Raw genomic sequence first — 46,367 nt, forward strand, 5'->3', positions numbered from 1 at the left:
TAATAGCAGTGAGGGACTTTTTTTGTGTTGATAGATACCACATGGATTATCATACTGATGGGTATCCTTTGTGGTTAATCCTTAAATAATTACTTACAGTATATTTACTACCTCATTCCAGTTATTAGCCCTTATATGCCTGCCATTCTCCATTTTTGCATTGTGTGGCTGGGTAAATAATACCGTTTTGCCTTCAAAATAGTCAAGGTTTTTAAAGTGGTCGTCGAGCATGATATCACCTTTTACCGAATCCTTTTTGCCACAAAAAATCATTTGTTCCCAAGTTATGAATGGGTAGTGCTCATTGAGCCAATATAGCTTTTCGCTCAGACTGTCAGGGAATTCCGTTGCCGATGATACTATAAGCACTTTGTATTTATCATTCAGATATTTCAATCCCTCCACGCTTCCTTGTATAGTGGGCGCGTTGCGGAAAAAACCTTTTGTACGAACATATTTTTCGGCATTGGCGAATGCTTTCATTTCCAATACTCCTTCCAAATCTTTCAATGATTGTTTTATTCCCAGTTCCTCAAACTCGAATCTGAGAAACTGGGAATATACGTCGGCCAATACACCGTCCATGTCTACTAATAATTGTTGTTTCATTTTCAGGTTATTGTATAGTTTATCCATTTAAATTCTTACGGTTTCTCTGTCTGTCTGCCATCTTCATAACTGGCAAAACGCCCGTCTCCGCTTTCGTTTACAGGCCCGGGGTTATACCATTGCCATCCACCGAAGTGTGTGTGTGCATAGTCGGCAATGGCTTGTTCTATTTCGTTGCGGGTATTCATCACAAAAGGGCCATATGCAGCCACTGACTCGTGGATTGGCTCACCTTCGAGTAATAATAAACGGCTTTCGGTTGTGCCATTTCTCAATACAATGTTTTCATTACCGTTGAGCTCAGCACAATAGTTTACTGCAAGACGTTGCCCTTCTATATCCACTTCATCTCCTTCGTAAAGGTAAAGCATACGATTGAGAGTCGGCGAAACTTTCGGGATACTTAATTCTGCCTCCGGCTGCATCGTTATAAGCCATATGTTTACATGATTATTTCTATTATAAGCCCACGAAGCGGGTAATGGATCGGGAGACTGTATATCTTTATAGTTCCCGGCTATCACTTTTATACTGCTTATATGCCCGTTTACATCTTTCACCTCCACAATGGGGATTTGCTCGTTCCATAACATCTTATAAGCAGGGGTTGCAAATTTATCTTTTCGGGGCAGGTTAAGCCATATCTGAAAAAGTTCCATCGGATTGTCTTCGGTTTCGGAGAGTATGGGAAACATTTCGGAATGCTGAATACCTGCTCCTGCCGTCATCCATTGCACATCGCCCTGTCCGTAACGGCCTTTAGAGCCTTTGGAATCGAAATGGTCTACAAAACCCTCTGTTACTACTGTTATTGTCTCAAATCCGCGGTGCGGGTGAACAGGAAATCCCGGAACAGTGTCGCCATAATACATGCGCCACGGGGCATTGTGGTCAAAGTCTTCACCTATTCTTCGGCTTTCGAGATAATAGGAGGGTTCCATCTTTCCGTTTCCTTTTGGAAAAAGATCTTTGTGGTGGAAGCATACGATAAATGGGTTCTTCACTTGTAGCTGAAATCCCATTTCTTCTATTTTTATTATTTTCATATAGATGATTTTTTATTCATATTTATCAGAAAGGAGAAAATAAGATACATTGGGTAGTTGTAAAATCAGAATATAAAATGCAATACAGTCAAAGACTGAGCATTCTTCTGTTGTGTAAAGCGACAAATTTTATTCCCCTCCAATATTTTAACAAATATACGAAATAATACCTATATTTGCTTCATCTAATATGGATTTGCTCATTATGAAACATCTATTTTTTGCCATTTTGCTCACTCTTGGGCTATCATCATATGCTCAGAAAACGGAAAATAAAGTACGTGCCGAATCACTGGCTGCAATGGCTGTAGGTAAGGAAGCTGAAGGTGGTAGTATGGAAGAAATATCGGCTATATTGGGAGAAGCTGTAAAGGCTGCCCCATCGCACGCCGACTTGTATGCTATATGGGGGTTCCTGGCAATGAAGCGTGCCGAAAAGGACTCCGACACAGGATTGTATGAAATGAGTTTTGAGAAATTCAAGAAGTCTGTACAACTGAAGCAATCGCCCGAAGTGTATGGGCTGTGGGCAGGAGCTCTTATCTTTTATGCCAACCTGAAAAAAGATGACAGTGTGTATGAAGAATGTTTCGACAAGCTGCAGAAAGCAGTGGATGTGAACTCCCGTTTCATTCAGGCTTATCTGGTTTGGGGACAAACATTGCTGAAACTGGCAATGGATAAAAATGATGCAGCACTTTACAAGCAGTCTATAGAGAAATATAATAAGGCGCTGGAACTGGATGCCAATTCGCTTGATGCTAATACGGGAAAGGGGTTTGCATGTCTGAGTCTGGGAAAAATAGAGAAAGATCACACTAAATACGGGGAAGAACTGGTATCATCGTATCTGAAGGCAGAGCAACAGGGAAGCCAGTCAGCTGCCTATAATCTGGCTTGCTACTATTCCCTTGCCAAAGAAAAAGAAGAAGCTCACAAGTGGCTCGAAAAAACCATTGTAAAGCAATATGCCATAAGAATGGATGTGCTGAATAAAAAGCGTATCGAAGACGATCAGGACTTCAATAACATTCGTCGCGACAAAAAATATAAGGAAATACTGGCAACGTATTTTAATTAGATTATTTGCTAATTGCCATAAATAAAAAGATAAGGCTGTATCCATCCCGGTGCAGCCTTATCTTTTAATCTAAACCTATATTAACCTAAAATACCTATGTGATTGTATTATGAAGGAATAATTGTATACTGCAAAATAAGGCATTTGAATCCATATCGTAAATGTAAAATTGTACAATGGCATAGAAACATTCGCTTATACCGTGATTATTACATACCTTTATAGTGCAGATGCTCTTATATATTCTTACCCGTAAAAACAGTATATCATGTTTACAATTTTCGAGACTTATCCCTGGCTTTTACCCCTGATAATTTTCTTCGGGCGTATTTGTGATGTAACGCTTGGTACCTTGCGTATCATTTTTGTATCAAAAGGCGAAAGATATAAAGCTCCTATTGTCGGTTTCTTCGAAGTATTTATCTGGGTGGTGATTATATCTCAGATATTTGCCCATGCTAACAGTATTATCGCATATGTGGCATATGCAGCCGGATATGCAGCTGGAAACTATGTGGGGATATTGGTTGAGAATCGTATCGCATTCGGCTATCAGTTATTGAGAGTATATACAAAAAAAGACGTTCCGGAGCTGATAAAAGATCTCAATAAACAGAATATAGGGGCAACCTTCGTAAAAGGTGAAGGCGCCGTTTCTCAGGTGCATATTATAGAGATAGTCATCAGCCGTAAGTCGCTCGATGAAGTGGTGACGATGATTACCGGCTTCGATGCTGATGCATTCTATCTGGTAGAGGATATCCGCTACAAGAAGAAAGGTATATTTGCCATGAACAAATGGAGTAACAGAACCATAGCTGCCAGTAAGAGAAAATAAGCAGAATAACATGGAGAAGGATAAATCATATAAGTTCTGGGACAGGGTATCCGGCTGGAACAAAGCAGAGAGTGACGCGAACTCTGTCTTGGTCAAATGCATAAACAGTAAATCTTGACCAGAAGCATTTAAGAAGTAATTTTATGAATATTGAAGAATTTAGGGAATATTGCCTGTCAATAAAGGGTAGTAGTGAATCGTTGCCTTTTCTGGGCCACAATGTTTTGGTCTTTAAAGTGATGGGTAAAATGTTTACATATATTCCATTGGAGCCTAAAGACGGGGTATTCAAAGCAGATCTTAAATGTGATCCCGAAAGATCAATCGAATTGCGGGAAAAATACGAGGGGATAACCGAAACGGATTTCAAAACTCCCTTGTGGAATCTGGTTACACTCGAAAGCGATGTGCCTGATGAATTGATCCGGGACTTAATTCAACATTCGGTAGATGAAGTGATAAAGAAACTTCCCAAAAAGAAGCGGGAAGAATATCTCGGATTATAATTATTGAAGATAACCAAAAATGAATCTTGATCTTTTTTGATTGGTATAGAAAAAGATCAGGGGCTGCCGTTTCTTTTAATGCGGTCAACCCCTGTCTGTTCTGGGCTTATATTATTTTTACTCCGATATCTGAAATTCCGTCTTTATTGTTTGACGAGAAATCTACTTAAAAAGCTGCATCGGAAAGATTTTTATTTGTTTGCTCTTCGGATTTCTTCCGCTTTCATAATACACCATGCAAAAGCATTGGCTGTAAAGGCTGTATTGTACACCCTGTTACCACTTCCGCCGAAGTTATAGCGGTAACTCGGATAATTGCTATAGACCTTACCGTTTATCGTTTTGGTAGTCAATACAAACGGACATACACCAGAGTTCACATTCCAATAAGTTCTCGCTTCGGCCGAATTAAAACCACCGTCGCCGACGAATATCAGGGGATATTCTTTATGACGGAAGATCGTAACACCTGTTGCATCTCTCGATGTATTACCTATTTCCCTCGCGCCCGAATATATAATGATCTCATCAAGCGGCAAATTGGTCATAAACACAGTGGTTGATGCGTCTTCTCCCCAATTTCTCCCTAGAATATCGTCAAACGGACCTTTTAATATAGGGTCATCGTCTTTACAATAATATGGCTTCATGTTCATCGCGGCAGCACTGTTCATATTGACATTATTAAAGCCTAATGTATAGTTGCTCCCTGCACCGGCACCGCTCGCCGATGAAATGGCAGGGGAAGGGTTATCGAAGAGCAGGTTCAAAAAGTTTGCATTCGAGGTATTTGCTTCCGAACAAATCATTAGAATACCTCCAGATTTAAGAAAATCTATAAGTACTGCGCATCTGGCCGCGTCAGCAGCATTACTGTTCCGATAAAATTCAGTGTCATATCCAATCATAAAAATATCAGTCTTTGGCTGCCCACCGGTTCCTTTCAATAAAGATTCCAATTTGGAGGCACTCATATTCCTCCATGTAGTAGTTTCCAAAGCGACTATATCCCTGTTGTCATCGCCCCATGCATCTGGGTTTGATGATGGAATAAAGTTTGCCTGAGCTGTTGTTCCCAGATTGTTAAATCCGGCAAATTTCAGGATAGACCATTGGTTGTATCCGAAATTATTTTTATCGGTAAGCATCGTATTAAGGCTATTAGGGGGATTTCTTTGAGAAACCAGTCCGGGATTATAACCGTAAGTGTTATTGGTGTTACCTAATGTCATCAGACGCTTGCGCGGGATAAGCATATAAACAGTGGCGGTACACGATGCATCGTTCGATACGCTATTGGTGGTGATGGTGAATACCTTGTCGTTCAATCCGCGGGGGATGCCTGTGCCTTCCAGATATATATCCTGAGGATTGGAAGAAAGAACTGCCTGCCCCTTGAATGAGAAGCCATCTACCGTATTGGTTTCCAGAATAGCCACCGCACCAAAAGCGCTCGGTGGAATATTTCTGAGGGTCACTTTGATTCTGTTAGGTTCGCCTGTGACGCCGGGTGTGGAAGATAAAGGGACATCTTCGAAATATGCGCCTTGTACAACAGTAGCTCCGCACTCAATATCAAATTCAGGGCGTGCCGCTGTGGAACGGACATTCACTGCGAAATTACAATCCGGTCCGCTGCCGGTGGAACTTAATATAAACTGGTCCGGAGTATCGTCGGCAAGGTTGAGCAGGTCTGCACCTTGTGTATGGAGCTTGGGTTGTCCTGTACCCGGAATCGTTATGAAGAAAGTACCGGTAGCGTAGAAAGTACCTGACAGCTCAAAGAAATAACCATTGTCCCCCTGTGGATTTCCCGGTGCAAAGGTAGCGGAAATACTATATGAGCCTATGCGGGTTATCTCCACTTCAACTCTTATGTAATTCGATGAATTCAATGCTATACCATCTCCGTAATCGCCCCGTACTTCCAGTGTGCTGCAATGAAATTCGAACTGGGCGGGAGAGGCTTTTTGCTGGAAACAGTTCCATTTCTCACCATCCCACTGATTTAATCCCAGACAGAGTTCCTTATCATCGTCTTCCACCAGATTATAGACGATAAGTCCGGTATGGGTCTTGTCCAGTGTTGCTTTATTTGCGGCATAATCGGAACCAGGTCCGGATGCAGGATCGTCAGGATCAGCCAGAAACATCGGATAAAGTTCTTTTTTCTCCGAAAGAGTTACACGGGGCAATGCCAGACCTTTATACGCATTATGGGTACTGTCGGATACATTGTCCTTATCTTTCAATTGTAACAGAGCTCCTGAAATGGGTTGTTCTCCTGTCCCTATCGTTACCTGAGCATGTATTGTAGAACTCATGGCCAATATTGTCACCAGTAGTAATAGTATCTTAAATCTTATTCCTTTCCGGTGTTTTTGTTTAAAGTTTGCTTGCTTCATGCAGTTTAGTTTTTAGTTTATAAAAATAGATTACTCAATTGTCGGCTGTAATATTCATTAGTTTAGCTTTTCTGTTATAATCGCCTTCCTGTAAAAGTTTCAATACCCCATATTCCTGTCCGGTACTTTCCCAAGCGATGGACAGAAAAATAAGGGAGTGAAGACAAATTTTTTAAAGACAATAAGAAATTCCCTTTTCACGGGGTATTGAAACTTTTGCAGAGAATGGATGTGAATAATAGATTGAAAAAGAGTATGATGGGGTGCAAAAATACTCCCGTCCGTAAAGAAACGAACCTTATATTTGTTTTTATCTTCGGAAAATGATATATTATCACGCGTATGTAGTACGCCCGCAGGGATGATAATGTCGCTGATACGTGTGTATGTAGCTTCAATATTCCTTAAAAGTAAGGAATAAAGAAAAAATAATAATGGAAAAAATAAGGGTAGGGAATCAAGTGTGATTAGCTCTCTCTCTCTCTAACAAAATAAGGCTAATATCCAAATTTCCAGTAGAAAAAATGGTTTTTCTTATTGTAAAGAAATCATAGGAAAGCATTCTTAGCCACATGTTTTATATCGTTTATGTTATATGTTTTATTTATAATTAGTTGTCGGAATTATAATAAAATCGCTCAAAATTAGCATATTTTTTTCATATACAAGGCAATTCATGCGATATTTTTACATCGACCTACTCATATTCAACTACCGATTGGCATTATTTACCTTCTAATTATATTTCATTCTTCACTTGAAGTAGTCTCGGTAATTTCATTCAGATTGTTGAGTATTGTTTCTTTCAGCTTATCTTCGGGCAGGATAACATTGAAATGTTCCCAGAAGCTCTTATCATACCGGTATTTTGTATCCGATAGTATCTTGCGGGGCGATAAACGGTCTCTCCGGCTAAATCCTTTTACATTTTCGGTCTCTGTTTTGCAGTTCACCATCTCGAACCACAAATGTAGCGGTGCGCTAAACCACCGGTTCTTTTTCCTGACTTTGAATTTAAGATCGCCTCTCACATGACTTACATAATACTTGCCATCGTCGGCAGGACGATACGAAACAATGTATTTCACTTCCTGCAAAGTCAGCTTTATATTTGGAGCCAACCGTTCTATATACCAGTTGGTTGCTTTGTGTACATATTTGGGATTTACCTCGAAACGGGCTTCTACCAGCGCGTAATTTTCCGCGTCTATATACAGCTGCCCTTTAAATAGCGGCTCTTCTGTGTAGGGCAATTGTTCGAATGAAATAACATTCACCCGCCTGTTGTCAATCACGCTGATATCGGTATGCGTATATTGATATAGCGAACCGTTCCCGAAATTGAGGAAGTCGGGCGATTCTTTTATTATATCGAGCGTAAGGCTTGAATATACTCCCGATTTCATTTTGGTGAATAATGTATCTTCTGTTTGCCGGTTTACGATGCGGCGCATTTTTACCAGTTTGGTCTGGTCGCTGTTTACATTGCTTTTGTAGCCTGTCTTATATATCTGGATTACCGATTCGGTAAGGTCTATATTCTTGTTCTTATATTCGGTTCCTTCGCGGTAAAAGGTAGTCATATATACAGGTTTGGACGAATAGTTCTTTTCTGCCTGCTCTTCCATCTTTTGTAGTACGTCCAATGGATTTACCACCCGTATCACGATTTCCTGCAATGAAATTATTTTGGGGTCGAGCGATATTCTTACATGCTGATTTTCGAGTAAAGATGCCTCTATCTCCTGATTCTGATAGCCCACATGCGAAAATTTCACTATGGATTGCCGCAGCGAATCCGGTATCATAAGCTGAAACTCGCCATTCTGATTGGTGATTGTTCCTATAGAGGTGTAATTGATGCTGGCCGAAGCATAAATAACCGGTTCGTCGGTTATACGGTCGTATAATATGCCGCTTATTTTCAGGTATTTGTTTTCGGCTGTGGTTTTGTCCTGTGCCGGATCTGTTAACTGTACCGTTTTTACCTGCTTCTCCTCATTGTCTTTTCTCAGCAGGATATGGTTGCCTACGATATTTATTCTTAGCTTGTCGTCTTCTGTAATGGCATAAATAGCTTCGCGCACGGTATAGTTGCCTTTTTTTACCTTCACTACTTTGTCGTTGTCTATTATCTGGCTGTCGTATATGAATAAATAGCCCGATTGGTCGGATACCTGTTTCAGCAACTGGTATATAGTTCCTTTGGTTTTCGATAATTTTACTTCGCGGTTGAGCACGCCTCCGTCCTCTGCCTGTGATGCTGTTATTATAAACAGGAATAATAACAAGGCAGAAAAACGATGAAATATATTTTCAACCGCTTTTTCCATATGTTTGGTATCAGATTAATCGTATTTCAGAACTTAAAGATATTATATATCACTGAAACCGGAATATTATTTGTAATAATTGCCATATGTTACTATTCACTGATCTCACATTGGAAGTGTACTAAAGATACCCGTCTTTGCCATTCTTCATTCTTAATTTTTCACTTCCTCTATCGTAATTACATTCCCCGATTGTGCATATTTCAGATTCAAAGCCAGACATATCAGTTCGGCCATTGTAGCCGGTGTATTATCAGAGAATGTCACGGTGAGCAATCTGTCCCCGAGCCGGGGTGAAACGCTTAATTTAGTCGATTCCGAATTCATATTTATGATACGGATAACGTCTGCCAGCCGTTCGTCCTTGAAGTGGATCTGTTTCAGATAACTGTTGAATTTCTCATTGTCGGAAGATATTGTTTTTTGCAGGTTATCCGATTCCAGCAATACTGTTTCGCCCGCTTTTACATGAGTGCTTTGTCCGCTTTGCCTGAGTGTCACTTTCACTTCCCCGTGCTTTACCGATAGAGAAAACGAATCTTTGTTTTTGCTTACCACGTTGAATGCAGTACCCAGTACCTCTATGCGCGCGTTTTCGGTTTCGATGAAGAACGGGCGTTCACGGTTCTTACTTATTTCGAAAAAGGCGTCTCCCTGCAACGATACCCTTCTGCGGTCTTTTTCGAAATGAACCGGATATTCGATAGATGTCTGTTGGTTGAGATAAACGACAGATCCGTCTTCGAGTGTAGTGACGAGGGTGGGCGCGTTTTCTTCGTTGTGCAGTATGTGCATTTCCTGACTGCCTGTATTCATATTGCGGATGACGAGCGCCGAAATGATACAGATGCATGCTACGGCTGCTATCATAGCCCATTTCATCCCTGTAGAATGTAATACGCCCCGTTTTGGACTGTTGTCCGCGGCAGGCAGTAATCCGTCTTCTTCGAAACGCTTATACAATGCGTTCCATGCATCGTCGGTCACTCTATCGTTTTTTACTTTTAAAGTCATATTATATGTGTATATTTTTCTATTTCCTGTCGTAGCAGCTGATATACTTTCGTCATCTCTGCCTCTATTGTTTTCACCGATACGGAAAGGGTTTCGGCTATTTCTTTATATTTTTTACCCTCCATTCGGTGCATCCTGAATATTCTCAGTCTGCGGTCGGGCAATTGTTTCAGGGTGCGGTTTATCACTTCTTCCAGTTCCTTGTATTCGAGTTGCTGATGAGGTGTCGCGTACTGTTCGTCTTTTTCTTTCGATAATACTCTTTCCCTGTACCGTTCCTGTACGGCGATGTGTTCGAGGTATTGCAGCGACTGGTTGCGTACTGCTCCATAGAGATAATTCTTTACCGATCGCAGGATTTGAATACTCTCCCTGTCTTTCCACCATACGTAGAACAGTTCCTGCACTATTTCCTCTGCTATGTCCTTGCGTCCGGTTATGCTTAATCCGTACAGGCAAAGAGGGGCATAGTATTGACGAAAGACCTCTTCGAAAGTCTTTATATCCCCCTCTTTTATCTTTTTCAGTACGAATAAGTCGTTAAGCATAATTATTTTGTTCAGTTCAGTATTTCAAAGTTAAGATAAAAACGAAGAACGAAAAGTGAAAAGTGAAAAATCGAAAACAAGAAATGCAAATTCTTCACTTTTCATTTTTCACTTCATTAATTCTGTTGTTTTCTCAACTTAGATACTGCGTTTTCCAATGATTCGGTAGGCTCTATGATATTATAATCTTCCCAGAAATTAGGGTCGTAGAAATTCTGAACCTTATCCGATAACACCTGATTTTGTCCGAATGATTGTTTAAACGGGATTTTGTTTATCTTCCCGCTTTTGCGGTCGGTCACCACCATTTCGGATACAATAGTATAGCCGGTAGAGAACAGGCGGCGTTTCAGGTCGCATTTAAACTTCACTTCGCTCCATACATAGTTCAGGTAACTTTTGCCGTCTTGTTGCTTGTAAGTCACCAGAAACGATACTTCTTCAGGTTTGAAATGCATCTTGAACGGTTTTTTTCTCAATATTGCCTGTGTGGCCTTATTCCTGTCGTCCATGCTGAGGCTGAATTCGGCACGGGAGAAAGTCAGGCTTTGCTTGTCTATATACAGCTTACCGAAATGCAGCGCATATGGAAGTACGACCTGTGGCCTGAAACTAACCACGTAATGAGGACGTTCGTCTATCATAACCGATTCTTCCATATTGTATCTGTACATACCCAGTGTATTTATGTCCAGAAACAATTCGGGATTCTTTACAACGTCCATGAATGTAGAAAGATTCGGCCCTCCCTGAAACTTTACAATCAGCGTGTCGTTCGGTTTCGGGCTTATCAGTTTGCGCCCTTTGTAGACCTGTACCCTGTCACCTGCGATGTCTTGAGTGTAAGGTGTCTTGTATATGTCCAGTATGGCTTCTGATATATTTATGTAATTGCGTCTCTTTTTTATTGTTTCGCGATAGAATCCTGTAAGCATATTCACTTCGGAGCTGTTGTTATCCCCGATTTTGCGTATGGCTTCTTCTACCAGCTTTTGTCCGTCCACAGGCTGTACTATAACGTCTTTCAGCAGGTTTACGTTAGGAATGAGGTATATGGTTACCTCGTGTCCTATATCTTCCTGATTGATAGTGTACTTCATGTTACGATACCCGATGTGCGATATTTCCAGAGTTTTAGCTTCCAGCGCATTGTTGAGTTTGATAGAGAATACCCCGTCGGTGTTGGTTATGGTACCGATATTGGTTCCCGGAACGGAAATGCTGACGTATTCGAGCTTCTTGTTCGAGTTCTTGTCCTTCACTACACCATTTATAGTAATGTAGTTTGCCGACATATTCTGTGCCTGTAACGGAATGCATGCGACGGATATGAGAACGGCAAGGATCAGTTGTGCGGTTTTTGAGTATATTGCTTTCATAACAGTATTGATTAAATGATGAATATTAACCGGTTTCTACTTATATGATTGGTGAAACGATAAAAACCCTAGAAAAAATTGGAATAAAATCCTTACTTGTTGAAAACTGCCAACCGTTTTTCTTGAGAAAAGTTTCTATTTATTGTAACTTTACAGATTGTGAAAAAGCAGAAGATATATGAATAATTTTGTACACTTACATGTCCACTCCCAATATTCCATGTTGGATGGACAGGCCAGCATACCAAATCTTGTGGATAAAGCCATTGCCGACGGAATGAAGGCGATAGCCCTTACCGACCATGGAGCCATGTTTGGGGTAAAGGAATTTTTCAATTATGTGAAAAAGAAAAACGGTAAATACGACAGTGCCATCAAGGAACTGAAAGCCCGGATAAAAGACCTGGAAAAAGACCCGGAAGGGGACAACGGAGAACAGATAGGCGAGCTGAAAATAAAGATACAACAAGAGGAGGCCAAGAAGTTCAAACCGATTATCGGCTGTGAATGCTATGTCGCCCGTCGCCACAGGACACTGAAAGAAGGTAAACCCGATATGAGCGGCTGGCACCTTGTGGTACTGGCCAAAAATCTGCAAGGATATAAAAACCTTATCAAGATGGTGTCGCATAGCTGGACAGAAGGCTATTACATGCGTCCGCGTATAGATAAGGAACTGCTCGAAAAATACCATGAGGGGCTTATCGTTTCCACCGCCTGTCTGGGAGGTGAAATACCTAAAAAGATACAGGCGGGTGACGTGGAAGAAACAGAAAAAGCCCTGCAATGGTTTAAGAATCTTTTCGGGGAAGATTTTTATCTCGAACTACAGCGCCATAAGACCAACCGCCCTGACGCCAATATCGAAGCCTATCCTTTGCAGCAAAAGGTAAATGCCGAATTGCTGAAACTGGGGGAGAAATTCGGCGTAAAAGTGATTGCCACCAACGATGTTCACTTTGTAGAAGAAGAGGATGCCGACGCGCACGACCGCCTTATCTGTCTGAGTACAGGAAAGGATTTCGACGATCCTAAGCGGATGCGTTATACCAAACAGGAATGGTTGAAAACGACGGCGGAAATGAACCAGATATTCTCCGACCATCCCGAAGTATTGGAAAATACGTTGGAGATTGCCGATAAGGTGCAATTCTATTCCATCGATTCAGATGCTCTGATGCCGTTCTTTACCATCGATGTGTCTTTTGGTACGGAAGAGGGATATAAGATAATGTACAGTGAAGAAGACCTTATACTCGAATTCGGTGAGAAGGCATATAAGCGTCTCGGTGGATATGACAAAGTAATCCGTATCAAGCTGGAATCGGACTATCTGAAACATCTTACAATGATAGGAGCCGACAAGCGCTATGGGAGAGACAGGGACGCCGAAACCGTAGAACGGCTCGACTTTGAGCTGGATGTAATGAAAACGATGGGATTTCCCGGTTATTTCCTTATTGTACAGGATTTTATAGCCGCCGCTCGCGAAATGGGTGTGGCCGTAGGCCCCGGACGAGGTTCCGCTGCCGGTTCTGCCGTGGCTTATTGTTTGGGAATTACAGATATAGACCCTATAAAGTACGACTTGCTGTTTGAGCGTTTTCTTAATCCCGACCGTATATCCATGCCCGATATTGATATCGACTTCGATGATGACGGACGTGGAAAGGTCTTGAAATGGGTAACGGAAAAATACGGACAGGAGCGTGTTGCACATATTATTACCTATGGTACTATGGCTACTAAGTCGGCGATAAAAGACGTTGCCCGTGTACAGAAATTACCCTTGTCGGAGTCTAACAGGCTGGCAAAGTTTGTTCCCGACCGTATCCCCGATAAGAAAAAAGTGACGCTGCGCGATGCCATAGAATATGTTCCAGAACTGAAAGAGGCGGCGAACAGCCACGATCCTGTGATGCGCGATACGCTCAAATACGCGCAGATGCTTGAAGGTAATGTGCGTAATACCGGGGTGCATGCCTGCGGTATCATCATCGGACAGCAGGATATATCCGACATTGTGCCTGTGAGTACGGCTGAGGATAAGGAAACAGGCGAAAATATACTCGTTACCCAGTACGAAGGTACGGTGATTGAGGAGACGGGACTTATCAAGATGGACTTTCTGGGATTGAAAACACTCTCTATCATCAAAGAGGCCATTGAAAACATAAAACATACGACAGGTGAGACTATCAATATAGATACCATATCGCTCGAAGACCCTAAAACATACGAACTGTACAGCCAGGGAAAAACGACAGGCACATTCCAGTTTGAATCTGCCGGTATGCAGAAATACCTCAAAGAGTTGCAGCCGAGTAAGTTTGAAGACCTGATAGCGATGAATGCACTCTATCGCCCCGGCCCGATGGACTATATCCCTTCGTTTATTGCCCGTAAACACGGGCGGGAAGAGATATCCTACGATATCCCGGTTATGGAACGTTATTTGAACGATACTTATGGTATTACCGTATATCAGGAACAGGTCATGCTCTTGTCGCGTTTGCTTGCCGACTTTACCCGTGGCCAGTCCGACGAGTTGCGTAAGGCAATGGGTAAGAAGCTCATCGATAAGATGAACGCCCTGAAAGAGAAATTCATTGCCGGTGGTACTAAAAACGGGCATGATAAGAAAACGCTGGATAAAATATGGGCCGACTGGGAAAAATTCGCGTCATACGCGTTCAATAAATCCCATGCTACCTGTTACTCATGGGTTGCTTACCAGACAGCATGGCTGAAAGCCAATTATCCGTCGGAATATATGGCTGCGGTGCTTTCGCGAAATTTGTCCAACATCACTGAAATCACGAAATTCATGGACGAATGTAAGGCGATGAATATGAACGTGCTCGGGCCGGATGTAAACGAGTCGTTCCTCAAATTCTCGGTAAATCAGGAAGGAGATATCCGTTTTGGGCTTGCAGCCGTGAAGGGAGTGGGAGAGGGTGCCGTAATGAACATCATAGAGGAACGCCAAAATAATGGTCCGTTCAAAGATATATTCAACTTCGTAGAACGTGTCAACCTGAGTTCGTGTAACCGTAAGAATATAGAATCTTTGGCGTTGGCCGGCGCTTTCGATAATTTTCCGGAAGTAAGCCGCGAACAGTTTTTCGGGGTTAATGGTAAAGGAGAACAGTTTATAGATATGCTTATCCGTTATGGTAATAAGTACCAATTGGATAAAAACACAGCAGCCAATTCGCTGTTTGGAGGAGATACGTCATTCGATATAGCGCATCCTGAAATACCAAAGGTGGAAAAATGGTCGGATCTGGAACGCCTGAATAAAGAACGTGAATTGATAGGGATATATCTTTCAGCGCATCCACTCGATGAATATAAGATAGTGCTCAATTATGTATGTAATGTGAGCATGTCGGAAATTGAAGATAAGGATGCTCTGAAAAATAAAGAGGTGACTTTGGGCGGATTGGTATCAGCGGTAAGGGAAGGAATTACCAAGAACGGTAAGCCGTTTATGATTATTCGTATCGAGGATTTCACGGGAAGCGGCGAACTGCCATTATTTGGCGACGACTATATCAACTTTGGCAAATACGGGCGTCCGGGATTATATGTATATATAAAAGGACGGGTACAGCCACGAAAATTTGACCAGACCCAGTTTGAGTTTAAAATATTTTCGATACAATTATTGCCGGATGTAAAAGACCGCCTTATAGAGAAAATAACGATTACTTTACCTCTGCATGATATGAATACGCAGATGGTGGAAGAACTGTCTACTTTAACAAAAAACAATCCCGGCAATTCTTTGTTATACTTTCAGGTAGTTGATGGTGAACGGAATATGAAAGTAGATTTGTTTTCAAGAAATTTTAAAATAAATGTTAAGCAGGAACTTATTGATTATCTGGTAGAAAACGAAAATATTGTATTTAAAGTAAATTGAAATTTTTATATTTTAAATAGATTAATTACCTTTGCAGAACAAAATCTAAAAATAGATACTATAAATATTATAAATAAACGGATAAATAAAAACTATGGCTTTAGAGATTACAGACGCAGGGTTTGAGGATGTGTTGAAATCGGACAAACCTCTGGTAATAGATTTTTGGGCGGAATGGTGTGGCCCTTGCCGCATGGTCGGTCCTATAGTAGAAGAATTGGCTGCTGAATATGCCGGTAAAGTAACTATTGGTAAAGTAGATGTGGATAATAATGATGACATTACGTCTAAGTATGGTATCCGCAACATTCCTACAATCCTGTTCATCAAAAACGGAGAAGTAGTGGACAAACAAGTAGGCGCAGCCCAGAAAGCCGTACTGGTAGAGAAAATAGAGAATATGCTGAAATAAAGTTCCCCAATATTGATAAAAAAGCTTGTCAGATTAGACAGGCTTTTTTTGTGGGCTTTCACTTCCGGGGATTAGTCCCGGTTGAACTAATCGTTCTACCTTCTGTTATAATATAATGAATGATTTAATGTAATTTCGGGATGGAAGTATATTTGATTCTTTTGTATGTTAGTATAGCCCTGTTTATCGCCAGCATTGTACTGTGGTATATTTCGGGCAGGTATATAAAAGAACATAAACCTGCCTTGTCCCGGAGGATGGTCTATATAGGTGGATTTATGTTCTCTTTTTCGATTCTGGGGGCTTTGATAGCCTTGATAATCTGGTCTTCGAAGTAGCCCTGTTTGGGTATCTGCGGAGGATTATCTTATATACTGCACCTTACTCTCATCTCTTGGCTTGGCATCCGGCGACTCGTTTTTATAACCGGCAGCAATACCAAAAACAACTTCGTGTGTATCAGGCATATTTATTTCTTTCAGGAAATCTTTCGAATCGGGGTCGTTCAATATACCGGCCATATTGCCGATGGTACATGTCCCGATATTCATAGATTCGGCACTGAGGAGAATATTCTGTGCCAGTAGTCCGCAATCGACCGCGCTATAAGGATTACTCTTATCCCTGCCTACGATGATGAGGGTCGGCGCTCCGTGAAATACACTGAATCCCGGCTCTTGCGCGCGGGCCGCGCTTCCTTGCAGGTTTTTACCCTTGGCCTTTTCTACAAAGCTGTTGTTGATCCTGCTTAATAAATCGGCATTCTGTATCACCCTTACTTCCCACGATTGCCTGTTCAGTGCACTCGGTGCGTTTATGGCACATTTTACTATTGTATCCAGTTGCTCCGGTGTTATCTGTTCAGGTTTGTATGAGCGTATGCTTCTACGGCTCATAATGGCTTCTACCACAGCATTCTTTTGTTCCATATCGCTCGTTTTTTCTTTTGTTGGATTGTTGCAGGAGAGTAGCATCAGGGAGGCTATCGCTGCGATAAACATTTTCTTCATTTTCATTTACTATATATTATTTTCACCACTTCCGTTGTCTTATCCGTTATTTTGAACCGCTCATCGGAGCGATGTCCTATTATCCATACTATGTCATCGCCCGAACAAAGCAACCATGCCGCTTCCTTGTCGAACAGGCTGAACTTATTGTCGGAAAAATAATCGCTTACTTTCTTCTTTCCCTTCATACCGAAAGGCATAAACCAATCACCCTGCCTCCATTTGCGAAGGGTTAACGGATAAGCTAGTTTATCAGCGTCGATGTATATTATATCGGGATTCTTTTCTATGGAAAAATCCCCGTTTACCGGAGTACGCTCTATTTTCAGATGTATGGGGCGCGATAAGGTACTTTCATCTTCGTGGATATTATACCGTTCTATTTTGAGATTGTCCTTTTTCTTTAATATGAGGTATCCTCTATCCTTGAGCAGTTCATGCGTTTCCGAATAGAATATTTTACCCGACTGGCTTATGACGGATTCGAATATCTGCCGCACCGTAGCTGAATTGAACCCATACGGAGAAAGAAGCTCGAAGAGGATAGCTTCCGGCTCCAGATACTGAACCAACATGGATATATTTATCTTATTATCTGCAAATATATTGGCTTTCACCTGAGCCATATACATGTAATATATGTTTGCCACCTGCGTCAGATGTTCGGCTGTTTTGTTTACAGATTCTTTTACCGAGGGGTTTATAGCTTCCAGCACCGGGATTACATTCAGTCTTATCTTATTCCGGGCATACATATCTTCATTGTTGGTGCTATCATCTACGAACGACAATCGTCTGTCTTTCAGATATTCTACTATTTCGTCACGGCTCAGGCTTAATAATGGCCGGATAACATATCCGTTTACAGGAGCAATACCGGTAAGTCCCCGGATACCTGTTCCCCTGACAAGATTGAGAAGAATGGTCTCTACCGAGTCGTCGCGGTGGTGTGCTACGGCTATTTTGTCGGCCATATGGATAACTCTGAGTTGTTCGAACCAGTTGTAACGCAGTTCACGGGCAGCCATTTCTATCGATACGGAATTTATGGCGGCATAGGCTTCCGTGTCGAAATCGATACGCTCGTATTTCAGATTATACTTTTTGCAAAGCTCTTCTACAAAGAATGCGTCCCTGTTAGATTCCTCGCCCCGTAAGTGAAAATTACAATGGGCTACGACACATTCGAGGCCGAAGCTATGCAGAATATCGAGCAAAGCGACAGAATCCGCTCCTCCGCTGACACCTACGATTATTTTCTCTCCTCCGGCAAGTAATCCGTTGGCAACGATATACTGTTCTACTCTTGAAATATCCATGATTTAAATTTTCAGATACGAAAAGTAATATTTCTGTACTTTTTTAGATAGCAGTTGTATATTCAGCATGTCCGATGCTTCGGATATATCCCTGATAGTCCCGTCATTGTACAGGATATCTATACTATCATCAGCTTCATTATACATATTTGTATAAATAACGTCGGACGAATAGAAGAAAGATGCTTCGTATTCATTCACTCCGAGCTGTTCGGTATAAGCCGCAATATGTTTCTGTATCTGGTGCTCAGACAGCGGTTCGTTGGTTATTTCTATTTTAAACAGGTTCCTGTTTATCAGAGCCGCGCTAAGCGTGGACAATACCTTGTCTTCGTTTGCTGCCCATACCTTCAGTGCGCACCAGATGTCATTATCGTCCAGACCCGCGAAATGTTTCAATACTTCTTCGCGTTGCCTGTCAAAGAATACCCTACTTACATCATTCTCCAGGAAATACAGGAAGGCCGGAGACGCAAACAGCTTTATACCCTTATCGCTCAGTTCCTTTGCCCTTGTCAGTGTTTTTATCAGCATTTTCTCGGCTGCAACGGCCGTTTTATGCAGATATACCTGCCAGTACATCAGCCGGCGCGACATCAGGAAGTTTTCTATCGAATAAATACCTTTGGCCTCTACAACGAGGCGGTCGTTGCGTAGGTCAAGCATCTTGATAATACGGGCCGAACCTATATTTCCCTCGGTTACACCCGTAAAGAAACTGTCGCGGCGCAGGTAATCGAGACGGTCTACATCCAGTTGCCCGCTCACCAGTTGATGAAGGAATTTCTTTGGATATTCGTTCTTAAATATTGAAATACAGATATCTAGTTCGCCGTTCAGTTCTTCGTTCAGGTTCTCCATCAGCGCAAGAGAAAACTCCTCGTGGTGAATGCCGTTTGTCAGTGTATATTCCAGTACATGCGAGAAAGGCCCGTGCCCTACATCATGCAACAGTATGCAGGCTAATGCTCCGTTTGCTTCATCAGCGGTTATTTCGTGGCCTTTTATTCTCAGATTGTTTATTGCCTCGTCCATCAGGTACATAGCGCCTATGGAATGGTGCAATCGGGTGTGTTGCGCTCCCGGATACACAAAGGAGGCCAGTCCCAGTTGCTTGATACGGTTTAGCCGTTGCAGGAAAGGATGCTGTATAAGTCTGTAAAGAAAATTATTCGGGATGGTGATAAAACCGAATACGGGATCGTTGATTATTTTTTTCTTATTACTCATCAGTAACAGTGTATTTTAATATTTTAGAGATCAAAGATACAGAGAATTTAATTAATCAAGGTTTAATAACAAGTTTCTCTGGGGTAAACACACGAAAATTGGTAACGTTTCAGTTAACTGTATTTTCTCGCAGAGACGCTAAGGTGGAAAGTTTGACTCATAATTATCGCTACATTTACGTTTATTAACTATATTTGGTTAAAATATGACACTTCTGACATATTTTCCACTATTTCCCATCTGTTATTTTTGCATTTGTTAACTATATATAGTTAAAAGGTAACAAAGGTAACAGAAATCAATGTGCCGATTAATCAATGTGCCGATGTGCCAGTGTTTTTAACGAAAAATGAAAAACGAAGAACGAAAAGTGAAGAATGGATAACAAAAAATACTTTTAAACGAAGAATGTTTTTCACTTATCACTTTTAGTTTAAAACATTGGCTAATATGCTAATTTACAAATATGCTAATCAATCTTTCAAAGAACTATAAGCTAGCAGCTAATGGCTAATAGCTTCTTACTACACAGATAAACTTTTTCAAAAAGATTAAATTTCAGGTTGCCCTAAAGTTTCTCTTGATAGAAGCCGGGGGTTATCTTTTTGGCCGGAGATAACGTGTGTGTGGGACGAAGTACAATCAACGGCATCATAGTAATGAATATTTTATATTATTTTTTTATTAATGTACAAAAGAATATAAAAAAACGGAGATATTGAGTAAATAGTTTTTATGAATTATCGAATATGTTATCTTTGTAATGAAGATCGAGGACAATTAGATGCGAACAATTATGAAGAAACTACTACTCAGGATTCAGCGAATACTGGGTTTTAAGAAGACTGACAGAGATACTGTTATAAAGGAATACTTAGAAAAAAAGAGATAATTTCCAAAAGCGTCAAATTCTTTATTAAATTTGTCGCAAAAATATTTTTATGGAAATTTTTGAAACTTTTCTTATGCCAAGTGCGTGGATAGCTTTACTCACATTGGCTTTTCTTGAAATAGTATTAGGAATAGACAATATCGTATTTTTGTCTATCATATCGTCTAAATTACCCCAAAAGGAACAGCCCAAAGCCCGTACCATAGGCTTACTGCTGGCTATGCTGTTTCGTATCCTCTTATTATTTTGTATATCCTGGCTGATGAAGCTTACCAAACCGATATTTTCATTCGATACGGCATGGTTTGATGGCTCTGTTTCCGGTCAGAGTATTATAATCGGGGTCGGAGGACTCTTTCTCCTGTATAAAAGTGTTACCGAAATTCATCACAAACTGGAAGGGGAGAGCGATGCTGTTCAGGGGAGGTCAAAATCCGGTTTTGTAGGTGTTATTGTCCAGATTGTAGCACTCGATATTGTCTTTTCATTCGATAGTGTCCTAACTGCCGTCGGATTGGTCAGTTTCAGCGAATTCGGATATGTAGGAGCCATGACCATAATGGTTACAGCAGTTGTGGCAGCTGTTATGATTATGCTTTTATTTTCCGGTCCGGTAAGTAAATTTGTAAACGAACATCCTACAATACAGATGCTTGGCCTTTCGTTCCTGATTCTCATAGGAGTGATGTTACTGGTAGAATCGGCACATTTGTCGCAGATTTCAATATTCGATACAACTGTGGGAGAGATACCGAAAGGATACATATACTTTGCCATTGCGTTTTCTTTGCTTGTCGAATTTCTGAATATGAAGTTAAGGAAGAAGTCTACCCCGGTAAAACTAAAAGATTCGGAATTGATAGAAGAATAGTTCTTTAATTAGCAGATTGGTAAATGACACAAGCAACCTGTAATATCTGAATTTACCAATCTGCTAATTTACTAATAAGCCAATTCACAATAAAAGAACATCCGATTCGTTAAATAGGTAATTAATAAAAAGACCGACACTTATTCTATGAAGAGATTTATACTTACATCCCTTATCGGCATATTATCGGCCGGATTTACTTTATATGCTCAAACGAAGCAGCTTATCCAAATCAATTCGGTGAAAACGAAAGAGATAATAGATCTCAAGTATAATAATAAAAAACAGCTTACCTATTTTGTTGAAAAGGGTGTTGCTACTTTTCGTGAATTCACTTTTAAATATGACAAGATTACTGACTTGCTCTCGGGGTGCATAATGAATCAAGACAGAGGAGAGTTGATCACTAATTCCAGATATACTTACAATGATGGTTATATTGCTGAAGAGGTGACAAGCTCGGGTAAACAGGTAAAAGAGAAAAAAGTAACAGACCTCCTGCAAATTCATATAGACAATAAAGGACGGCTTACCAAAACCGTGTTTGAAGACGGTAAGCCCTGGGAAGAATTTGTATACGACGAAAATAATAATCTGGTTACATACACACAACATGCAGCAACTAATGAAGGAAGTAAGGTCACCATCTTTAAATTCAACAATGACAAATCCGCTTTTCTCAATATCGAGAGTATCCCTGCATGGTTTTGGGCATGGCATGTAAATAGTATGAGATGGTGCGGAGATTTTATCGGTAAAAATAATCCTAACGAATTTACAACCGAAGACCCCAGGTATGGTACAGATACTATTGAAGTTACATACGAATACGATACGGATGGGTATCCGGTGAAACAGTTTTATGACGGGGAGTTAGTCCGGGAGATGATATATAAAGATTAAGAAAGACTAAATAAGAAGTGGCTGTCTCAATAGTATTTTGCGCTAGCAAAGTATTACTTCCTATTGAGACAGCCACTTCTTATATTCCTTTATATCATTAAAATTTTACCCAAACAGATAATGTACCTCCTTCTACAAGAAAATTACCGTTACCTTCATTATCTATTGTTATTTTCTTCTGCACATTGCCGGTAAGATCGCGCCAAACTTCACCTTTACGGTTTACCCCCACATTCATGACCTTATTGCCGTCAATATTATTCGACATCAGAAATGCAAGTCCCGATCCGGCATGATCTTTGTCTCCCATGCGCACAAAACCTACCGTAGAGGGGTGATCGAAGTAATCTTTTTGCTCGCCATAAGCATATTTCCTCCGGGTATTCAGTAATAAATCTATGATTGGTTGGTATAGGGGCTTTCCCCCGTTTATGCCATAATAATCACCATAAAAAATGCAAGGATATCCTTTCTCCATTAGTAGGATCAGGGCGTAAGCCGAAGGTTTGAACCAGTCTTCTATTTCCGATTCCAGAGAGCTACCCAGTTGCGAGTCGTGGTTATCCACGAATGTGACTGCATAGTCGGGATGATGCAAAACAAGAGTATCATCCAGAATTCTTCGTAAATCGTAATCTTTGCCAAACTTCGAAGCCTTATACATATTGTAATGTAGGGGCACATCGAATAAATCGGTTGTTTTTTCTACTGCGGCAAGATATTTCTCTAATGTTGCCAGATCTCCATTCCAATACTCGGCGACTGAATAGAATTCGTTGCCCCTTTCAGCCCTTACAGTCTCCAGGAATTGTTTGACAAACTTGTCCTCCATATGTTTCACAGCATCGAGACGCATGCCATCCAAATTCAATTCGTTGGAAACCCATATGCCCCAACGGTTCAGTTCTTTTATTACTTCCGGATGGTCGAGATCCAAATCGTTGCAAAGTAAAAAATCGTAATTTCCGTTTTCATCATCTACCCCCTCGCTCCAATATTTGTTTTCTCCGAGTATACGAAAGATTCCGCTTTTTTTCTGGGCATCATCAAATCCGACACCGGAAAAGTGATACCAGTGCCATTTAAAGTCGGAATATTTATTTCCCCGTCCTTTAAATAAATAGCCAGTCCATGCCTGAATCTCTATTTCGTCGCTAATATCCTTGTTTCTCTCTTTAGGATCGACCTCTTTTACCTTAAATTTCTCGGTATAGTCACCTTCGGCTTTATGATTCATTACAGTATCGAGATATACTGATATTTTATTTTTATGTAATTCGCCGATCGTTTCTATCAATTCATCTTTTGTACCATATTTCGTCCTTACGGTACTATTCTGATCAAATTCTCCGAGGTCGAACAGGTCGTATGTTGCATAGCCTTCATCTTGTTGTTCGTCTGCCTTATATGCCGGAGGAATCCATACTGCCGTTATACCTGTTTGATGCAGATGTACTGCATCTTTTTTCAGTTGTTTCCATAAATTTCCGTCATTGGGGAGGTTCCACTCAAAGTATTGCATCATTACACCATTTTTCATAACCAGCAGTGTTTACTTTTTGTTTGTGATTTTATGTTTGTTTCCCACTTTGGGAGAATGTCTGACAAAAATTAAAATTCAGCCTTTGGTTTTCTTAGACTAAAAGTACAAAGAAAACGCTTATAGATTTCTTTTTGTTTAACAAATTATGCAGTGCCGTGCATATGCATGATATTGTAGTCCTTATATGGCAATGCGAGTCAATTGTTGAGGTAAAATCTGTAGTTACAGGACTTCGTTAACTAAAAAAATAGCCTCAGAAAATCCTGAGGCTATTTTTTTAAATAAAAGCTGATTAATCATATTCGTTCCATGCCTTGATTTCTATCTCATCTACATTCATTTTACAGAATGCCTGGATGAAAGCCGATGCAAGGCGGGAGTTTGTAAGCAGAGGCACATTGTAGTCGATAGATGCCCTGCGGATTTTATATCCGTTATCCAACTCATTTGTCGTGAAGTTTTTAGGGATATTCACCACAAGGTCTATCTTCTTATTCTGGATCATTTCCAGTGCACTTGGTTTCTGGTCTTCATTCGGCCAGAATACCTGAGTAGCAGGAACTCCGTTATCTACAAGAAACTTTTGAGAACCTCCGGTTGCATACAGTTCGTATCCTTTCTGATGTAGCAAGCGTGCAGCTTGTAGCAACTCCACTTTCGATTTGGCAGGTCCGGTAGAGAACAGTACCGTTTTTTTAGGTACACGGTAACCGACCGACAACATCGACTTGAGCATGGCATCATAGAAGTTATCCCCGATACATCCCACCTCTCCGGTAGAAGCCATATCCACACCCAGTACAGGGTCAGCTTTCTGCAAGCGGGAGAATGAGAACTGCGATGCTTTGATACCTACATAGTCGAGGTCGAAATCGTTCTTGTTGGGTTTCTCTACATTTTTGCCCAGCATTACCTGGGTGGCCAGGTCGATAAAGTTTATTTTCAATACTTTAGACACGAATGGGAATGAACGGGAAGCCCGCAGGTTACATTCGATCACTTTGATGTCGTTGTCTTTTGCAAGGAACTGCATATTGAAAGGCCCCGAGATCTGCAGCTCTTCGGCTACTTTCCGTGCTACTTTCTTGATCCGTCTTACAGTCTCTATATATAAACGTTGAGCAGGGAACTGTATTGTTGCATCTCCTGAGTGAACTCCGGCAAATTCAACGTGTTCAGAAATAGCATACATGACTATTTCACCTTTGTTTGCCACAGCATCTATTTCTATCTCTTTGGCATTTTCGATAAACTCGCTGACTACAACTGGATGCTTTTTGGAGACTTCGGCAGCCAGTCCGAGGAAGTTTTCAAGTTCCTGATCGTTAGAGCATACATTCATTGCTGCACCCGAGAGTACATAAGAAGGGCGAATGAGTACCGGATAGCCTACCTCGGCTACAAAGCCTTTGATATCATCGAGCGAACTCAATTCTTTCCATCGTGGCTGATCTACTCCGATGCGGTCGAGCATGCTGGAAAACTTGTGACGGTCTTCGGCATTGTCAATGCTCTTGGCAGTTGTGCCGAGTATGTTAACCTTAGCCGCATCTAGTCGCATAGCCAGATTGTTTGGTATTTGTCCGCCCACCGAAAGGATTACTCCGTGCGGGTTTTCCAGTTCTATAATGTCCATCACGCGCTCGTAAGTGAGTTCATCGAAGTAAAGACGGTCACACATATCGTAGTCGGTAGATACCGTTTCGGGGTTGTAATTTATCATTACCGAGCGGTAACCCTCCTTGCGGATGGTTTGCAGGGCATTAACCGAACACCAGTCGAACTCTACAGACGAGCCGATACGGTATGCTCCCGATCCGAGAACGATCACTGATTTGTGGTCGCCCAGATATTTCACATCGTTGGCCTTGCCATTGTATGTGATGTAGAGGTAGTTGGTCTGAGCCGGATATTCGGCAGCAAGTGTATCTATCTGTTTCACACACGGTATGATTCCGTTTTCCTTGCGGATACGGCGTACATCGTGTGCTATTGTTTCTACAAGGCTTGGCTCTTTGCATACTATCTTCGCTATCTGGAAGTCAGAGAATCCCATTTGCTTGGCAGAGCGAAGAAGGTCGAGTGGGAGAGACTGTATATCGTCGAATTTTTCCAGTTCTTTAGAACATTTAAAAATATATTGCAGTTTTTGTAAGAACCAAAGGTCTATTTTAGTGAGGTCGTGTATCTGCTCTATGGTGTATCCTCTTTTCAGGGCTTCTTCGATACAGAATATGCGCTTATCGGTAGGATTTTTCAGGGCATCGTCCAGATTGTCGATTTCCAGAGGCTTGTTGGCAGCGAATCCGTGCATACCGATGTTAATCATACGAAGTCCTTTTTGTATGGCTTCTTCGAATGTACGGCCGATAGCCATAATCTCACCAACGGACTTCATGCTCGATCCTATCTCTTTCGATACGCCGTGGAATTTACCCAAGTCCCAGCGAGGAATTTTTACCACTACATAGTCGAGTGCAGGTTCGAAGAAAGCGCAGGTAGATTTGGTTACCGAGTTTTTCAGTTCGAATAGTCCATAACCCAGTCCCAGTTTAGCCGCTACAAAAGCCAGCGGATAACCTGTTGCCTTAGAAGCCAGTGCCGATGAACGGCTCAGGCGGGCGTTTACCTCGATCACACGGTAGTCTTCCGATTCGGGGTCGAAGGCATATTGTACGTTACATTCGCCCACGATACCTATATGTTTCACAATACGTATAGACAGTTCGCGCAGCTTATGATATTCGGAATTGGTCAGTGTTTGCGATGGCGCTACTACGATACTTTCACCGGTATGGATGCCCAGCGGGTCGAAGTTTTCCATATTACACACTGTCATACAGTTGTCATACTTGTCGCGGACAACTTCGTATTCCACTTCTTTCCATCCTTTCAGCGATTTTTCTACCAGAAGCTGAGATGAATATGCAAGCGCTTTTTCGGCCAGTACCCGCAATTCCTGCTCATTGTCGCAAAATCCCGAACCGAGTCCGCCAAGTGCGTATGCCGCACGTACGATGATAGGATAACCCAGTTCCGCCGCTGCTTTTACGGCATCTTCTATCGAGCCTACCGCATGGCTTTTGATGGTCTTTACATCTATCTGGTCGAGTTTCTTCACAAAGAGGTCACGGTCTTCGGTATCCATAATGGCTTGTACAGGTGTTCCCAGTACGCGAACATTATATTTTTCCAGAATGCCACCTTCGTAGAGTTGTACACCGCAGTTGAGGGCAGTTTGCCCACCGAAGGCCAGAAGTATACCTTCCGGCTTTTCTTTTTGGATTACCTTTTCTACAAAGTATGGGGTAATAGGTAAGAAGTATATCTTATCGGCACTACCTTCCGAGGTTTGTACCGTTGCAATATTAGGGTTGATAAGTACAGTTTCTATGCCCTCCTCTTTCAGTGCTTTCAGTGCTTGCGAGCCTGAGTAATCAAACTCACCCGCCTCACCGATTTTGAGCGCTCCCGAACCAAGGACTAATACTTTTTTTATGTCTATATCCATTTGTTTAATTGGTTACAAGTTAAATGATTTGGAAATTAGCATATTAGCATATTTGAAAATAAAAAGACAGTCCATTTGCTAATATTCGAATCTGCTAATTGTTATAATTTCTCCACAAACATATCGAACAAGAATGACGTATCTGTCGGACCGCTGGCTGCTTCGGGGTGAAACTGGGCAGAGAAGAACGGTTTGGTCTTGTGTTTGATACCTTCGTTTGTTCCGTCATTCAGATTTATGAACAATGGTTCCCAATCTGATCCCAGAGAGGCATTCGCTACCGCAAAACCGTGATTTTGCGATGTGATGAAGCATTTGGTAGAGTCTACCATTTTTACGGGCTGGTTGTGGCTACGGTGGCCGTATTTCAGTTTGTAAATGGTTGCGCCTCCTGCTTTTGACAATAGCTGGTTTCCCATGCATATACCGCAGATAGGTTTATTTCCTTCCATTGCTTTGCGGATATTCTTAACAGTCTCTTCGCAGAAGTCGGGATTTCCGGGGCCGTTAGAGATAAAAAGCCCGTCCCATTCCAGTTGGTTGAAGTCGTAATCCCAGGGCACGCGTATAAGTGTTACATTACGTTTCACCAGACAGCGGATTATATTATGTTTTACTCCGCAATCTACCAGTACTACTTTCTTCTGTCCGTTACCATATGTAATCACTTCTTTACAACTGGCTATGGCTACCTGGTTTTCGATATTCGGGTCGTAGAAATCTATTTCGTCAGCTCCGCTGAAAACGATTTTGCCTTTCATCGAACCTTTTTCGCGTAATATCTTCGTCAGTTCGCGTGTGTCTATGCCGTAAATACCCGGCACATCATTCTCCTTGAGCCATTCACCAAGGCTTTTCTTAGCATTCCAGTGAGAGTATTCGTGTGAATAATCTGAAATGATGAGTCCGTTCACTTGTATTTTTTCCGATTCGTAAAAGTCGGAAATACCGTTTGTGAAAGTGTTGTCAGGAACGCCGTAGTTTCCTACAAGCGGGAAGGTTACAACAAGTATTTGTCCCAGGTAAGAAGGGTCGGTAAGACTCTCCGGATAACCTACCATAGCTGTATTGAATACAACTTCTCCGGCAATGGCTTTTTCCGAGCCGAAAGACCGTCCTTCGAAAACTGTTCCGTCGTCAAGAATTAGTTGAACTGGTTTGTCTGAATACATCTTTTTGTTTAGAATATAATTGTGACTAAAAACTGATTTATAAGATAAAAAAAAAGGAACGTGATATTTGGTATATCTGTTCCTTTAGCTTGTATAATAATGTTGTATCTTTTTCTTTTTCATTTTTTCAAATATCCGATAAAACTCATGTGAATATCTGAAGCACAAAGATAGGAATAAATTATGATATCCTTCCGATTGTTTGATATTATTTTAATTATATATACATTTTTTTTAAGAATGTTTTTTAATAACATATTTAAACGTTCAATTTGCAACGCAAGTAATTCTGAAAATTGTACAGAATGGAAAAAAGATTTATATTTACAAATAAAAACTATACAACTATCAGATTGATTTTATGAAGAAAGTTTTTGTGAGCGGGTGTTATGATATGCTTCATAGTGGACATGTCGCATTTTTCGAAGAAGCTGCCACATATGGAGAGCTATATGTAGGTATAGGTTCGGATAAGACTGTGAATGATCTTAAGGCACGAAAAACCGTCAATAATGAACAAGAACGCCTGTATATGGTTAGTTCCCTCAAATCGGTAAAAGAGGCATGGGTGAACAGCGGCTCAGGGCTTATTGATTTTCTGGAAGAAATTAAACGGCTGAAACCGGATATATTTTTCGTCAACAGCGACGGGCATAGTTCCCTGAAGGAGCAATTGTGTAAAGATCTGGGTATAGAATATGTTGTAAGTAAGCGTGTTCCTCATGAAAATTTACCGGTTCGTTCTACTACGGCCCTACGGGAAGAATGCCGTATCCCATATCGTATCGATCTGGCGGGCGGATGGCTGGATCAGCCTAATGTAAGCAGCCTTTATCCGGGACCGGTATTGACTATATCCATAGAACCCGACTATGAGTTTAACGATCGTAGTGGCATGTCTACCAGTTCCCGAAAAAAAGCGATCGAACTTTGGCAAGTGGATATTCCGGCAGGAAACAAACAAAAACTGGCACGGACGCTTTTCTGTTTTGAGAATCCTCCGGGTACAAAGTATGTAAGCGGATCGCAGGATTCATTGGGGATTGTTATGCCGGGACTCAACAGATTGCATTATACGGGGGATTTCTGGCCGTCGGAAATAGAAAGTATATTGGATGATGCAATACTTAGTTGGCTCGAAAAACATTTGTGGCTGGTACCCTTATATCCGCGCCATGGCGATTATGATGTGCTATCGGAGACCAATATAACAGTAGAAAGTGCGAAAAAACTGAGTGCTGCTGCTCTCTCGGCATGGGATGCAATAAAAACAAAAGATATCCGGAAATTCGGAAAGGCAGTAAAGGACAGCTTCGATGCTCAGATACTCATGTATCCGCATATGGTAAACAGTGATATATTCAAAGTATTGGATAAGTATAAAGATAAGGCTTTGGGTTGGAAACTTAGTGGAGCAGGAGGTGGAGGTTATCTTATATTTATTAGTGAAATGCCGATAGAGAATGCGATTCAGATACGTATACGCCGTGGGGATAATTTTTGATAGGGAATAAATTCTGAGAAATTAAGAAGTTGTTTGATTTATATTCCTGTCTGTTTTGAACTCCGCTTCGCTCTGTCGAACGATGTTTCATGTATGTCTAGCGGGCTAAACCAATATAAAAAGGGAGTGTACGGCTCCCTTTCGTATTATCATATATTTGTCTTCTTTTCGATCCTTTCCGGTTTCCTTAATCTGTAAATAAAACAATGATGGTTGTTTTTTTGTTTTTATATCTGCTTTGAAGTTTAGAATAATTAAGTATATTTATATGATAACCTCAAGAGTCAGTGTTTTCTCTATTATGCTTTTCTCTATATGCCTTTGGGGGCATGCCGTAGCGTTGAGAGAATAGTTTGTAAAAACTTCCTCTATTGTTGAATCCCGACTGATAGATAACTTCATCGACCGAAATATTGGTTTTAATCAGTAAGCCTTCTGCTATCTTCAGTTTATAATCCCTTATCAGGCTTCCGGGTCCATTCTTATATACGATATCTATTTTTCTGTATAGTTGACGTACGCTTACATTAAGCAGAGATGCCAGTTCTTCAGTCGAAAATGCAGGATTTTTGATATTCCCATCTATCACTTGCAGTGTCCGTTCATAGAATTCTTTATCTTCGCGGTGCAGAACCTGCCCTTCTTCAATTTCGAAAGCACTAAATGCTGAATTATAATATTCTTTAGTCTCTTCCTCCCGCTTTAACAGGCGCCTGACAGCTTTTTTTAGATATTGGACATCGAATGGCTTTGAGATATACATATCTACCCCTGCGTCAAGTCCCTCAAGCTGGTCTTCTGTATAATTTTTGCCCGATAGGATAATAACCGGAATGTGGGAAGTCACCCGGGATTCTTTTAACATGCGTACAAGGTCGAAGCCACTCCTTCTGGGCATCATTACATCTGATATAAGAAGGTTTATCTTTGTTTTGGACAGTATTTCCTCTATCGTATCCGGATCTTTTACAGGAATGACATTGTACTGATCTTTCAGAATTTCGCAAACAAACCATAATATCTCGATTTCATCGTCCACAACAAGAATTGTCGGACGTGATTTTACAATATTGAATTCCGGTAATATAATCTGTTTTTTATCAGGTGTTTGCATGGGAATACCTGATGCAATTCTGGAATATTCAAGGGTTTTATTGGTAAGTTCATGCATAGGGAGTTCAACTGTAAAACATGTAATTTGTCCGGGTGTACTTTCTACCTGCATTTCTCCGCCAAGTAGTTTTACTGTACTGTGACAGATAGAAAGTCCTAGTCCGTTGCGCGAAAACAGGCGGCTGTTATGCCTGCTTTCAAGATTATCCAAGACCCGGTAACGGTCGAAAATAAATGGTAAGTCTTCGGGTCTGAAGCCTTTTCCCGTATTGGATACGCAAGTGACAAGCATTTGATCTTTAGTGAAAATATCGACATTGATAGTACCTCCATCCGGCGTATATTTGAAAGCGTTTGACACCAGGTTTGTCAATATTTTTGAATAACATCCGGGATCGGTCTGCCATATGAGTTTCTTTTCTATATTTACAATATAATTAGTCTGCTTATTATCAGATAATAGTCTGAATGATGATAATATATTTCCTGCAAACTCTTCTATTTCAACTTTTTCTATAACCACCTGGGTATGTCCGGTATCTATCCTTCGAAACTCGATAAGTTCTTGTATCAGGCCATTGAGCCTCTCTGCATTACGGTGTATTAAGGTTGCATAACCGTATACAGGGGATGACTTATCGACAGAAGAAAGTATACGGTCGCATGGACCATAAATAAGGGTCAGAGGAGTACTGAATTCGTGGGTTATATTGGTAAAGAAGCGTAATTTCGATTCATAGATTTCTTGCGTTTTCTTTTGTTCCATTTTTTCGAAGACGCGGTGTTCCTTGCGTTTTACCTTACGCCTGTATGATAATATAAAGAATAAGATTACAGAACCTATTATTATGGCATAGATAATGTAGGTCACAGTAGTCATATACCATGGTGGAAGAATTCGTATATATTGGGTGTAAACAGGTTGATCCCCGAAGATATTATTGGCCGAGAAACGTACTTTCAGCAAATATTCTCCGGGTGCCATATTAGTAAACGTAACACTGTTCGAGGTTCCGTTATTAATCCATTTGTCACTATGTCCATTCAGCAAATACTGATAAGTATACTTGTGGCCGTTAACATAATCCGGTGCGACGAACGATACGGTAAAGAAATTTTGGTTATGCGGCAGTTCCAGTATATCTTTTTGATCCCTTGTTTTAATATAGTCTGCTATCTCTACTTCTTTTCCGTATATGCTGAGGGTGTTAAAGTAGAAGTTAGGTGTGAAAACAGGTGTTTGTGTCTGGTTGCTGCGTATGGAAACAAACCCGTCGATACCCCCAAAAAACATTATTTGTTTGCGAGGACATATATAATAGGCATTGTCGCTGAACTCCTGCACAGACAGATTATTAGGGTTGCTATAATTCGTAAATACTTTTGTCCGAGGGTCGAATCTTGCGAGTCCCTTATTGGTACTCAGCCAAAGATAGCCCTGCCGATCTTCTACAATTCCATGTATGGTGTTGTTCGGGAGTCCCGATTCGGTATTATAATTAATGTATTCCAGTTTGTCTTTTCCTACTTTTGTTATCCGACAAAGGCCGAAACTTGTACCCAGCCACAATGTTTTATGGCTATCGCGGTATATTACCAGTATATCGTTGACCAACTGATTTTCTCCATTGGTTAGTTTATAGAACGTTTTTTCCTCTGTTTTCAGATTAAATCTGACCAGACCTTCGCCTCTGCTTCCGATCCATAAAATAGAATCATTTTCTATCTCGGTGTCATAAATCACATTTTCTGTCTGGAAAAACCTGAAATGATCCATCTTCTCTATCCGTGGGGTACCATTTGTAAATGCCAGTTTTATTCGATGTAGTCCGTCTCCGGAAGTCGTTACCCACAGAGTTTTTGCGTCTTGCTCTGTTGCCGAACAGAGAAAATATAATGGTTTGCTTCCGGGGGGCTGTGATAGGGTGTGTATTCGTTTGTCGGAATAAGAATAATAATTGATTCCCGGTCCGCCGCTTATGATCCACATCAAGTTGTGCCTGCTTTCGACAAGGTTGAAAATGGAATTGTTGGCAAGTGCAGAATTTTGTATATGAAAATGATTCACTTTTTTATCACGAAGAGGTTCATCCGGATTATAACCGGGAAAACAAAAAAGCCCGTCACCTTTTGTCCCTATCCATAAATTATTATCAGCATCCAGTGTTACAGACCGAACCGGAACTTTCGCCTGAGGATAGAATTCGTACAACATCGAAGAGCGTATCGTGTAATCTTCTTCCGAATATATATATACTCCGTAGCCATCGGTACCTATCAGGACAATTTGCTGTACAGGATCGTAAGCCAGATTAAAAACACCATAGTTGAGAGTAGTACGTTCTATATATGGTTTGTTTACTGAATGAGGATCGCGCCTTATTACTTTAAGTCCATCATTAATGAAAGCAATAAATATATCATTTCCCGCTATCAGGGCATCTCTCATACTTTCTTTGGGTGGAATCTCCGAACCAATATTCATTACAAATTCTTTGATTCCTGTGTTGATATCAAGGGTATAGAGGTCGAATCGGGTATCTACAAAAACTACGTTTGTGCCTTTTTCGAAGGCCCATCTTACAGGGGCATCAAGTTCATAATCCATCAGCCTGTAAGTACCGGTTATAATTCCGTTTTCCTTTATTATTTTATAACGCATTATCTGTCCCATAGAACCAAATACCCAGATGATGTTATCCTTACAGATAGAAAAGCATTGTGTTCTGTATGACATTACTCCCGGGGTATGTATCTTGTGAAACAGGCCATCTGATTTGTTATATACGGCAATCGAATCATTCTCGGAAAGAGCAAAAAAAGTTCCGTCTGGACTTTTAGCCTGCCAATATATAGTTCTCATATCAGGATGATTTTCGAATGTACCCGATTTGGAATTGAACAGGCATAATCCCTGATTGGTTTTCAGCCAAAGCATACCGGGATCGGTTTCGGTGATATGTCTTATTACATTTCCCGGTAAGGAATTACTATGGCTGGTTGGCAAGTAACTTTTTACCGATGATCCGTCATAGCGGTTGAGGCCATCATAAGTGGCAAACCACATAAATCCGTAGCTATCCATTGTTACAAACCTCACTGCGCTCGAAGAAAGCCCGTAGCGGGAAGATATATGTTGAATATTGTAGGCATATCCGGTAATATTGGTACAAATAGCTAGTATTGCGATTATTATTAGGGCCGAAAATTTTTTCATATCAAGTAATAGATATACTAAACAAGGTTTCTACAAATATAGCTTATTAAGACAAGCTTTGCCTAATTCTTCCCGCATTATTATATCAATGCATATGTGTATATCTGCCATTTTAGTCCGTTTTTCTGCCATGCCTCTTTACTGACAATTATTACAGAAATGCGGACGCGGAGCTATTATAGCTTACCTAATTTTGTTCAAATTAACATTTAATCTAATTCGTACTCAAAAACCATTGAAAAGAAGAATTTATTATTATGAAAAACCATTATTATTTATGAAAAAGAACAAACTAAGAAACAGACTTAGACGGTTTCTGTCATTAAGTATGGCTGTCGTTTTATTTCTGACAGTAAATGTGGTGACCGCACAAAACGGTCAGCAGGCAAAAGTTACTATTTTCGGTACTGTTACTGCAAACGGTGAACCTGTAATAGGTGCTGTAGTGGCGGTAAAAGGGACAACGACAGGAACGATAACCAGCGACAAGGGAGAATATACGATCAATGCGGCCGGTAATGATATACTTGTATTCTCATCTATCGGCTATATTTCGCAGGAAATCCCCGTAGGCGGGAAAACAAAGATCGATGTCGTACTGGAAGATAATGTTATCAATCTTGAGAGTGTTGTGGTTGTGGGCTATGGTACACGTAAGCGCTCCGACCTCACAGGCGCGGTTAATGTTATGGGTGAGCAAACTATCCGTGCTACTCCTGCCGCAAATATCGCGATGGCTCTGCAAGGGGCTGGGGCCGGTGTGAACATACAGCGTAGCGGCGGCTCCACACATCCGGGGCATACTCCCGAAATCCGTATTCGCGGAACACGTTCTATAGCTGCGGGTAACGATCCTCTTTTGGTTGTGGATGGTATTCCTTACGAACTAAGTATGATGAATAACATCGCACCGGAAGACATTACGTCGGTTACTGTACTTAAAGATGCATCATCAACTGCTATTTACGGCTCGCGTGGAGCCAATGGGGTTATACTCATCTCTACTAAGCGTGGTGCGGAAGGAACCAAGGCTGTTGTAAACTATAATGGATATATAGGTTTCAGTAAACCGCTGGGCTTCTATGATGTCATGAAATCTGAGGACTATATGAAGTTGCGCAAGTGGTCTATGTATAATCGTTATAAAAATGCTGAAAATTATACGGGTATCGATGATCCGAGGGTATTACAGAAGGTATTCGAAGGAGGCCTCGATGGAGAGATAGAAGGCTATGAAAGAGGTGTAGATACTGACTGGCAAAGGGAACTGTATGACCAAAATCCTTTGATGACCAATCATCAGATAAGCTTATCGGGCGGATCGAAAAATACGCAGTATGCGGCATCGCTGGGATATTATAAATCGACAGGTGTATACGATCTGCAATCGATGGAACGTACGACTCTCAAATTATCTGTAGATCATACTATAAACAAATATCTGAAATTTGGACTGAATACATTGAATACCTATTATATAAGCAGAGGGGAAAGCCTGAATCCGATGGGCGACGCTCTTAGCCTAAGCCCATTGTTGTCGCCATATATGGACGATGGTTCGATACGGGAAAAAGTGCATCCGAACGACCTTATGAGCAACCCTTTAATGGATCTTCGCAAGGATGCGATTCAGGATGATCGCAAAAGGTTGTCAACATTCACGACAGGTTATCTGGAAGTGGATTTTACTCACGGATTCAAATACAGGCTCAATGCCGGCGTACAACTTTCTTCTACCACGCTGCAACGTTATTATCAGAAAGGAACAAGCAAGCGCCGCCAGTCATCCAACTATGGATATAACGAATCGAATTCCCTGACCGATTATACTATCGAGAACCTGTTAACTTATGACAAGAAGTTCGATAAGCACAATCTAAATCTTACGGCCATGTTTAGTGCCGAAGAAAGAGAAGCGCAGGAATTCGATCTGAATTACGAGAATGTGCCGACCAATCAGGTAGGCTACTACAATCCGGGTACAGCTGAGAATCATAAGGGAAATGGAGATTATAATAAATGGAGTATGCTCTCTTATATGGGACGTATCAATTACGACTACGACTCCCGTTATTACCTTACCGCAACGCTGCGTACTGATGGTTCATCACGTTTGGCAAAAGGAAATAAATGGCATTATTTCCCGTCTGCCGCTTTGGCATGGAATATTGGCAATGAAAAGTTTATGAGCGGGACTTCTCACATATTGTCGCAGCTGAAACTGAGATTAAGTTATGGAGAAGTAGGTAATACCAATGTGAGTCCTTACGATACTATGGGCGATATGACCAGCAACAAGTATATCTTCGGGTCCCAGGGTGTGCTCGGATACTATCCGACTGCTGCTTCGAACAGCGAACTGAAGTGGGAGCGTACTGCCAGTTACAATGCCGGTATAGACTTAGGTTTTCTTAATAACCGGTTTTCGGGATCAATTGAGGTTTATAAACAATTCTCCAACAACCTGATGATGAAATTTACCCCTCCGGCGACAAGCGGAGTAAGCACGCAAATCCCTTACAATGTGGGTAAAACGGAAAATGTCGGGTTTGAATTCGCAGCCCGGGTACATGTTTTCGACGGTGATGGTAAAAATAAATTCCAATGGACTTCCGATTTCAACATTTATTTCAACAGAAATAAGGTTGTTCAACTTACCGAAGGTGTAGACAAGCTGATTTCAGACAACCTTTTTGTCGGTCATCCCTTAGGGTCTTTCTACGAATATGTAGGGCTTGGTATCTGGCAGGATACTCCTGAGGACAGGGCGCTTGCAGAAAGTTACGGGTTGAAGACTTCCGGCGACGACTCGGTGATAGGAACTATTAAAGTCGCGGATATCAGTGGCCCTGACGGTGTTCCGGATAATGTAATCAATGATCTTGACCGCAAAATAGTAGGTAGCCATCAGGCAAACTTCGAAGGAGGATGGACAAATAGTCTGGCATATAAGAACTTCGATTTCACTGTGGTTATGAATTTCCGTCAAGGTGGCATGCTTAGGTCTGAACTTTATGGTGGAGGACAAAACTCTCTGATGGGAGGTTATTACAACAACCTGAATGTAGATTACTGGACTCCTGAAAATACAGGCGCCCGCTGGCCAGCTCCGAATAATAAAGTGCAGAGTATACCTTACAAAGGCACGCTTACACTGTTTGACGCCTCTTATCTCAAGATACGGACGCTTACTTTGGGATATTCCTTACCGGATAAACTTCTTAAGACAGTAGGGGTGAGCAAGGCCCGTGTTTATTCCACGGCGACAAATCCATTTACGTTCTTTTCCGAATATGTAAACAAATATAAGGGGCTTGATCCGGAAACCAACCGGGTGATGGGTACTGTAATTCCTCCATCATGGCAAATGTTATTCGGTATTAATATAACCTTTTAATTACAAGACAACAATGAAAAAAATAATATATTTATTAGCCTGCCTCCCGCTATTTATTATAATGGCATGCGGCGATTTTCTGGACGAAGAAAATCACTCGAAGATGACGCCCGAGTCATTCAGTACACCACAAGGTTTCGAACTTGGACTGAACGGCGTATATGGTGGAATGAGAACTTTTTATGGACCTCTCAGTTCCATCCATATGATAACTGTGCCCGGCACAGACGAATTTTATAGCCGTTCTTCTGGCGACATTTATAATTTTGGTAATTATACGACGAATTACAAGCCTAATTCCGACTATATCTATTCCTATTGGAGAAGTTCATATACCCTTATCAATACCTGTAATGGCCTTGTTCACTTCGGCGAAAACATGACGGACATCCCTGAGGCTAAAAAGATAACCATGCTGGCCGAGGCCAGGTTTTTCCGGGCATGGCTTTATTTCCGTTTGGTACAGTTTTTCGGCGATGTGACATTGAACCGCACATACAATGATGTTGTGGTGAAAACAGCTAAACGGGACCCTATGGCTGATGTTTATGACTTTATTGTCGAAGACCTGCTGTATTGTACAACTCCCGGCAATCTGCCTGTCGGCCCTAAAGACACTCAGCCCGGACGTGTTACTCAGGCGTTAGCCCGTCATCTTCTGGCAAAAGTATATCTCACACGTGGATGGAGCAGCGCCGCCAAAGCCACTGATTTTCAGAATGCATATGATATAGCAACAAGGTTGATACAGGATGGAGACCAGACAGGAATAAAACTGATGAGCAAATATGAAGATATTCATAAACCCGGAAATGAAAACAATCAGGAAATACTCTTTAATGTGCAGATGACCGACGACCCTATTTACGGTGTACCGGAAAAGGATTCGGGTATGAATAACCTTGCTCATATCTTTGTTGCAGGCTACTTTAACTTTAATGGTAGCGGCAATGTTCAGCAGATCGAGGATGGGCGTGTTTACGCGCGTTATCACGGTACCACATGGCTTTATAATGAGGCTTTCGGCGATATTGATAAAGATTCACGCTATCATGGCACCTTCCAAAGCAAATGGACTGCACCGATTGATTTCAGTAATAAAAAGCAGGAATTCTATGTCGGTGAGAACAAGTACTCTGCAATCAGGAGCGGCGCAAAAGGTGAGCTCGCTGGCTATCTCCCGGGTAAGAATATGACCAAAGAAGAGATAGAGTCAGCAAATTACTATATACTTACTCCGGAGAACTATACCGACCCTAACTTCCCTACAATGAAGAAATATTTGGACCCTAACCGGACAAGCCTTTCATTCGACTCGCGTCGTACAATTATCGTGTACCGTCTGGCAGAAACATATCTTATTGCAGCCGAAGCTGCTTTCAAACTTGGGAATAATTCTACTACCGATGGAGCCGCCTATTATATCAACGAACTTCGTAAGAGGGCTGCTTCGAAGACCGAATATATCAACGACCTGATGATTACCGCAGCGGATGTAACCATCGATTATATTCTGGACGAAAGGACACGTGAGCTTTGTGGCGAACAGCTGCGCTGGCTCGACCTCGTGCGCACAAAGAAACTGGTTGAACGGGTACGGATGTATGGTTTCTTCACCACAAAATGGACAAATCATACCTTACCTAAAGATAACATACAGGATTTCCATGTATTACGTCCGATTCCGCAGAAACAGATAGAGTCTGTTATTGTAGGCGATCCTTATCCGCAACAACCTGACGGATGGGATAAAATGTAGAACCTTTCTGTGAGTCATACAGGCGTACCCGGTCTGGTGTGCGCCTGTATACGCTTTAAGGTTCATAATAAGGGCATTCGAAGTAAAACTATACTAAAAACAGAGGCAATATAAATGCCCTAAAGATTGACATCAATAAATAAAAAAATAATGAGAGTTTGTTATAAGCATTTAATTTTTACGTTTTTAATTCTGATATTTTGCGAATCGGCGTTTTCTCAGGGACGCGAGTATCTTCTTTCTCTAAAATCCGATATGGGGCATGGAGGAAAAGCGCTATGGTTGATGAAAAAGGCAGGAGATGTGGCCGGTAGGGCGGAAGATGTTTCCAGTATCGGATATGGGACAAAGGGATGGGCGCAAGCTATTGTTCCCGGTACTGTACTCAATTCGTTGGTTACCCAGGGAGTCTATCCCGAACCCTATTTTGGCCTGAATAACAAAATAACAAGTGGATTAATCCCCGATTTGAGTACCGCAGGGCGTGACTTTTATACCTATTGGTTTCGTACCGAGTTTGACGGGCTTGAATGTGTGAAGGGCGAGCGTATGTGGATGCAGGTGGATGGAATAAATTACCGTGCCGAACTTTGGCTCAATGGTAAAATGGTCGGCAATATAGCCGGAATGTTCCGTCAGGAATTCATCGATGTAACAGACTATATCAATTCGGACGGTAAGAATGTGCTTGCAGTAAAAGTATATCCCATAGACGAACCGGGCGGCCCGCGTGAAGGTGTTTCCAAATCGTGGGGGGCAATAGGAGAGTTCCGCAATGGGGGCAACGGGGAAATTGGCAAGAATGTAACAATGCTCATGACCGTAGGTTGGGATTTTACCTACCTCGATGGTATCCGTGACCGTAATACGGGGATATGGAAAGATATCAGTTTTTTTAAAACAGGAGAAGTTTCACTTAACCATCCGTTTGTGAAGAGTGATTTGCGAAAACCCGGTTATGACCATTCCCGCCAGACCGTGAGTATAGAATTACATAATCCCGGATTCAGGACGCAAAAAGTGAAAATAAAAGGTGAAATACTGGGTGAAGGTATTACTTTCGAAAAAGAGGTTGAGATTTTACGGGGACTGACCAGAACAATAGAATTCAATGCTACGGATTTTCCTCAGTTAGCTATCGACAAACCCCGTCTCTGGTGGCCTGTCAATAAAGGCCCGCAGGAACTTTATACCCTTTCTGTAAAAGCGGAAGTAGGGGGAGAACTTTCTGATTCGATAACGACCCGTTTCGGTATCAGGGAAATTACATCACACACAGATACTCCCGATAAGTCGCGTACATTCAGGGTCAATGGAAAAGATATCTTTATCAAAGGGACTAACTGGTTGCCTGAAAACATGCTGCGTATGTCTGACGAACGAACTTATGCTGAGCTACGCTATACAGCGCAATCGGGTGTAAACCTGATTCGCTTCTGGGGTGGCGGTATCACAGAGTCCGACTACTTTTTCGATCTGTGCGACGAGCTGGGAATAATGGTATGGAATGAATTCTGGATGACAGGTGATACGAAGCATCCGATCGACAGGGGACTACATTTGCAGAATGCGGAATCTACCGTTAAACGTATACGGAATCATCCGTCGCTGGCTTATTATGTATGTTCGAATGAATCGACCGAAATGTCCGGTCTCGAAGAATTACTTCAGCGGATAGACGGCACACGCGGTTATCAGATGGAATCGGAATGTTGCGGGATTCACGATGGCAGTCCATATAAAACAGTCAATCCGATGAGGCATTATGAAAACACGGCTTCCGAACGTGGCAGCCGGGTAGATGGGTTCAATCCCGAATATGGCGCGCCTTGTCTTCCTACTGTTGAATGCCTGCGTGAAATGATGCCCGAAAAAGACCTCTGGCCAATCAATACGGAGGTATGGGATTATAGCGATGGCAATGGATTTCACCAGATGTCGTCACTCTATGTAGACTTGGTGAATGAGTACGGAAAGTCGGAAAGCATAGACGAATTTGCGATGAAAGGGCAATTTGTAGGAGCAATGAGTTACAAAAGTATCTGGGAAGTCTGGAACTATAACAAACTGAATTATGGAGACCGCTATACTTCCGGAGTCCTTTTCTGGTATCACAATTCTCCAGTCCGTCAGGTTTGCGGGCGAATGTGGGACTGGTCGCTCGAACCTACGGCAGCGCTCTACGCGGCGGCAAATGCATGTGAACCGCTACACCCCCAGTTCGACTATCTGAAAAATACGGTATCGGTGGTAAACGACTATTATAAGGCTTTTTCCGGTTATAAGGTTACAGCTGAAGTTTTCGATCTCAACTCAAAGCAAGTGTGGAAAAATCAGGCTTCGGTAGACCTTCCCGGAGATGGAGTTGTAAATGACGTATTTGTAATTGATTTTCCTCAGAATATTTCGCCTGTCCATTTTATCAAACTACGCCTTTTCGATAACACGGGAAAGGAAGTGGGTAGTAACTTCTACTGGCGTTCCACAAGCATATATGGAGGGATGAAATCTATGACAGGGCCTGCTACGGCAGGTTTTCAGAGCATAAAAGACCTTGCTCCGGCTAAAGTGTCGATGAAATACAAAACCCGTGTAAGCGAAGGAAAGCATTATATAGAAATTGAACTGAAAAATACGAACCGTTCGATCGCGTTCTTCACACAATTGCAATGGCTCGATTCCACAGGCAAACCTGTACGTCCTTCGTACTATACCGATAACTTCTTTAGTATGATGCCGGGAGAAAGCCGCAGCATAACAATAGAGACGGATAAAAAGAACCTCCCGGCAGATAATTATTCATTGATTCTGAAGGGTTTTAATGTTTCTCAAGTGAAAAATACTATTTTAGTAAAATAAAAACACTCATATAGCAATTTAAATCAATACATATGGAACGAAGAAAATTTTTGCGTAATGCAGGCATACTAGGGCTGGCCTCGATTGCGAACGGTAGTATCTCGGCCGGGGAAACAATGCCCTCGCAAATTGTATCCCCGAAAGGAGGAATAAAAGTAGACGATCAGTGGGATGTTATTGTTGTCGGAGGAGGCCCTTCCGGATGTGCCGCGGCAACAGCTGCCGCACGCGAAGGAGCGAAAGTTTTATTGATCGAAGGAACCGGAGCTCTTGGAGGAATGGGCACTTCCGGCCTGTTGAATGCATGGTGTCCTTTTACGGATAAGGAAAAGATTATTTATAAAGGGATAGCGGAAAAGGTATTTCTGGAAGCAAAAAAGGGAGTGCCTCACGTAAAAGGTGACGACTGGGTTCCTATCAATTCGGAATATCTGAAAGTGGTATATGATGATCTGGTAACGTCGGAAGGGGTATCCGTTCTGTTTTTTACTACTATGGCTGCTGTGGAAATGAAACAGGACGGAGTGGTAGATGCTGTCATTGTAGGAAATAAGGCAGGTCTCACAGCCTACAAAGCCAGCCTGTTTATTGACTGTACGGGCGATGGCGACCTTGCGGCATGGGCCGGAGCAAAATTTGATACGGGCGACGGCAAAGGGGCTGTTCAGGAAGGTACGCTTTGTTTCGCACTGGCGAATATTGATCCGTATCAATTTTCGCTGATCGGCAGTGTACATTCCAGCAGAAAGGATGGTCCCATATATGAAATGCTTAAGTCGGGGAAATATGATCTGATAAAGGATAGCCACATCAATGACAAGTATGCAGGGCCCGGTTATCTGGCCTTTAATGCGGGTCATGTAACGGTGGATAGTACCAATCCGGTTTCACTCTCATCGGCAATGATGGTTGGCCGCAAAATAGCCCGGCAGTTCCAGGAAGGATTGGCAGAGTATGAGCCGAAAGTATTTGCGGCTTCCTATCTGGCTACCACAGCTGCATTGATGGGTATCCGCGAAAGCCGCCGCATTAAATGCGATTATACTTTTACGGTCGAAGACTGGCTGGCACGCAGGGAGTTTGAAGATGGCATCGGACGTAACTCTTATTATATAGATATACATAAAAGCGATGCAAAAGAATATAAGCGTTATGGAAAGGGAGAATCACACGGTATACCTTTCCGGAGTCTTCTTCCGGCAGGACTGAAAAATGTATTTGTGGCCGGGCGTTGTATCTCTACCGATCATTATGCACATGGGAGTCTGAGGGTAATGCCTCCATGTCTGGTGACAGGAGAAGCCGCTGGTGTAGCTGCCGGACAGATTTTTAAATCAACGAACCCCGATGTTCATAATGTAGATATTACTAAACTTAGAAGCCGCCTGAAAGAGGTCGGACAGTTATTGTAATTGTTAGAGACTGTTTAAATTTTATTCGCACCATTTTTTTGTAGCTATTTTATAATAAAAAAATCAATATCATGTTTCGAAAATTATTTACGTTATTACTTCTTTTACCATTCCAGTTTTTGTTTTCCCAGCAAAGCCAGTTGGCAGGCTTTCCCAAAGGATTCACTCCCGAAGAAGTAGGGAAGCGTCTGGCATATCATATTGTAGACGACAGGCACGACCTTTACGCGGGGAGGTATATTCATTATGCCGAAGTCTGTACCTGGACCGGAGCTCTTGATTATGCCCTTCAAACAAAAGATCAGAAGCTTATTAAACTTCTGCAAGACAGATTCGAACCTTTCTTCACAAGGGAGAAAGTCTTATTGCCTCCTATGAATCATGTTGATTATAATATGTTTGGCGGATTAGCCCTTAAACTTTATCAGATAACAAAAGATAAACGTTATCTGGATATGGGCATGGCTTATGCCGATACCCAATGGGAAGTTCCGGCCAATGCAAAACCGGAGGAAAAGGCCTGGGCGGAGAAAGGCTATTCGTGGCAGACCCGCTTATGGATTGACGATATGTATATGATTACTTCGGTACAGGCCGAGGCATATAAAGTGACCGGAGATTCCAGATACATTGACCGCGCGGCGAAGGAAATGGTACTCTATCTGGAAGAAATACAGCGACCTAACGGTCTTTTCTACCATGCACCGGATGTTCCTTACTACTGGGGACGTGGGGACGGCTGGATGGCTGTAGGGATGGCCGATCTGCTTACTTATCTTCCCGCGGATCATAAAGACCGTCCGCGTATTATGAAAGGCTTCCATACGATGATGGAAAGTTTGAAGAAGTATCAGAATCCGGGAGGTATGTGGAACCAGCTAATCGACGAGCCTGACTGCTGGGTCGAAACCTCGGGATCTGCCATGTTTACCTATGCCTTTATAGTAGGAGTTAAACAGGGCTGGTTAGATGCTAAGGAATATGCGCCTGCCGCCCGCAAAGCATGGCTGGCAATGATTCCGTATATCGACGAGCGTAACAATGTGACTGAAGTGTGTATTGGTACAGGTAAGAAGAATGATAAGCAGTATTATTACGACCGTCCGCGTCTGGCGGGAGATTTTCACGGTCAGGCCCCTTATTTGTGGTGTACGGTTGCTTTAATGAAGAAGTAGACCATGGAAATTGTAATATCTTGAATTTATTTATAATATTGCAAATGGAAATATTGATGCATTTTCTTTAGGATAAAAGCCATAGAAAGAAGGATTGGAACTTAGAACCTGTTTAAATTTTATTCGTTTAAATTTAAACAGGCTCTTATTATTTTTTTATCTTTGAACAACGTTAATTTAACCTGTAAGTACACATGATAAAAATTAAAATCCTCCTGATAATGGCTCTCTCAGCTATATCCATAATTGCATCGGCACAAAATGATAAACCGCTCCGCCTTGCTGTGGCAGGCCTTTCGCACGGACACTTATGGGAAGTCCTGTCCCGCCTCGACAGGGGTGACTTCGAAGTGGTAGGTATTGCTGAAAAAGACACCTCACTTTGGAATAATAAGACATTACGGGCAAAAGTAGACAAAAGCAAATTCTTTGAGAATTTGGATGAAATGCTGGATAAAACCAAGCCCGAAGCCGTTATTGTATATGAAAGCATATACGACCACCTGCGTGTAATCGAGGCTTGTGCACCACGTGGCATACATGTAATGGTAGAGAAACCGCTAGCTACCACAACAGAGCAGGCAAAACGCATAGCCGGGCTGGCCCGCAAGCATAATATAATGGTGCTTACCAATTATGAAACAACATGGTATGCCGCCAATCATAAAGCTTACGACCTGATTAAGAATGAAAATACGATTGGACGGATATCACGTATAAATGTGTATGACGGACATCAGGGACCTGTAGAGATCGGTTGCGGTCCCGAGTTTCTCCACTGGCTTACCGATCCGGTACTCAATGGAGGAGGTGCTGTTGTAGACTTTGGTTGCTATGGCGCAAACCTGAGTACATGGTTGATGGGTGGCCGGAAGCCTGTCAGCGTATCCGCCACATTGCAACATCTGAAGCCGCAGATTTATCCTAAAGTGGACGATGATGCCACTATTATGCTTGAGTATCCTGATGCCACAGTCGTTATCATGGCCTCGTGGAACTGGCCGATGGGCCGCAAGGATATGCATATCTATGGGGATAAAGGTTACATATATCAGGATAATGCAAATGATATGCGTGTATATTCGGATAAGAAGGAGAATAAGATGGTAGCTGAGAAACTGGCTGCGCCGTACAACGATTCTTTCTATTACCTTAAAGCTGCCGTACGCGGTGAAATTGAGGTGAAACCTACCGACCTGTCTTCTTTGGAAAATAACCTTATAGTTGTAGAGATACTCAATGCGGCCATAGAAAGCAGCAAGACGGGTAGGAGTGTGAAATTGTAGATAATAGAAATAGATAAAGAAAACAGGGGCAGAATTATTCTGCTCCTGTTTTTTTATTCTTTTGAATCACTGTTTTATCAAAATTCAAATGATTT

At 41.7% G+C, this 46,367-nt stretch carries 29 protein-coding genes; 15 read left to right on the top strand and 14 right to left on the bottom strand.

The window, feature by feature from the left end:
- Positions 1 to 93 precede the first annotated feature (93 nt).
- Together B3317_RS05190 and B3317_RS05195 are read right to left on the bottom strand one after the other, a co-directional pair.
- Positions 94 to 636 carry a 5' nucleotidase, NT5C type gene (locus tag B3317_RS05190; RefSeq protein ID WP_291109308.1) on the bottom strand — a complete coding sequence of 181 codons (543 nt, stop codon included), beginning with the start codon at positions 634 to 636 and terminating at the stop codon, positions 94 to 96.
- An 8-nt stretch (positions 637 to 644) separates the two neighbouring features.
- Positions 645 to 1,655, bottom strand: coding sequence for a pirin family protein (locus tag B3317_RS05195; protein ID WP_291109310.1), 1,011 nt, complete (start codon positions 1,653 to 1,655; stop codon positions 645 to 647).
- Between the two features lie 205 nt (positions 1,656 to 1,860).
- On the opposite strand from B3317_RS05195, the gene B3317_RS05200 reads away from it, so the two are divergent.
- From B3317_RS05200 to B3317_RS05210, 3 genes are all read left to right on the top strand, one after another.
- Complete coding sequence (locus B3317_RS05200) at positions 1,861 to 2,736, top strand: tetratricopeptide repeat protein (RefSeq protein ID WP_291109312.1); 876 nt, start codon at positions 1,861 to 1,863, stop codon at positions 2,734 to 2,736.
- A gap of 268 nt (positions 2,737 to 3,004) precedes the next feature.
- Positions 3,005 to 3,574: a DUF2179 domain-containing protein gene (locus B3317_RS05205; protein ID WP_291109314.1), complete on the top strand. Its 570-nt coding sequence runs from the start codon at positions 3,005 to 3,007 to the stop codon at positions 3,572 to 3,574.
- 143 nt (positions 3,575 to 3,717) lie between these two features.
- Positions 3,718 to 4,080, top strand: coding sequence for an MmcQ/YjbR family DNA-binding protein (locus tag B3317_RS05210; protein WP_291109316.1), 363 nt, complete (start codon positions 3,718 to 3,720; stop codon positions 4,078 to 4,080).
- Positions 4,081 to 4,271: 191 nt separating this feature from the next.
- Here the strand turns inward: B3317_RS05210 and B3317_RS05215 are convergent, their stop codons facing one another.
- The 5 genes from B3317_RS05215 to B3317_RS05235 form a co-directional block, all read right to left on the bottom strand.
- Positions 4,272 to 6,485, bottom strand: coding sequence for a hypothetical protein (locus B3317_RS05215; protein ID WP_291109318.1), 2,214 nt, complete (start codon positions 6,483 to 6,485; stop codon positions 4,272 to 4,274).
- Between the two features lie 746 nt (positions 6,486 to 7,231).
- A complete protein-coding gene (locus B3317_RS05220; protein WP_291109320.1) occupies positions 7,232 to 8,818 on the bottom strand; it encodes a carboxypeptidase-like regulatory domain-containing protein in 1,587 nt (528 codons plus the stop codon).
- Between the two features lie 153 nt (positions 8,819 to 8,971).
- Positions 8,972 to 9,832: a FecR family protein gene (locus B3317_RS05225; protein ID WP_291109322.1), complete on the bottom strand. Its 861-nt coding sequence runs from the start codon at positions 9,830 to 9,832 to the stop codon at positions 8,972 to 8,974.
- Positions 9,829 to 10,380, bottom strand: a complete 552-nt coding sequence (locus tag B3317_RS05230) for an RNA polymerase sigma-70 factor (RefSeq protein WP_291109324.1) — start codon at positions 10,378 to 10,380, stop codon at positions 9,829 to 9,831. Before B3317_RS05230 ends, B3317_RS05225 begins: the two co-directional genes overlap by 4 nt.
- A gap of 116 nt (positions 10,381 to 10,496) precedes the next feature.
- Positions 10,497 to 11,759 (bottom strand): carboxypeptidase-like regulatory domain-containing protein, encoded by a 1,263-nt coding sequence (locus B3317_RS05235; RefSeq protein ID WP_291109326.1) that lies wholly within the window; start codon positions 11,757 to 11,759, stop codon positions 10,497 to 10,499.
- Between the two features lie 178 nt (positions 11,760 to 11,937).
- On the opposite strand from B3317_RS05235, the gene dnaE reads away from it, so the two are divergent.
- The 3 genes from dnaE (at position 11,938) to B3317_RS05250 (ending at position 16,437) form a co-directional block, all read left to right on the top strand.
- A complete protein-coding gene (gene dnaE / locus B3317_RS05240; RefSeq protein ID WP_291109328.1) occupies positions 11,938 to 15,687 on the top strand; it encodes a DNA polymerase III subunit alpha in 3,750 nt (1,249 codons plus the stop codon).
- A 94-nt stretch (positions 15,688 to 15,781) separates the two neighbouring features.
- Positions 15,782 to 16,099, top strand: a complete 318-nt coding sequence (gene trxA, locus B3317_RS05245) for a thioredoxin (RefSeq protein ID WP_291109330.1) — start codon at positions 15,782 to 15,784, stop codon at positions 16,097 to 16,099.
- Positions 16,100 to 16,239: 140 nt separating this feature from the next.
- Entirely contained in the window at positions 16,240 to 16,437 is a 198-nt protein-coding gene (locus tag B3317_RS05250; protein ID WP_291109332.1) for a hypothetical protein, read from the top strand.
- A 24-nt stretch (positions 16,438 to 16,461) separates the two neighbouring features.
- Here the strand turns inward: B3317_RS05250 and B3317_RS05255 are convergent, their stop codons facing one another.
- From B3317_RS05255 to B3317_RS05265, 3 genes are read right to left on the bottom strand one after another with little or no spacing between them, the layout of a single operon-like run.
- The gene (locus B3317_RS05255) at positions 16,462 to 17,115 is read right to left on the bottom strand and encodes a nitroreductase family protein (RefSeq protein WP_291109334.1); all 654 of its coding nucleotides are present in this window, start codon (positions 17,113 to 17,115) and stop codon (positions 16,462 to 16,464) included.
- A complete protein-coding gene (tilS, locus tag B3317_RS05260; RefSeq protein ID WP_291109336.1) occupies positions 17,112 to 18,428 on the bottom strand; it encodes a tRNA lysidine(34) synthetase TilS in 1,317 nt (438 codons plus the stop codon). Before tilS ends, B3317_RS05255 begins: the two co-directional genes overlap by 4 nt.
- A gap of 3 nt (positions 18,429 to 18,431) precedes the next feature.
- A complete protein-coding gene (locus B3317_RS05265) occupies positions 18,432 to 19,658 on the bottom strand; it encodes an HD domain-containing protein (protein WP_291109337.1) in 1,227 nt (408 codons plus the stop codon).
- Between the two features lie 941 nt (positions 19,659 to 20,599).
- Between B3317_RS05265 and B3317_RS05270 the strand changes: the two genes are divergently transcribed.
- Both B3317_RS05270 and B3317_RS05275 read left to right on the top strand, forming a co-directional pair.
- The gene (locus B3317_RS05270) at positions 20,600 to 21,421 is read left to right on the top strand and encodes a TerC family protein (protein WP_291109339.1); all 822 of its coding nucleotides are present in this window, start codon (positions 20,600 to 20,602) and stop codon (positions 21,419 to 21,421) included.
- A gap of 147 nt (positions 21,422 to 21,568) precedes the next feature.
- Positions 21,569 to 22,324 carry a hypothetical protein gene (locus B3317_RS05275; protein ID WP_291109340.1) on the top strand — a complete coding sequence of 252 codons (756 nt, stop codon included), beginning with the start codon at positions 21,569 to 21,571 and terminating at the stop codon, positions 22,322 to 22,324.
- 97 nt (positions 22,325 to 22,421) lie between these two features.
- Here the strand turns inward: B3317_RS05275 and B3317_RS05280 are convergent, their stop codons facing one another.
- From B3317_RS05280 to carA, 3 genes are all read right to left on the bottom strand, one after another.
- The gene (locus B3317_RS05280) at positions 22,422 to 23,864 is read right to left on the bottom strand and encodes an alpha-amylase (RefSeq protein ID WP_291109342.1); all 1,443 of its coding nucleotides are present in this window, start codon (positions 23,862 to 23,864) and stop codon (positions 22,422 to 22,424) included.
- Positions 23,865 to 24,159: 295 nt separating this feature from the next.
- On the bottom strand, positions 24,160 to 27,378 hold the full coding sequence (gene carB, locus B3317_RS05285; protein WP_291109344.1) for a carbamoyl-phosphate synthase (glutamine-hydrolyzing) large subunit: 3,219 nt from the start codon (positions 27,376 to 27,378) through the stop codon (positions 24,160 to 24,162).
- Between the two features lie 101 nt (positions 27,379 to 27,479).
- On the bottom strand, positions 27,480 to 28,550 hold the full coding sequence (gene carA / locus B3317_RS05290; RefSeq protein WP_291109346.1) for a glutamine-hydrolyzing carbamoyl-phosphate synthase small subunit: 1,071 nt from the start codon (positions 28,548 to 28,550) through the stop codon (positions 27,480 to 27,482).
- 361 nt (positions 28,551 to 28,911) lie between these two features.
- On the opposite strand from carA, the gene B3317_RS05295 reads away from it, so the two are divergent.
- On the top strand, positions 28,912 to 30,054 hold the full coding sequence (locus tag B3317_RS05295; RefSeq protein ID WP_291109348.1) for an adenylyltransferase/cytidyltransferase family protein: 1,143 nt from the start codon (positions 28,912 to 28,914) through the stop codon (positions 30,052 to 30,054).
- A 277-nt stretch (positions 30,055 to 30,331) separates the two neighbouring features.
- Here the strand turns inward: B3317_RS05295 and B3317_RS05300 are convergent, their stop codons facing one another.
- Complete coding sequence (locus tag B3317_RS05300; RefSeq protein WP_291109350.1) at positions 30,332 to 34,384, bottom strand: hybrid sensor histidine kinase/response regulator transcription factor; 4,053 nt, start codon at positions 34,382 to 34,384, stop codon at positions 30,332 to 30,334.
- A gap of 277 nt (positions 34,385 to 34,661) precedes the next feature.
- Between B3317_RS05300 and B3317_RS05305 the strand changes: the two genes are divergently transcribed.
- From B3317_RS05305 to B3317_RS05330, 6 genes are all read left to right on the top strand, one after another.
- Positions 34,662 to 37,781: a SusC/RagA family TonB-linked outer membrane protein gene (locus tag B3317_RS05305; protein WP_291109352.1), complete on the top strand. Its 3,120-nt coding sequence runs from the start codon at positions 34,662 to 34,664 to the stop codon at positions 37,779 to 37,781.
- 13 nt (positions 37,782 to 37,794) lie between these two features.
- The gene (locus B3317_RS05310; protein ID WP_291109354.1) at positions 37,795 to 39,540 is read left to right on the top strand and encodes a RagB/SusD family nutrient uptake outer membrane protein; all 1,746 of its coding nucleotides are present in this window, start codon (positions 37,795 to 37,797) and stop codon (positions 39,538 to 39,540) included.
- A gap of 150 nt (positions 39,541 to 39,690) precedes the next feature.
- Positions 39,691 to 42,399: a glycoside hydrolase family 2 protein gene (locus B3317_RS05315; RefSeq protein WP_324354731.1), complete on the top strand. Its 2,709-nt coding sequence runs from the start codon at positions 39,691 to 39,693 to the stop codon at positions 42,397 to 42,399.
- Positions 42,400 to 42,431: 32 nt separating this feature from the next.
- A complete protein-coding gene (locus B3317_RS05320; protein WP_291109356.1) occupies positions 42,432 to 43,811 on the top strand; it encodes an FAD-dependent oxidoreductase in 1,380 nt (459 codons plus the stop codon).
- A gap of 71 nt (positions 43,812 to 43,882) precedes the next feature.
- Complete coding sequence (locus tag B3317_RS05325) at positions 43,883 to 44,986, top strand: glycoside hydrolase family 88/105 protein (RefSeq protein ID WP_291109357.1); 1,104 nt, start codon at positions 43,883 to 43,885, stop codon at positions 44,984 to 44,986.
- Positions 44,987 to 45,180: 194 nt separating this feature from the next.
- A complete protein-coding gene (locus B3317_RS05330; RefSeq protein WP_291109359.1) occupies positions 45,181 to 46,272 on the top strand; it encodes a Gfo/Idh/MocA family protein in 1,092 nt (363 codons plus the stop codon).
- Positions 46,273 to 46,367 lie beyond the last annotated feature (95 nt).

This window comes from Dysgonomonas sp. UBA7710 (genome assembly GCF_002482385.1).
Taxonomy (GTDB): domain Bacteria; phylum Bacteroidota; class Bacteroidia; order Bacteroidales; family Dysgonomonadaceae; genus Dysgonomonas.

Coding starts and splice junctions, on each gene's coding strand:
- B3317_RS05190 (WP_291109308.1), bottom strand. CDS start 636: ATGGATAAACTATACAATAACCTGAAAATGAAACAACAATTATTAGTA.
- B3317_RS05195 (WP_291109310.1), bottom strand. CDS start 1,655: ATGAAAATAATAAAAATAGAAGAAATGGGATTTCAGCTACAAGTGAAG.
- B3317_RS05200 (WP_291109312.1), top strand. CDS start 1,861: ATGAAACATCTATTTTTTGCCATTTTGCTCACTCTTGGGCTATCATCA.
- B3317_RS05205 (WP_291109314.1), top strand. CDS start 3,005: ATGTTTACAATTTTCGAGACTTATCCCTGGCTTTTACCCCTGATAATT.
- B3317_RS05210 (WP_291109316.1), top strand. CDS start 3,718: ATGAATATTGAAGAATTTAGGGAATATTGCCTGTCAATAAAGGGTAGT.
- B3317_RS05215 (WP_291109318.1), bottom strand. CDS start 6,485: ATGAAGCAAGCAAACTTTAAACAAAAACACCGGAAAGGAATAAGATTT.
- B3317_RS05220 (WP_291109320.1), bottom strand. CDS start 8,818: ATGGAAAAAGCGGTTGAAAATATATTTCATCGTTTTTCTGCCTTGTTA.
- B3317_RS05225 (WP_291109322.1), bottom strand. CDS start 9,832: ATGACTTTAAAAGTAAAAAACGATAGAGTGACCGACGATGCATGGAAC.
- B3317_RS05230 (WP_291109324.1), bottom strand. CDS start 10,380: ATGCTTAACGACTTATTCGTACTGAAAAAGATAAAAGAGGGGGATATA.
- B3317_RS05235 (WP_291109326.1), bottom strand. CDS start 11,759: ATGAAAGCAATATACTCAAAAACCGCACAACTGATCCTTGCCGTTCTC.
- dnaE (WP_291109328.1), top strand. CDS start 11,938: ATGAATAATTTTGTACACTTACATGTCCACTCCCAATATTCCATGTTG.
- trxA (WP_291109330.1), top strand. CDS start 15,782: ATGGCTTTAGAGATTACAGACGCAGGGTTTGAGGATGTGTTGAAATCG.
- B3317_RS05250 (WP_291109332.1), top strand. CDS start 16,240: ATGGAAGTATATTTGATTCTTTTGTATGTTAGTATAGCCCTGTTTATC.
- B3317_RS05255 (WP_291109334.1), bottom strand. CDS start 17,115: ATGAAAATGAAGAAAATGTTTATCGCAGCGATAGCCTCCCTGATGCTA.
- tilS (WP_291109336.1), bottom strand. CDS start 18,428: ATGGATATTTCAAGAGTAGAACAGTATATCGTTGCCAACGGATTACTT.
- B3317_RS05265 (WP_291109337.1), bottom strand. CDS start 19,658: ATGAGTAATAAGAAAAAAATAATCAACGATCCCGTATTCGGTTTTATC.
- B3317_RS05270 (WP_291109339.1), top strand. CDS start 20,600: ATGGAAATTTTTGAAACTTTTCTTATGCCAAGTGCGTGGATAGCTTTA.
- B3317_RS05275 (WP_291109340.1), top strand. CDS start 21,569: ATGAAGAGATTTATACTTACATCCCTTATCGGCATATTATCGGCCGGA.
- B3317_RS05280 (WP_291109342.1), bottom strand. CDS start 23,864: ATGAAAAATGGTGTAATGATGCAATACTTTGAGTGGAACCTCCCCAAT.
- carB (WP_291109344.1), bottom strand. CDS start 27,378: ATGGATATAGACATAAAAAAAGTATTAGTCCTTGGTTCGGGAGCGCTC.
- carA (WP_291109346.1), bottom strand. CDS start 28,550: ATGTATTCAGACAAACCAGTTCAACTAATTCTTGACGACGGAACAGTT.
- B3317_RS05295 (WP_291109348.1), top strand. CDS start 28,912: ATGAAGAAAGTTTTTGTGAGCGGGTGTTATGATATGCTTCATAGTGGA.
- B3317_RS05300 (WP_291109350.1), bottom strand. CDS start 34,384: ATGAAAAAATTTTCGGCCCTAATAATAATCGCAATACTAGCTATTTGT.
- B3317_RS05305 (WP_291109352.1), top strand. CDS start 34,662: ATGAAAAAGAACAAACTAAGAAACAGACTTAGACGGTTTCTGTCATTA.
- B3317_RS05310 (WP_291109354.1), top strand. CDS start 37,795: ATGAAAAAAATAATATATTTATTAGCCTGCCTCCCGCTATTTATTATA.
- B3317_RS05315 (WP_324354731.1), top strand. CDS start 39,691: ATGAGAGTTTGTTATAAGCATTTAATTTTTACGTTTTTAATTCTGATA.
- B3317_RS05320 (WP_291109356.1), top strand. CDS start 42,432: ATGGAACGAAGAAAATTTTTGCGTAATGCAGGCATACTAGGGCTGGCC.
- B3317_RS05325 (WP_291109357.1), top strand. CDS start 43,883: ATGTTTCGAAAATTATTTACGTTATTACTTCTTTTACCATTCCAGTTT.
- B3317_RS05330 (WP_291109359.1), top strand. CDS start 45,181: ATGATAAAAATTAAAATCCTCCTGATAATGGCTCTCTCAGCTATATCC.